Annotated in this window: 53 protein-coding genes (2 of these 53 only partly in view); 15 read left to right on the top strand and 38 right to left on the bottom strand. The window is 69.9% G+C overall.

The features are described from left to right. Window positions 1-72, top strand: partial view of a hypothetical protein gene (locus SPR02S_RS29105; RefSeq protein ID WP_020684224.1) — the end only. It extends 171 nt beyond the left edge of the window; the window shows 72 of its 243 coding nt (coding positions 172-243); its start codon lies off the left edge, out of view; the stop codon is at window positions 70-72. Between the two features lie 32 nt (window positions 73-104). Here SPR02S_RS29105 and SPR02S_RS29100 read toward each other — a convergent pair whose 3' ends face one another. Beyond that, window positions 105-710, bottom strand: a complete 606-nt coding sequence (locus SPR02S_RS29100; protein ID WP_019060548.1) for a hypothetical protein — start codon at window positions 708-710, stop codon at window positions 105-107. Beyond that, window positions 707-1,414 carry a lipoyl(octanoyl) transferase LipB gene (gene lipB / locus SPR02S_RS29095; protein ID WP_245607634.1) on the bottom strand — a complete coding sequence of 236 codons (708 nt, stop codon included), beginning with the start codon at window positions 1,412-1,414 and terminating at the stop codon, window positions 707-709. Before lipB ends, SPR02S_RS29100 begins: the two co-directional genes overlap by 4 nt. Window positions 1,415-1,528: 114 nt before the next feature. Here lipB and dapA point away from each other — a divergent pair, with 114 nt between their 5' ends. Continuing rightward, a complete protein-coding gene (dapA, locus tag SPR02S_RS29090) occupies window positions 1,529-2,434 on the top strand; it encodes a 4-hydroxy-tetrahydrodipicolinate synthase (protein ID WP_052347068.1) in 906 nt (301 codons plus the stop codon). Between the two features lie 31 nt (window positions 2,435-2,465). Here the strand turns inward: dapA and SPR02S_RS29085 are convergent, their stop codons facing one another. From SPR02S_RS29085 to SPR02S_RS29055, 7 genes are all read right to left on the bottom strand, one after another. After that, complete coding sequence (locus SPR02S_RS29085) at window positions 2,466-3,701, bottom strand: hypothetical protein (protein ID WP_019060545.1); 1,236 nt, start codon at window positions 3,699-3,701, stop codon at window positions 2,466-2,468. Beyond that, on the bottom strand, window positions 3,698-4,255 hold the full coding sequence (locus SPR02S_RS29080; RefSeq protein ID WP_026150948.1) for a SigE family RNA polymerase sigma factor: 558 nt from the start codon (window positions 4,253-4,255) through the stop codon (window positions 3,698-3,700). The genes SPR02S_RS29085 and SPR02S_RS29080 overlap by 4 nt, the downstream gene beginning before the upstream one ends. Window positions 4,256-4,449: 194 nt before the next feature. Continuing rightward, complete coding sequence (dapD, locus tag SPR02S_RS29075) at window positions 4,450-5,439, bottom strand: 2,3,4,5-tetrahydropyridine-2,6-dicarboxylate N-succinyltransferase (protein ID WP_019060543.1); 990 nt, start codon at window positions 5,437-5,439, stop codon at window positions 4,450-4,452. A gap of 147 nt (window positions 5,440-5,586) precedes the next feature. After that, a complete protein-coding gene (locus tag SPR02S_RS29070; protein WP_019060542.1) occupies window positions 5,587-6,582 on the bottom strand; it encodes a CU044_5270 family protein in 996 nt (331 codons plus the stop codon). A 2-nt stretch (window positions 6,583-6,584) separates the two neighbouring features. Beyond that, window positions 6,585-7,190 (bottom strand): RNA polymerase sigma factor, encoded by a 606-nt coding sequence (locus SPR02S_RS29065; RefSeq protein ID WP_019060541.1) that lies wholly within the window; start codon window positions 7,188-7,190, stop codon window positions 6,585-6,587. A 252-nt stretch (window positions 7,191-7,442) separates the two neighbouring features. Continuing rightward, the gene (locus SPR02S_RS29060; RefSeq protein WP_019060540.1) at window positions 7,443-7,982 is read right to left on the bottom strand and encodes a TetR/AcrR family transcriptional regulator; all 540 of its coding nucleotides are present in this window, start codon (window positions 7,980-7,982) and stop codon (window positions 7,443-7,445) included. A gap of 66 nt (window positions 7,983-8,048) precedes the next feature. Then, complete coding sequence (locus SPR02S_RS29055; protein ID WP_019060539.1) at window positions 8,049-8,369, bottom strand: DMT family transporter; 321 nt, start codon at window positions 8,367-8,369, stop codon at window positions 8,049-8,051. Window positions 8,370-8,518: 149 nt separating this feature from the next. Here SPR02S_RS29055 and SPR02S_RS29050 point away from each other — a divergent pair, with 149 nt between their 5' ends. After that, a complete protein-coding gene (locus SPR02S_RS29050; protein ID WP_026150947.1) occupies window positions 8,519-9,388 on the top strand; it encodes an AbfB domain-containing protein in 870 nt (289 codons plus the stop codon). A gap of 9 nt (window positions 9,389-9,397) precedes the next feature. On the opposite strand, the gene SPR02S_RS29045 is transcribed toward SPR02S_RS29050, so the two are convergent. From SPR02S_RS29045 to SPR02S_RS29005, 9 genes are all read right to left on the bottom strand, one after another. Continuing rightward, window positions 9,398-9,784, bottom strand: coding sequence for a VOC family protein (locus SPR02S_RS29045; protein WP_019060536.1), 387 nt, complete (start codon window positions 9,782-9,784; stop codon window positions 9,398-9,400). Window positions 9,785-9,851: 67 nt separating this feature from the next. Continuing rightward, window positions 9,852-10,190 (bottom strand): metal-sulfur cluster assembly factor, encoded by a 339-nt coding sequence (locus tag SPR02S_RS29040; RefSeq protein WP_019060535.1) that lies wholly within the window; start codon window positions 10,188-10,190, stop codon window positions 9,852-9,854. Further along, window positions 10,187-10,660 carry a Fe-S cluster assembly sulfur transfer protein SufU gene (gene sufU / locus SPR02S_RS29035; protein WP_019060534.1) on the bottom strand — a complete coding sequence of 158 codons (474 nt, stop codon included), beginning with the start codon at window positions 10,658-10,660 and terminating at the stop codon, window positions 10,187-10,189. Before sufU ends, SPR02S_RS29040 begins: the two co-directional genes overlap by 4 nt. Before the next feature lie 107 nt (window positions 10,661-10,767). Then, the gene (locus SPR02S_RS29030; protein WP_019060533.1) at window positions 10,768-12,024 is read right to left on the bottom strand and encodes a cysteine desulfurase; all 1,257 of its coding nucleotides are present in this window, start codon (window positions 12,022-12,024) and stop codon (window positions 10,768-10,770) included. After that, window positions 12,021-12,788 (bottom strand): Fe-S cluster assembly ATPase SufC, encoded by a 768-nt coding sequence (gene sufC / locus SPR02S_RS29025; protein ID WP_019060532.1) that lies wholly within the window; start codon window positions 12,786-12,788, stop codon window positions 12,021-12,023. The genes SPR02S_RS29030 and sufC overlap by 4 nt, the downstream gene beginning before the upstream one ends. 7 nt (window positions 12,789-12,795) lie before the next feature. Further along, complete coding sequence (locus SPR02S_RS29020) at window positions 12,796-13,113, bottom strand: non-heme iron oxygenase ferredoxin subunit (protein WP_019060531.1); 318 nt, start codon at window positions 13,111-13,113, stop codon at window positions 12,796-12,798. Then, on the bottom strand, window positions 13,113-14,294 hold the full coding sequence (gene sufD / locus SPR02S_RS29015) for a Fe-S cluster assembly protein SufD (protein ID WP_019060530.1): 1,182 nt from the start codon (window positions 14,292-14,294) through the stop codon (window positions 13,113-13,115). The genes SPR02S_RS29020 and sufD overlap by 1 nt, the downstream gene beginning before the upstream one ends. Window positions 14,295-14,355: 61 nt before the next feature. Then, complete coding sequence (gene sufB / locus SPR02S_RS29010; RefSeq protein WP_019060529.1) at window positions 14,356-15,780, bottom strand: Fe-S cluster assembly protein SufB; 1,425 nt, start codon at window positions 15,778-15,780, stop codon at window positions 14,356-14,358. Next, the gene (locus SPR02S_RS29005; RefSeq protein ID WP_019060528.1) at window positions 15,777-16,508 is read right to left on the bottom strand and encodes a helix-turn-helix transcriptional regulator; all 732 of its coding nucleotides are present in this window, start codon (window positions 16,506-16,508) and stop codon (window positions 15,777-15,779) included. Before SPR02S_RS29005 ends, sufB begins: the two co-directional genes overlap by 4 nt. 160 nt (window positions 16,509-16,668) lie before the next feature. Here SPR02S_RS29005 and SPR02S_RS29000 point away from each other — a divergent pair, with 160 nt between their 5' ends. From SPR02S_RS29000 to SPR02S_RS28985, 4 genes are read left to right on the top strand one after another with little or no spacing between them, the layout of a single operon-like run. Then, a complete protein-coding gene (locus SPR02S_RS29000; protein ID WP_019060527.1) occupies window positions 16,669-17,481 on the top strand; it encodes an AAC(3) family N-acetyltransferase in 813 nt (270 codons plus the stop codon). Window positions 17,482-17,511: 30 nt separating this feature from the next. Further along, the gene (locus SPR02S_RS28995; RefSeq protein WP_078623029.1) at window positions 17,512-18,435 is read left to right on the top strand and encodes an ABC transporter ATP-binding protein; all 924 of its coding nucleotides are present in this window, start codon (window positions 17,512-17,514) and stop codon (window positions 18,433-18,435) included. Beyond that, window positions 18,432-19,208: an ABC transporter permease gene (locus tag SPR02S_RS28990; RefSeq protein WP_019060525.1), complete on the top strand. Its 777-nt coding sequence runs from the start codon at window positions 18,432-18,434 to the stop codon at window positions 19,206-19,208. The genes SPR02S_RS28995 and SPR02S_RS28990 overlap by 4 nt, the downstream gene beginning before the upstream one ends. A gap of 49 nt (window positions 19,209-19,257) precedes the next feature. After that, window positions 19,258-20,268 (top strand): COX15/CtaA family protein, encoded by a 1,011-nt coding sequence (locus SPR02S_RS28985; protein WP_019060524.1) that lies wholly within the window; start codon window positions 19,258-19,260, stop codon window positions 20,266-20,268. 22 nt (window positions 20,269-20,290) lie between these two features. On the opposite strand, the gene SPR02S_RS28980 is transcribed toward SPR02S_RS28985, so the two are convergent. The 4 genes from SPR02S_RS28980 to SPR02S_RS28965 form a co-directional block, all read right to left on the bottom strand. Continuing rightward, window positions 20,291-21,040 (bottom strand): nucleotidyltransferase domain-containing protein, encoded by a 750-nt coding sequence (locus SPR02S_RS28980; protein WP_019060523.1) that lies wholly within the window; start codon window positions 21,038-21,040, stop codon window positions 20,291-20,293. Between the two features lie 18 nt (window positions 21,041-21,058). Further along, window positions 21,059-22,165, bottom strand: a complete 1,107-nt coding sequence (locus tag SPR02S_RS28975; RefSeq protein WP_019060522.1) for an amidohydrolase family protein — start codon at window positions 22,163-22,165, stop codon at window positions 21,059-21,061. Window positions 22,166-22,282: 117 nt separating this feature from the next. Next, window positions 22,283-22,615, bottom strand: coding sequence for a hypothetical protein (locus SPR02S_RS28970; protein ID WP_019060521.1), 333 nt, complete (start codon window positions 22,613-22,615; stop codon window positions 22,283-22,285). A gap of 72 nt (window positions 22,616-22,687) precedes the next feature. Next, complete coding sequence (locus tag SPR02S_RS28965; protein WP_026150946.1) at window positions 22,688-23,641, bottom strand: heme o synthase; 954 nt, start codon at window positions 23,639-23,641, stop codon at window positions 22,688-22,690. 367 nt (window positions 23,642-24,008) lie between these two features. Here SPR02S_RS28965 and tkt point away from each other — a divergent pair, with 367 nt between their 5' ends. From tkt to pgl, 5 genes are read left to right on the top strand one after another with little or no spacing between them, the layout of a single operon-like run. Next, entirely contained in the window at window positions 24,009-26,096 is a 2,088-nt protein-coding gene (tkt, locus tag SPR02S_RS28960; RefSeq protein ID WP_019060519.1) for a transketolase, read from the top strand. Between the two features lie 34 nt (window positions 26,097-26,130). Further along, on the top strand, window positions 26,131-27,249 hold the full coding sequence (tal, locus tag SPR02S_RS28955; RefSeq protein ID WP_019060518.1) for a transaldolase: 1,119 nt from the start codon (window positions 26,131-26,133) through the stop codon (window positions 27,247-27,249). A gap of 4 nt (window positions 27,250-27,253) precedes the next feature. Next, on the top strand, window positions 27,254-28,792 hold the full coding sequence (gene zwf, locus SPR02S_RS28950; RefSeq protein WP_026150945.1) for a glucose-6-phosphate dehydrogenase: 1,539 nt from the start codon (window positions 27,254-27,256) through the stop codon (window positions 28,790-28,792). Beyond that, a complete protein-coding gene (gene opcA / locus SPR02S_RS28945) occupies window positions 28,789-29,889 on the top strand; it encodes a glucose-6-phosphate dehydrogenase assembly protein OpcA (RefSeq protein ID WP_019060516.1) in 1,101 nt (366 codons plus the stop codon). The genes zwf and opcA overlap by 4 nt, the downstream gene beginning before the upstream one ends. After that, on the top strand, window positions 29,886-30,668 hold the full coding sequence (gene pgl / locus SPR02S_RS28940; protein ID WP_019060515.1) for a 6-phosphogluconolactonase: 783 nt from the start codon (window positions 29,886-29,888) through the stop codon (window positions 30,666-30,668). The genes opcA and pgl overlap by 4 nt, the downstream gene beginning before the upstream one ends. A 57-nt stretch (window positions 30,669-30,725) precedes the next feature. Here pgl and pgi read toward each other — a convergent pair whose 3' ends face one another. The 15 genes from pgi to SPR02S_RS28860 form a co-directional block, all read right to left on the bottom strand. After that, window positions 30,726-32,378, bottom strand: a complete 1,653-nt coding sequence (pgi, locus tag SPR02S_RS28935) for a glucose-6-phosphate isomerase (RefSeq protein WP_019060514.1) — start codon at window positions 32,376-32,378, stop codon at window positions 30,726-30,728. A 54-nt stretch (window positions 32,379-32,432) separates the two neighbouring features. After that, a complete protein-coding gene (locus SPR02S_RS28930) occupies window positions 32,433-33,701 on the bottom strand; it encodes an MFS transporter (RefSeq protein ID WP_078623028.1) in 1,269 nt (422 codons plus the stop codon). Window positions 33,702-33,834: 133 nt separating this feature from the next. Further along, window positions 33,835-34,170: an RNA polymerase-binding protein RbpA gene (locus SPR02S_RS28925; RefSeq protein ID WP_078623027.1), complete on the bottom strand. Its 336-nt coding sequence runs from the start codon at window positions 34,168-34,170 to the stop codon at window positions 33,835-33,837. Window positions 34,171-34,377: 207 nt separating this feature from the next. Beyond that, a complete protein-coding gene (gene secG, locus SPR02S_RS28920) occupies window positions 34,378-34,611 on the bottom strand; it encodes a preprotein translocase subunit SecG (RefSeq protein ID WP_106437029.1) in 234 nt (77 codons plus the stop codon). A 134-nt stretch (window positions 34,612-34,745) separates the two neighbouring features. Beyond that, the gene (tpiA, locus tag SPR02S_RS28915) at window positions 34,746-35,501 is read right to left on the bottom strand and encodes a triose-phosphate isomerase (protein ID WP_019060510.1); all 756 of its coding nucleotides are present in this window, start codon (window positions 35,499-35,501) and stop codon (window positions 34,746-34,748) included. A gap of 41 nt (window positions 35,502-35,542) precedes the next feature. Then, a complete protein-coding gene (locus SPR02S_RS28910) occupies window positions 35,543-36,754 on the bottom strand; it encodes a phosphoglycerate kinase (RefSeq protein ID WP_019060509.1) in 1,212 nt (403 codons plus the stop codon). A 155-nt stretch (window positions 36,755-36,909) separates the two neighbouring features. Continuing rightward, window positions 36,910-37,920, bottom strand: coding sequence for a type I glyceraldehyde-3-phosphate dehydrogenase (gene gap, locus SPR02S_RS28905; RefSeq protein WP_019060508.1), 1,011 nt, complete (start codon window positions 37,918-37,920; stop codon window positions 36,910-36,912). A gap of 189 nt (window positions 37,921-38,109) precedes the next feature. Next, a complete protein-coding gene (locus SPR02S_RS28900; protein WP_019060507.1) occupies window positions 38,110-41,067 on the bottom strand; it encodes a M14 family metallopeptidase in 2,958 nt (985 codons plus the stop codon). A gap of 751 nt (window positions 41,068-41,818) precedes the next feature. After that, window positions 41,819-42,808: a DNA-binding protein WhiA gene (gene whiA / locus SPR02S_RS28895; protein WP_019060506.1), complete on the bottom strand. Its 990-nt coding sequence runs from the start codon at window positions 42,806-42,808 to the stop codon at window positions 41,819-41,821. Beyond that, on the bottom strand, window positions 42,799-43,866 hold the full coding sequence (locus SPR02S_RS28890) for a gluconeogenesis factor YvcK family protein (RefSeq protein WP_026150944.1): 1,068 nt from the start codon (window positions 43,864-43,866) through the stop codon (window positions 42,799-42,801). Before SPR02S_RS28890 ends, whiA begins: the two co-directional genes overlap by 10 nt. Beyond that, window positions 43,863-44,867 carry an RNase adapter RapZ gene (gene rapZ, locus SPR02S_RS28885; RefSeq protein WP_019060504.1) on the bottom strand — a complete coding sequence of 335 codons (1,005 nt, stop codon included), beginning with the start codon at window positions 44,865-44,867 and terminating at the stop codon, window positions 43,863-43,865. The genes SPR02S_RS28890 and rapZ overlap by 4 nt, the downstream gene beginning before the upstream one ends. Beyond that, on the bottom strand, window positions 44,864-46,915 hold the full coding sequence (gene uvrC, locus SPR02S_RS28880) for an excinuclease ABC subunit UvrC (protein ID WP_019060503.1): 2,052 nt from the start codon (window positions 46,913-46,915) through the stop codon (window positions 44,864-44,866). Before uvrC ends, rapZ begins: the two co-directional genes overlap by 4 nt. Before the next feature lie 110 nt (window positions 46,916-47,025). Beyond that, the gene (locus tag SPR02S_RS28875; RefSeq protein ID WP_019060502.1) at window positions 47,026-47,697 is read right to left on the bottom strand and encodes a response regulator transcription factor; all 672 of its coding nucleotides are present in this window, start codon (window positions 47,695-47,697) and stop codon (window positions 47,026-47,028) included. 473 nt (window positions 47,698-48,170) lie between these two features. Then, a complete protein-coding gene (locus SPR02S_RS28865) occupies window positions 48,171-50,801 on the bottom strand; it encodes a PAS domain S-box protein (RefSeq protein ID WP_245607635.1) in 2,631 nt (876 codons plus the stop codon). Window positions 50,802-51,391: 590 nt separating this feature from the next. Continuing rightward, on the bottom strand, window positions 51,392-52,798 hold the full coding sequence (locus SPR02S_RS28860) for an ABC transporter substrate-binding protein (RefSeq protein WP_019060499.1): 1,407 nt from the start codon (window positions 52,796-52,798) through the stop codon (window positions 51,392-51,394). Window positions 52,799-52,970: 172 nt separating this feature from the next. On the opposite strand from SPR02S_RS28860, the gene SPR02S_RS28855 reads away from it, so the two are divergent. Together SPR02S_RS28855 and SPR02S_RS28850 are read left to right on the top strand one after the other, a co-directional pair. Beyond that, entirely contained in the window at window positions 52,971-53,342 is a 372-nt protein-coding gene (locus SPR02S_RS28855; RefSeq protein ID WP_019060498.1) for a response regulator, read from the top strand. Window positions 53,343-53,555: 213 nt separating this feature from the next. Continuing rightward, complete coding sequence (locus SPR02S_RS28850) at window positions 53,556-54,503, top strand: hypothetical protein (RefSeq protein ID WP_019060497.1); 948 nt, start codon at window positions 53,556-53,558, stop codon at window positions 54,501-54,503. Between the two features lie 29 nt (window positions 54,504-54,532). On the opposite strand, the gene SPR02S_RS28845 is transcribed toward SPR02S_RS28850, so the two are convergent. After that, the gene (locus SPR02S_RS28845) at window positions 54,533-54,955 is read right to left on the bottom strand and encodes a Rieske (2Fe-2S) protein (RefSeq protein WP_019060496.1); all 423 of its coding nucleotides are present in this window, start codon (window positions 54,953-54,955) and stop codon (window positions 54,533-54,535) included. A 217-nt stretch (window positions 54,956-55,172) separates the two neighbouring features. On the opposite strand from SPR02S_RS28845, the gene SPR02S_RS28840 reads away from it, so the two are divergent. Then, a protein-coding gene (locus tag SPR02S_RS28840; RefSeq protein ID WP_019060495.1) for a LacI family DNA-binding transcriptional regulator crosses the window boundary here: on the top strand, window positions 55,173-56,167 show its 5' portion. 55 nt of this gene lie beyond the right edge of the window; only the first 995 of its 1,050 coding nucleotides appear in the window; it begins with the start codon at window positions 55,173-55,175; its stop codon lies beyond the right edge, outside the window.

The following is a 56,167-nucleotide window of genomic DNA, read 5'->3' as shown; positions in this document are numbered from 1 at the left end:
CTCGTCCTCGCCATTCCGGACGACGGCTGCGGATCCTCCCCCGCCCAGAAGACGAGTTGCTCCCTGGGCTAGGGCCTGTCCAGTGGATCAGGTCGCAGGGCCGGTCAGTACGGGCCGCCCCGGAAGTACACGCTGCGTTGACGGCGCGGGCGGTCGCCGCGTTCGTGGGAGGCGTCGGACCGGTCGGCGGGGGCGCTGCGTTCGGCCAGGTCCAGGAGCGTCTTCAGGCCGGTCAGGATCTCGCCTCGGTGCTCGGCGGTCTTCATCCAGGCCGGGAGCCGCGCGAACATCGCCAGGGTCGGCGACAGCCTGCCGCGCTCGCGCAACCGCGCGCCCACGTACGCCGAGAGGGCGTCGGTGTGTTCCTCGTTGTAGGCCCACAGGATGTGGCCGACGCAGCGGGTCTGGAGCCAGAGCGGTCGCCGGAAGAAGGGGTCCTCGGTGCCGCCCGGCTCGGCGCCGACCAGGGCGTTGTCCCGCATGTCGGCCTCCCGGTCGGCGACGGCCCCGCACTCGGCGCACGCCAACCGGCGTGGCTGGTACAGCAGTTCCATGGCGTACCGGGGCACGGGCACACCGGGGCGCGGGACCACGAGGGCGCGGCCCCCGCAGCGGGAGCAGACCACGAGCACACGGTCGGTGAAACGGGCCAGCGGGACTCCGTCGTCGTAGTGGCGGGCGGGATCCTCCCTGTCGCCGCGCCCCGTCACGCCGCCCCCACCGCCTTCGCCACCGCGTCCCTGACCTCCGCCTCCGAGGGGGCCAACCGGCCCTGGAACGCAGCGAGTTCGGCGAGGGAGGTCATCGTCACACCGGGCAGGCCGCAAGCCGTGAAACGGGTGAACTCCGCAAGGTCCGACGTGATGTTGAGGGCGAAGCCGTGGCTCGTCACGCCGCCCCGATGGGGGCCCCTCCCGCTCGAGCGAAGCCGAGAGTGGGGGAGCATGCCGATCGAGGCGAGCTTCTCCCCGGCCGGGGTCCAGACGCCGACCAGGGACTGGGCGCCGGGCGGGGTGTCCCGTCGTAGCGTCTCGAAACCGAGGGTGGCGCAGGCGTCGATCAGGGCGTTCTCGACCTGGCGCACGATGTCGCCGGGGCCGCGCTCGCGGAGGTTGAGGACCAGGTAGCCGATCAGCTGGCCGGGGCCGTGGTAGGTGGCCTGGCCGCCGCGGTCGACGGGGATCAGGGGGATCGGGGAGTCGGTGGGGAGTTCGGCGGGCAGGGTGCGGGCGCTGTAGGTGATGACGGGCGGGTGGGTGAGCAGGGCGAGGCGGTCCGGGATCTCGCCGGCGCGGCGCTGCCCGACCCAGCGGGTCATCCGCTCGACGGCCTCCTCGTACGGGACCTCGCCGAGGTCGATCCGCTCGATGTCACCCATGCCCATGTGGCCCGCGTCCATGTGGCCTGTATCCATGTGACCCGCGTCCATGTGGCCTGTGCCCGCGTCACCCATTGCGCAGCATTCCTTATCGGTACCTGGCAGAAGAATTAAGTAGTGCTTCACTGTCGTTCTGCCGAGACTACTCCTATGACACACACGGCCCCCTCCGCCCCACCCCCTTTCGGCCGCGCCCTGTGCGCGATGATCACCCCCTTCACGGAGGCAGGGGAACTCGACCTCCCCGGTGCTCAACTCCTCGCCGCGCGGCTGGTGTCGGAGGGCTGTGACGGGCTCGTGTTGTCCGGGACTACCGGTGAGTCGCCGACCACGACGGACGCGGAGAAGTCGGCGCTGATCACGGCCGTCCGCGAGGCCGTCGGCGATCGGGTACCGCTCGTCTCCGGCGTGGGCACCTTCGACACCCGGCACACCGTGGAACTCGCCCGGCAGGCCGAAAAGGCGGGCGCGGACGGGGTGTTGGTGGTCTCGCCGTACTACAGCCGACCCCCGCAGGACGCCCTGGAGGCACATTTCCGCGAGGTAGCCGACGCCTCGGGACTGCCCCTCGTGCTCTACGACATCCCGGGCCGCACCGGCACCCGTATCGAACCGGAGACGATGATCCGGCTCGCCGAGCACCCCAGGATCGTCGCGGTCAAGGACTGTTCCTACGACTTCCTGGGCGTCCAAAAGGTCTTGGGCAGAACGGAGTTGGCGTATTACGCGGGCTGCGACGAGCACATCCTCGCGCTGTACGCGGTGGGCGGGGCGGGTTATGTGAGTACCGTCGCGAACGTGGTCCCGGCTCAACTCCGGGCGATCCTGGACGCGTTCGAGGCGGGCGACACCCCCGTGTCCGCCCGCCTCCAACAACGTGCCACGCCGCTCATCGAGTTGCTGATGGCGGCGGGACTGCCCGGCACCGTGACGGTCAAGGCGCTGCTCAACTCGCTGGGCCTGCCCGGGGGTTCGGTCCGGGCCCCGCTGCGGCCCGCCGGCCGGGATACGGTCGACGGGCTGCGGGCGGCGTACGAGGAGTTCATCGCCGTATGACCGGACCGGGCGCCAAGTCGGCGCTGTTCGGTCAGCGTTGGGCGAAGACGGGCTTCCACCGTCCGGCGCTGACGTCCGTGCTGCCTCCCAGGAAGCCGCTCAGCGGTACTTCTTTGTCGCTGCCGATGGTGACCAGCACGAGCCGCGCGTGGAACTCGCTCTTGCCCGCCCCGGAATCCCCCTTCCCGATGTCCCAGGCGACGAGCGACTTGTCGTCGGCCCAGGCGAGCAGCTCCTGCCCGTGGATCTCGGTCTTCTCGCCGGTGGCGGAGTCGATGACGTACGACGAGGTGGTCCACGCCTCCCCCGCGAAGTCACCGGCGACGTGCTTGCCGTCGGGGGACAGTCCCGCGTCGATGTACGAGACCAGGTACTTGTCGCCGTTCTGCGGCGCGGGGACCTCGGCGCCGGTGAAATCGTAGAACAGCTTGTTGACTTCCTCGGAGGGGACGCCGGCCCAGACGTATCTGTCGTCGGAGGTGAAGGCGAAGTCCTGGCGGTTGTTGATGAGGGTGTTCAGGCCGTCCGCCCGCTGGCCGCCGACCGCGACCCCGCCCCAGGTGCTCTTGCCGGAGGCTACGTCGAAGACGTAGAAACCGGTGCGGCTCGACGGCTTTTCGGGCTCCCCGACATTGGGGTCCGCCGGTTGGAAGTTCGCGTCGGGGTTGTAGGTGTAGGTCGTGGCGACCAGTTTCCGGCCGTCGGCCGAGAACGACAGCCCACCGGCCTTGTGACCGACCGGCATCCACCGCTTCACCTCGCCGGTGGCCAGGTCGAGCAGGCCGATCCGGGAGGCGGGCAGGGTGCGCTCCAGGACGGCGGCGGTCTTCATGCCCGGGGCGACGGCGACGAACGACCACTTGGGGGCCTTCACATAGGTGCCGCTCTTGCGGTCGAACAGCCAGTAGGTGCGCTCGGTGACCTTTTCCGTGGCCGACTTCTTGACCGTGGTCGGGATGTAGTAGGCGGCAAGTGCCGTGCTCCCGGCGGCGATCAGCTCGCGCGGCGGCGACTGGTCCGGGTGGGCGCTCGTCCTGTCCCGGCCCACCACACCCGACGGACGGACGTCACTCTTCCCCGAGTCGAGCAGCGGCACGCCCACCGCGACGGCGGCCACGGCGACCGCGGCGGCGACGACGGTCACGAGCCTTCGGGTACGGCGGCGCCGGCGGACGGCCAGCACCCAGTCGGCGAACCCCGGTCCCGCCGGGGGCTGTTCGGCGGCCTGCTCGCGCAACGTGTCGCGCAGGAGATCGTCGACGTTCACGGGCGCACCTCCACGGGCGAGTGGTCACGGGACGACCGGAATTCGGCGTCGGCCGGGCCCAGGGCGGCCAACTCCGGTGCGAGGACGCGCAGTCGGGCGAGGGAGCGGTGGGTGGTGGACCGTACGGTGCCGACGGAACAGCCCAGCAGCCGGGCCACGTCGGCCTCCGGCAGGTCCTCGAAGTAGCGCAGCACGAGGACGGTGCGCTGGTGGGCGGTGAGCCGGGACAGCGCCTCGCGCATCACGACGCGCAGCTCGGCGGCGGACGAGGCGTCCGTGTCCGCGCGGGTCTCCGGCGGTTCGGCGACGGTCAGTTCGCGTCTTCGCCACTTCAGCCGCCACCGGCTGACCTGCTGCCGGTAGAGGATCTGCCGTACATACGCCTCGGGTTCGTCGATCCGCTCCCACCGCCCGGCCGCCTTGGCCAGCGCGTTCTGCAGCAGATCCTCACCGGCGTACCGGTCTCCCCCGCTGAGCAGCACGGCGGTCCTCAGCAGCGCCGACGACCTGTTGTCCACGAAGTCCCGGAAACCTTCCAGCCCTTCGGCATCCATCGTCACCTTCACTCACTTCCCCGACGGCACACGATGCCCCGCCCCTGTGATCCTTGGGACGCGTGGGGACAGCTTCCGCTATGCCTGTGGGCGCGAGAAAGTTCGGCGCGCGAAAATTCCGTCCGCCTCGGCCCGACACAGGTGAGCGCCCCTCCGGCGAACGGAAGGGCGCTCCATCACACATACGACGCCGGTCAGTTGTGGCTGTGCAGGATCTCGTTCAGGCCGCCCCAGACCGCGTTGTTCGGGCGGGCCTCGACCGTGCCGGTGACCGAGTTGCGGCGGAAGAGGATGTTGGAGGCGCCGGAGAGTTCGCGGGCCTTGACGATCTGGCCGTCGGGCATCGTGACGCGGGTGCCGGCGGTGACGTAGAGGCCGGCCTCGACGACGCACTCGTCGCCCAGCGCGATGCCTACGCCCGCCTCGGCGCCGACCAGGCAGCGCTCGCCGATGGTGATGCGGACGTTGCCGCCGCCGGACAGCGTGCCCATCGTGGACGCGCCGCCGCCGATGTCCGAGCCGTCGCCGACCACGACGCCGGCGGAGATCCGGCCCTCGACCATCGACGTGCCGAGCGTGCCGGCGTTGAAGTTGACGAAGCCCTCGTGCATGACCGTCGTGCCCTCGGCGAGGTGCGCGCCGAGGCGGACCCGGTCGGCGTCGGCGATGCGGACGCCCTTGGGGGCCACGTAGTCCGTCATGCGCGGGAACTTGTCGATGGACGTCACCTGGAGGTGCAGGCCCTCGGCGCGCGCGTTCAGCCGCACCTTCTCGACGTCGTCCACGGCGACCGGGCCGAGCGAGGTCCAGGCGACGTTGGCGAGGAAGCCGAACATGCCGTCCAGGCTCTGGCCGTGCGGCTTGACCAGCCGGTGCGAGAGGAGGTGCAGGCGCAGGTACACGTCGTGCGCGTCGAGCGGCTTGTCGTCGAGGGAGGCGATGACCGTGCGGACCGCGATGACCTCGACGCCCCGGCGGACGTCCGGGCCGATCGCCTTGGCCGCACCCGCGCCGAGCAGCTCCACGGCACGCTCGGCGGACAGCCGCTCCGTACCGGCGGGCCCGGGTTCGGCGGACAGTTCGGGCGCGGGGAACCAGGTGTCGAGTACGGTCCCGTCGGCGGCGAGAGTGGCGAGCCCGGCGGCAACGGCGCCGGTGGTGCGAGCTGCGGTCGTGTCGGTCATGAGGGAAACCTAACCTGGCGGGGGCGGCGGGGACCAACTCGTCCGCGGGGCGTCTCAGGGAACGACACGCCCGTACGCCTCTCGGCGGTGTCACGGGCGGCCCGCACTCCCCTCGTGGTGCGGGCCGCCCGTGCTCGGGGTGCCGGGTCAGCCGCGTTCGCCGGCCTTGTCCACCACCGCCCGCGCGGCGATCGCGTTGCCGCCGACGACCTTGCCGTCCTGCACCATCCGCATGCCGACGATCCGATAGGTCTGCGGGTCGAGCAGCCACTGGTCCGCCATGGACTCCCCGGACTTGGGGTTGTCCTCCCTGGCGTAGCTCAGAGCGATCACCCGGCGCCCCGAGGCGTCCTTCACCAGGTGGTCGGCGACCGTCCCGCCGGGCAGGGTCGCGAGGGCGCGGTAGAGCGAGGCCAGCCCCTTGGACGGCATCACGTCGGCGGTCAGCAGGACACTGATCTCCGTGTAGTCCGACTCGGCCTGGGTCGCCCCCTGGCCATCGGCGATGGCGTTCTTCTCACGGAGGAACGTGAGGGTCTGCCGGCCACCGGCGGGCAGCGCGTCCAGCACCCGGTACAGCTCGCGCGGCGAGCGGTCGTCGCCCTCACCGCCGTTCTCCAGGTGCATCTTGGTGATGGAGAGCTTGGACTTCTGTCCCTTGGGGACCGGATTCCGGGAGGCCATCGCGCTGCCGTCGTACCGGATCCAACTCGGTTGCTCGATCGCCGACTTGCCCAGCACCCTCACGAGCCCCGGATCGGGCGACTCCGACATCTGCAGGGTGTAGATCCACTGATCGGCCCTCGGTACGGCGGAGTCCGGCTCCTTCTCGACCAACTCGGCCGCCCGCTCCAGGAGTTGGGCCGCACGGATCCCCTTCAGGCTCACGTTCGGCGTGCTCGCGGGCTCCACCTTCCGGCTGCCGGGGGCGGTCCCGCTCAGCAGCACGGTGACAGTGACGGCCACCGCGGTCACCGCCGCCACCACTGCGACGATCACGAACTCCCGCCGCCGCCACAGCACTTGGTGCCGCCCTCCGGCCCGCGCCGTCTCGGTCAGTCGCGTACGCCCCGCCGCGAGCCGTCCCCGGTCGGGCGCCGGCGCTCCGGCACGCAGCTCACGCACCTGCGTCATCTCGTCCATCGCTACGCCACCTCCGCCGCGTCGTTCACGAATGCGGGATCGGCGCCCAGTGCCGAACGCACCTTGCGCCGCGCCCTGTTGAGCCGGGAACGGACGGTGCCGACCGGGATGTCCAGCGCCTCGGCGACCTCCTGATACGTGAGGTCGGCCCAGGCGACGAGCAGCAGCACGTTCCGGTCGCCCGCCGAGAGCGCGGCGAGGGCACCGGCGAGCGGGCCCTGCGCGGCGATCCTGCTGTCGGTGTCCTCGACCCAGGAGTCACCCCAGGACGCGGCGACAGGGTCACTCCCGGTGCGGGCCAGCGCCTTGAGCGCCCGCACTTCGGTACGGCGCTGCTTGCCGATGAGGTTGCCCGCTATGCCGTACAGCCAGGGGCGCGCGTTGGCCCGCGTCAGGTCGTAGCGCGAGCGGATACGGAACGCCGCGAGGAAGGTGTCGGCGGTGATGTCATCGGCCGCGCCGTCGCCCAACCGCCGCGCCGCGTACCGGTGAATGTCCGACGCGTACCGGTCGTAGAGCAGGGCGAACAACTCCGGCTGCTCCAACGACCGGGCGACGACCTCCGCGTCGTTGCCGTCCCGCGCCGCACCCGGCGGTGGTCCACTCACAAGGCTTCCCCCGATTCATCAGTACCGACAGTGCCGAAGAGCGCGGGCAGTGCCGGATGCCGTCGTGTCGCCTGCTGTTACCCGGTGGGGGCCGGAGAGTTCACGGGGCCGGAGAGTTCACGGGGCCGGAGAGTTCACGGGGCCGGAGAGTTCATGGGGCCGGGGAGTTCATGGGGCCGGGGAGTTCATGGGGCCGGAGAGTTCATGAGAAGTGCGGGAATGTTCTTCAGTCCTCCGCGGGCCCTCGCCTGGTCATCGCGGGATCACCCGCCCCAATACCTCCCGCGCATACCCCTCGTCGTACACCGCGTCCGTCAGCAGCACCTGCAGACAGATCCCGTCGATCAGCGCGACCAGCGCCCGCGCGGTCACCGGGTCCGTCCGCCGGGCCAGTTGGTCGGCGAGGTCGCGGGCCCACTCGTCGGCGACGGGGCGCAGCGCGGGGCGGCGCAGGGCGGCCAGGTACAGCTCGTACTCCAACTCGACGCCCGTACGGTCACCCGCGAGCCACTCCCCCATCCAGCCGGCCAGTTCCTCGGCCAGGTCGGTGCGCGGGTCCTCAAGACCACCCCGCGAGGCGATCACCTTGGCGAAGGCCTCGTTGGCCTGGCGCAGGGCGGCGACCATCAGCTCGTCGAGGGTCGTGAAGTGGTACGTCGTCGAGCCGAGCGGAACATCGGCCTCGGCGGCGACGGAGCGGTGGCTGAGGCCGGCGATGCCCTTCGCCCCGACCACCCGGATCGCCGCGTCGATGATCCGCTGCCGCCGCTCGGGATCGTAACGCCGGGCCATCAGCGAGTACCTCCCTTGACCATCAGCGCGCGCCTCCCTCGGTCGAGCGCGTGCCTTCCATGGTCATCAGTGCGCACCGCCCATGTTGAGGACAACCACCCCGATGATGATCAGCGCGATCCCAGCGGCCTTCGCGAGGTTCATCCCCTCGCCGAGGAACACCGTCCCGATCCCCACGATCGCCGCGGTACCGAGCCCGGACCAGATCGCGTAGGCCGTACCCACCGACATGGACTTCAGCGTCTGCGCGAGCAACGCGAAGGAAACCGCGTACCCGAGAACCGTAAGAACCGACGGCCACAGCCGACTGAAGCCGTGGCTGAACTTCATGGCGGTGGTGCCGCCCACCTCCGCGGCGATCGCCGTGAGGAGCATCAGGAATCCCATGTGTACGAGTGTACATAACGGAACCTCGTAGAAACCGCTCACTGAAACGGCTGCTCGAACACCTCTCGCTCCACTACTGTTTCACCGTTCACACACCTGGCTTTCACGGTCACGGCCGTCGCCATGGGCGCCGCTGGAGGAACAGCGCAATGCCAGACAGTTCACCCCCGCCCTCCCCCAACTCCCCCTGGGAGAACGGCTGGACCCCCGACAGCTCCCGGGCCCCCGGAACCCGCCGGCTCTATCTGGCCGGGGCGCTCGCCGTCGCCACGATCGCCGTGTGCGTCACGGCAATTGTCGTGACGGACAAGCAAACTGACGACACGTCACACACCAAACGGGCGGACCCGTCGACACTCCCCGGCGCGGACGGTCCCGGGCTGCTCTCGTTCGCCTCCCCGTCGAAGCAGGGCACGCCGACGCCCGACGAGCACACGTCGACGGCGGTGAAGACGCCCAGCGCGAGCGCGTCGGCCGCCGCTGCGGAACACAGCCCGAAGCCCTCGGCGAAGACACCGTCCCCGTCCAAGTCGGCGTCATCCCACGGGAGTTCATCCGGATCGTCGGGCTCATCCGGGTCGTCGGGCTCCTCGTCCTCCACCACCTGGAAGTCGGTCCGCTCGGTCAACTACCCGGACCGCTACTGGCAGGTGAGCGGGGGCCTCGTCAAGCTCAACCCGGTCAGCTCCACCGCGGCCCGCCGCGCCGCCACCTTCAAACTGGTCAAGGGCCTTGCGAAGAGCTCCTGTTACTCCTTCGCGACGGCCGACGGCACCTACCTCCGCCACCGCAACTTCATCCTCCGCGCGGAACGCAACGACGGCTCCGCCCTGTTCAAACAGGACGCCACCTTCTGCCCCCGCCCCTCGTCCACGTCGGGCGCGGTGATGCTGGAGTCGGTCAACTACCCGGGCCGCTTCCTCCGCCACCAGAACTTCCAACTCAAGCTGGACCGCTACCAGAACAGCAGCCAGTACCGGTCCGACTCGGCGTTCCGGCTGGTAGCCGGGCTCAACTAAGCGGGCGCGTCACGAAGGACGATCGTCACGGAAGGCGATCAGCGAGGCCTTGGGCCGCAGTACGCAGAACTCGTTGCCCTCCGGGTCGGCGAGCACCACCCAGCCCACGGCCCCGCTCTGCCCGATGTCGACGCGCCGCGCACCCAGCGCGAGGATCCGCTCGACCTCGGCCTCCTGGTCGTCGGGGGCGAGGTCGAAGTGGAGTCGGTTCTTGACGGTCTTCGGATCGCTCACCGGCATGAAGCAGATGCCGGTCTCCGCGAACTCCCCTGGCCCGATGACCACTTCACGCGGTTTCTCGGACAGCACCCGCCAGTCCAGCACCCCGCACCAGAAGCGCGCGAGCCCCGGCAGATCGTGCGTGTCGATGACGACGTGATGCAAAGAAACGGCCATACCCCAAAGGTATGGCCGTTCCGGTGAACCCGAGGGCTCAGAGCTGCTCAGGCAGGCTCACACGTTCTCAGACGTTGAACCCCAGCGCCCGAAGCTGATCCCGTCCATCGTCCGTGATCTTGTCCGGACCCCACGGCGGCATCCACACCCAGTTGATGCGGAGCTCGTTGACGAGGCCGTCCGTGGCGGACTTGGCCTGGTCCTCGATGACGTCCGTCAGCGGGCAGGCCGCCGAGGTCAGGGTCATGTCGATCGTGGCGATGTTGGCGTCGTCGATGTGCACGCCGTAGATCAGGCCGAGGTTGACGACGTCGATGCCCAGTTCGGGGTCGACGACGTCGAGGAGGGCCTCGCGGACCTCCTCCTCGGAGGCGGGCTTGATCTCCATGGTCTCGGTGTCACTCATGCCGTCTTCCTTTCCGCGTCGGAGTCGGCTCCGCCCAGGGCCTGGGCCGTCGCGTCCTTCCACGCCATCCAGCTGAGGAGGGCGCACTTCACCCGTGCCGGGTACTTGGAGACACCGGCGAACGCGATCGCGTCCTCCAGCACCTCCTCCATCGCGTCGTCGGGCTCGATCCTGCCCTTGGACTGCATCAGCTCCAGGAAGGTCTCCTGGATCTTCTGCGCCTCGGACAACTCCTTGCCGACGAGGAGGTCGTTCAGTACGGAGGCCGATGCCTGACTGATCGAGCAGCCCTGGCCCTCGTAGGAGATGTCCGTGATCTGCTCGCCGTCGTACTTCACGCGCAGCGTGATCTCGTCGCCGCACGTCGGGTTGACGTGGTGCACCTCGGCGTCGCCATCCCGCAAGCCCCGGCCGTGCGGGTGCTTGTAGTGGTCCAGGATGACTTCCTGGTACATCGAATCCAGCTTCACACCAACCACCCTCGCATCCCTGCCAGACCTCGCGTCCCGTGTCTTTTCTGCCGGGGGTCCGGGGGTTGTCCCCCGGGATAGCACAGCACGGTCTCAGTTCACGTCCCTCAGCCGAAGAAGTTCCGTACGTGCTCCAAGCCGTCGACCAGTGCGTCGATCTCGGCCGGCGTGGAGTACAGATAGAACGACGCTCGCGTGGTCGCAGGAATTCCGTAGCGCAGGCAGACGGGCCTCGCGCAGTGGTGGCCGACCCGGACCGCGATGCCTTCCTCGTCCAGCACCTGGCCCACATCGTGCGGGTGGATGTCACCCAGCGTGAACGAGATCGCCGCGCCCCGGTCCTCGGCCGTGGTGGGGCCGATGATCCGCAGGTCGGGCACGTCCAGCAGGCGCTTCACCGCGTACTCCGTGAGCGCGTGCTCATGGGCGAGGATCTTGTCCATGCCGATCGACGAGAGGTAGTCGATCGCCGCGCCGAGCCCTACCGCCTGCGCGATCGGCGGGGTGCCCGCCTCGAACTTGTGCGGCGCGGGAGCGTACGTCGACGAGTGCATCGACACGGTCTCGATCATCTCGCCGCCGCCGAGGAACGGCGGAAGGTCTTCGAGCAGCTCCTGGCGGCCCCAGAGGACGCCGATGCCCGTCGGGCCGCACATCTTGTGGCCGGTGAAGGCCACGAAGTCGGCCTGGAGAGCCTGGACGTCCAGCGGCATGTGCGGCGCGGCCTGCGAGGCGTCGATCAGGACCAGGGCCCCGACCTCCTGCGCGCGGCGCACGATCTTCTCGACCGGGTTGACCGTGCCGAGGATGTTCGACACCAGGACGAAGGAGACGATCTTCGTCTTCTCCGTGATGATCTCGTCGATGTTCGAGAGGTCGAGGCGGCCGTCGTCCGTGAGGCCGAACCACTTCAGCTTCGCGCCGGTGCGCTGCGAGAGCAGCTGCCACGGCACGATGTTGGAGTGATGCTCCATCTCCGTGATGACGATCTCGGTCTCGTGGTCCACGCGGTAGGGCTCGTCGGCCCAACCCAGCATGTTCGCAACGAGGTTGAGCGACTCGGAGGCGTTCTTGGTGAAGATCACCTCGTCGCGGCTGGGCGCGTTGATGAACGTCGCGACCTTGTCGCGCGCGCCCTCGTACAGCGCCGTGGCCTCCTCGGCGAGCACATGCACACCGCGGTGGACGTTGGCGTTGTAGCGCTCGTAGTACTCGTTCAGGGCGTCGAGCACCTGGCGCGGCTTCTGCGAGGTCGCCGCGTTGTCCAGGTACACGAGCTTCTTACCGTCGTGAACCGTGCGGTCCAGGATGGGGAAGTCCTTGCGGAGCGCCTCAGTGTCGAGGAGACCCGGCAGCTGTGTCACGCGGATACGCCACCCTTCGTGGTGTAGGCCTCGTAGCCCTCGTTCTCCAGCTTGTCGGCGAGCTCGGCGCCGCCGGACTCGACGATCCTGCCGCCGGAGAAGACGTGCACGAAGTCGGGCTTGATGTAGCGCAGGATGCGCGTGTAGTGCGTGATCAGCAGGGTGCCGACCTCACCGGTCTCGCGGACGCGGTTGACGCCCTCGGAGACGACGCGCAGGGCGTCGACGTCCAGGCCGGAGTCGGTCTCGTCGAGGATCGCGATCTTCGGCTTGAGCAGCTCCAGCTGAAGGATCTCGTGGCGCTTCTTCTCACCGCCGGAGAAACCCTCGTTCACGTTGCGCTCGGCGAAGGCCGGGTCCATGGAGAGGCGCTCCATGGTCTCCTTGACCTCCTTCACCCACGTACGCAGCTTCGGCGCCTCACCGCGGATGGCGGTGGCGGACGTACGAAGGAAGTTGGAGACGGACACACCGGGGACCTCGACCGGGTACTGCATCGCGAGGAACAGGCCGGCGCGGGCGCGCTCGTCGACGGACATCTCCAGGACGTCCTCGCCGTCGAGGGTGACGGTGCCGCCGGTGATCGTGTACTTGGGGTGGCCCGCGAGCGAGTAGGCGAGGGTCGACTTGCCGGAGCCGTTCGGGCCCATGATGGCGTGGGTCTCGCCCTGCTTCACGGTGAGGTCGACGCCCTTGAGGATCTCCTTCGTGGCGTTGTCGGCCTCGACGGTGACGTGCAGGTCGTGGATTTCAAGCGTTGCCATGGGTTCCTCAGGACTCCTGGGTGAGAGAGACGAGCACGTCGTCCCCTTCGATCTGTACGGGGTAAACGGGTACGGGGCGCGTGGCGGGCAGGCCGGACGGCTTGCCGGTGCGCAGGTCGAACGCGGAGCCGTGCAGCCAGCACTCGATCTGGCAGTCCTCCACCTCGCCCTCGGAGAGCGAGACGTTCGCGTGCGAGCAGATGTCGTTGATCGCGAACACCTCCCCTCCGGTCTTCACGACCGAGACCGGCGTGCCGTCGAGTTCCACCCGCTTCGGGGTGTCCTCCTCCAGCTCGCCGAGGCCACAGGCGCGTACGAAGGTCATCAGACCGACGCCTCCAGCTCCGCGTCGATCTTCTCCAGCAGCCGCTCCTGGATGTCGGCGACACCGATCTGCTGGACCAGCTCGGCGAAGAAGCCGCGGACCACCAGGCGTCGGGCGTCGTCGGCGGGGATGCCGCGGGCCATCAGGTAGAAGAGCTGCTCGTCGTCGAAGCGGCCGGTCGCGGAGGCGTGTCCGGCGCCGACGATCTCGCCGGTCTCGATCTCCAGGTTCGGCACGGAGTCGACCCGGGCGCCGTCGGTCAGCACGAGGTTGCGGTTCATCTCGTACGTGTCGGTGCCCTCGGCGGTGGCCTCGATGAGCACGTCACCGATCCATACCGCGTGGGCGCCCTCGCCCTGGAGCGCGCCCTTGTAGATGGCGTTGGACTTGCAGTGCGGGACGTTGTGGTCGACCAGGAGGCGGTGCTCCTGGTGCTGGCCGGCATCCGTGAAGTACAGACCGAACAGCTCGGCCTCGCCACCGGGTCCGGCGTAGGCCACGCGCGGGTGCAGTCGTACGAGGTCGCCGCCGAAGGTGACGACGAACGACTTGAACGTGGCGTCCCGGCCGATCAGGGCGTTGTGCTGGCCGACGTGCACGGCCTTGTCGTCCCAGTCCTGGACGGAGACGACGGTGAGCTTGGCGCCGTCGCCGAGGATGTAGTCGACGTTGGCGGCGAGGACCGCGTCACCGGTGTGGTCGATGACGACGACGGCCTCGGCGAAGGCTCCGAGCTCGACGACCTGGTGGCCGTACGCGACGCCGCCCTCGCCGTGCACGACGATGCGGATCGGCTCGGTGAGGACCGTCTCCTTGGGGACGGTGACGACCGAGGCCTTCTCGAAGGACGAGTAGGCCTGCGCGGCCACGCGGTCCACCGGGGTGCCGGCCTTGCCGAGCCGCGCGTCGTCACGGCCGACGGTCTCCACGGTGACCCCCTCGGGGGTGCCGATGGCGACCTTCACGCCGTCGCCGGTGGCGATCGCGGTGCCGTCGTGCAGCCCGCGCAGGCGCTCCAGCGGGGTGAACCGCCACTCCTCCTCGCGGCCGTGGGGGACCGGAAAGTCCGCCACGTCGAAGGAGGGGGGCGCGCTCATGCGCGTGGCGACGGTCGACTCGGCGGCAACTGCCACCGCGCCGGCGGTGGTGGACCCCACCGGAATGCTCTGAGCCTCAGCCATGGCTGTCGGTCTGCTCTCTTTCCTGCGTCAGAATTCGCTTGCTGCTCTACGGAGGGCGGTCTTAGCCGACCGAGCCTTCCATCTGCAGCTCGATCAGCCGGTTGAGTTCGAGGGCGTACTCCATCGGCAGCTCCTTGGCGATCGGCTCGACGAAGCCGCGCACGATCATCGCCATCGCCTCGAACTCGGTCATGCCCCGGCTCATCAGGTAGAAGAGCTGGTCGTCGCTGACCTTGGAGACGGTCGCCTCGTGGCCCATGGACACGTCGTCCTCGCGGACGTCCACGTACGGGTACGTGTCCGAGCGGGAGATCGTGTCGACGAGCAGCGCGTCGCACAGCACGTTCGACTTGGAGCCGTGGGCGCCCTCGCCGATCTCGACGAGACCGCGGTAGGACGTACGACCGCCGCCGCGCGCCACCGACTTGGAGACGATGTTGGAGGACGTGTTCGGCGCCATGTGGACCATCTTGGAGCCGGCGTCCTGGTGCTGGCCCTCGCCCGCGAAGGCGATGGAGAGGGTCTCGCCCTTGGCGTGCTCGCCCATCAGGTAGACGGCCGGGTACTTCATCGTCACCTTGGAGCCGATGTTGCCGTCGATCCACTCCATGGTCGCGCCCTCGTAGGCGACGGCGCGCTTGGTGACCAGGTTGTAGACGTTGTTCGACCAGTTCTGGATGGTCGTGTAGCGGCAGCGGCCGCCCTTCTTCACGATGATCTCGACCACCGCGGAGTGCAGAGAGTCCGAGGAGTAGATCGGCGCCGTACAACCCTCGACGTAGTGCACATAGGCGCCCTCGTCGACGATGATCAGCGTCCGCTCGAACTGGCCCATGTTCTCCGTGTTGATACGGAAGTAGGCCTGGAGCGGGATCTCGACGTGCACGCCCTTCGGCACGTAGATGAAGGAGCCGCCGGACCACACGGCGCTGTTCAGCGACGCGAACTTGTTGTCACCGACCGGGATGACGGTCCCGAAGTACTCCTTGAAGAGCTCCGGGTGCTCCTTCAGCGCGGTGTCGGTGTCCATGAAGATGACACCCTGCGCCTCGAGCTCTTCGTTGATCTGGTGGTAGACGACCTCGGACTCGTACTGGGCCGCGACACCGGCGACGAGGCGCTGCTTCTCCGCCTCGGGGATGCCGAGCTTGTCGTACGTGTTCTTGATGTCCTCGGGCAGGTCCTCCCAGGACTCCGCCTGCTTCTCCGTGGAGCGCACGAAGTACTTGATGTTGTCGAAGTCGATGCCGGAGAGGTCGGAGCCCCAGTTCGGCATGGGCTTCTTCTCGAACAGGCGCAGGCCCTTGAGGCGGAGCTTGGTCATCCACTCCGGCTCGTTCTTCTTGCCGGAGATGTCCCGGACGACGTCCTCGTTGATGCCGCGCTTGGCGGAGGCACCGGCCACGTCGGAGTCGGCCCAGCCGTATTCGTACGTGCCCAGACCCTCGAGCTCGGGGTGGGCGGTCTCCTCGATGGGGAGCGTCATGCGGGGTTCCTCCCGGCGGTACGTGCAGATGAGTCAGATGGATCGGAAACGGTCTTGGAAATCTTCGGGATAAACGTGGTGCACACGCCGTCGCCGTGGGCGATGGTGGCCAGTCGCTGGACATGTGTGCCGAGCAGTTGGGAGAAGAGCTCGGTCTCCGCCTCGCACAGTTGCGGGAACTGCTCGGCGACATGGGCGACCGGGCAGTGGTGCTGGCAGAGCTGCTCACCGACCGGTGCGCTACGCGCCGTAGCAGCGTACCCGTCCACGCTCAGGGCCTTGGCCAGGGCTTCCGCGCGGTTCTCGGGCGCGGCGGCCTCGACGACCTTGCGGTAGGCGATGGCCTGGGCGGCCATGCGGTCGCGGGCGAAGGCGACGACGGCCTCGTCCCCGCCCTCACGCTGTGCGATCCAGCGCAGCGCGTCCGCGGCGAGCTTGTCGTAGGACTGATCGAAGGCGTCCCGGCCGCAGTCGGTCAGGGCGAACACCTTCGCGGGGCGGCCGCGCGTGCGCGCTCCGTAGACCCGCTGCTCACGTGCTTCCACGACGTCGTCGGCGACGAGTGCGTCGAGATGACGGCGTACGGCGGCCTGGGTCAGCCCCAGCCGGCCGGCGAGGTCGGCCACGGTCGACGGGCCGTGGTCCAGGATGGAGCGCGCGACACGGTTGCGGGTGGACCGCTCACCGGTCGCGAGTTCCTCCTGCGGAGCCTCGCCAACGTTTTTCACAACGCCATTGTTGCGTAATTCCTCAGAGCCTGACAACCCGCGCCCGGCGGATGGACGGTGCGCTGCATCACTTAGGCATACCTAATCTGACCTGCGAAAACGATCTTTGATCGATCAATTCGCCGGTGCCACAGACCCTCTTCGAGGACACTCCACAACCATGCCCACACCCCCTCCCACCGGCCCACTTGTCACCCGGGACACAGTCGCCGCACAACTGCGCGAGCTCGGCGTCCACCCCGGTGAGACCCTCCTCGCGCACACCTCCCTCAGCTCCCTCGGATGGGTCTGCGGAGGCGGCGTGGCGGTCGTCCAAGGAGTCCTCGAAGCACTCGGCCCGGACGGCACCCTGGTGGTCCCCACCCAGTCCGCCGACCTCTCGGACCCGGCCCACTGGGGAAACCCGCCGGTCCCGCGCGAGTGGTGGGACACCATCCGCACCTCCATGCCCTCCTACGACCCTCTCGTCACGCCCTCACTCGGCGTCGGCGTCGTCCCGGAGACCGTCCGCACCTGGCCGGGTGCCCTGCGCTCCGCGCACCCGCAGACCTCCTTCGCGGCGATCGGTCCCCGCGCGGCCGAGATCCTCGCCGGCCACGCGACCGACTGCCGGCTCGGCGAGCGCAGCCCGCTGGCGCGCCTGGAGGGCCTCCACGCGCGCGTACTGCTGCTCGGCGCGGGCTACGACACCTGCACGAGCTTCCATCTCGCCGAGTACCGCATCGCCTCGCCGCTGGTCGAGATCGGCCGCCCGGGACCGGAGGGGTGGGAGACGGTGACCGAGGTGTCGATCTCCTCGGACCGCTTCGACGAACTGGGCCACGACTTCGAACGGGACCGTTCCGTCGTACGGGGAAAGGTGGGCGCGGCGGACGTACGGCTGTTCCCGGTGGCGGACGCCGTGGCCTACGCCGAACGCTGGCTGCCCCTGCACCGCCCCCGTGAGGAGGAGATCTCGCACCCGCCGCTCTGAGCGCGGGCCGGGCTACCTAGACTCGGGCGCATGCGAAGTGAGCCCGTGCTCCAGGTCCAGGCCCTGGTGAAGCGGTACGGCACGAAGACCGCGGTGAACGGCCTCGACCTGGTGGCCCATGCGGGTGTCACCGCAGTACTCGGTCCCAACGGAGCGGGCAAGACGACCACGGTCGAGACCTGCGAGGGGTACCGGAGGCCGGACTCCGGCACGGTGCGCGTCCTGGGCCTCGACCCGGTCCGCGAGTCCGCCGCACTGCGCCCCAGAATCGGCGTGATGCTCCAGTCCGGCGGTGTCTACTCGGGCGCCCGCGCCGACGAGATGCTCCGCCACGTGGCCAAGCTGCACGCGCACCCGCTCGACGTGGACGCGCTCATCGAGCGCCTGGGACTTGGCAGTTGCGGCCGTACGACGTACCGCCGGCTGTCCGGCGGCCAGCAGCAGCGCCTGGCCCTGGCGATGGCGATAGTGGGCCGCCCCGAACTGGTCTTCCTGGACGAGCCGACGGCCGGCCTCGACCCGCAGGCCCGCCGCGCGACCTGGGACCTGGTCCGCGACCTCCGCGCGGACGGCGTCTCGGTCATCCTCACGACCCACCACATGGACGAGGCCGAGCAACTCGCCGACGACGTCGCCATCATCGACGCAGGCAAGGTCATCGCCCACGGCTCCCCCGAGGACCTGTGCCGGGGCGGCGCCGAGAACACCCTCCGCTTCACCGGCCGTCCCGGCCTCGACGTCGGCTCCCTCCTGAAGGCCCTACCGGCCGACTCCACGGCCGCCGAACTGACCCCGGGCTCCTACCGCGTCGGCGGCAAGGTCGACCCGCAACTGCTCGCCACGGTCACGTCCTGGTGTGCGCAGCACGGGGTGATGCCGGAGAAGATCTCGGTCGAACGGCACACCCTGGAGGACGTGTTCCTGGAACTCACCGGCAAGGAGCTGCGCTCATGACGACGACTGTTCCGGGGACGTACACCCCGCAGCCCGGGGCGGCCCCGCTCCCCCGCATGATCGCGGCCCAGGCGGCCCTCGAAACGAAGATGCTCCTACGGAACGGCGAGCAGCTCCTCCTCACGGTGGTCATCCCGACCCTCCTGCTGGTCCTGTTCAGCTCGGTGGACATCGTCGACACCGGCAAGGGCAAGTCCGTCGACTTCCTCACCCCCGGCATCCTCGCCCTCGCCGTCATGTCGACGGCGTTCACCGGCCAGGCCATCGCGACGGGCTTCGAGCGCCGCTACGGCGTCCTGAAGCGCCTCGCGTCCTCCCCGCTGCCCCGCTGGGGCCTGATGACCGCGAAGACGGCGTCGGTGCTCGTCACGGAGATCCTCCAGATCATCCTGCTGACGGCGATCGCCTTCGCCCTGGGCTGGTCCCCGCACGGCAACCCCCTCGCGGTGCTCCTCCTCCTGATCCTCGGCACGGCGGCCTTCTCGGGCCTCGGCCTGCTGATGGCGGGCACCTTGAAGGCGGAGGCCACGCTGGCCGCCGCGAACCTGGTGTTCCTGCTGCTGCTGGTCGGTGGCGGGGTGATCGTGCCGATGGACAAGTACCCGTCGGGCGTCCAGGACGTGCTCGGCCTGCTGCCGATCTCGGCCCTCTCGGACGGCCTGCGGGACGTGCTCCAGCACGGGGCCGGGATGCCCTGGGGCGACCTGGGGATCCTGGGCGCGTGGGCGGTCGTCGGGCTGGCGGCGGCCGGGCGCTTCTTCCGCTGGGAGTGAGTGCCGTACTCCGGACCCTCGTGAAAGCGTGCACAAGCGGCGCCCTACGATGGTCCCCGTGCCCAAAGTGACCCCCGCCGACGTCGTAGCCGCCGCGCGCAACCCCCTCGCCTTCATCGCCGCACGCTGGACCCCGGATCCCCGGACCGTTCAGCGGGCGGCTCTCGCCGCGCTCGTCATGTCGGTGGTCATCGTGGTCACCGGCGGTGCCGTGCGGCTGACCGGATCCGGGCTCGGCTGCCCGACCTGGCCCAAGTGCACGGACGACTCGCTCACCACGACCAGCGCGATGGGCTTCCACGGTGCCATCGAGTTCGGCAACCGGATGCTGACGTACGTGCTGTGCGCGGCCGTCGGCTGGGCGATCATCGCGGCGCGCTCGGAGAAGCCGTACCGCCGTACCCTCACCCGGCTGGGCTGGGCGCAGTTCTGGATCGTGATGAGCAACGCGATCCTCGGCGGGATCGTGGTCCTCGTCGGCCTCAACCCGTACACGGTCGCGGCCCACTTCCTGCTCTCCTCGGCGCTGATCGCGGTCGCCACGCTGATGTGGCAGCGCAGCCGGGAGGGCGACGGCGAGGCCAAGCCGCTGGTCGGCAAGGCCGTGCAGCAGCTGGTGTGGTTCCTGGTCACCGCCTCCGTGCTGCTGATCGCGGTCGGCACGGTGGTCACCGGCGCGGGCCCGCACGCGGGTGACTCCAAGGAGGTCGACCGCATCCCGATCGACTGGGAGACGGTCGCCAAGCTGCACGCGGTGCTCGCCTGGATCGTGGTCACGCTGACGTTCGCCCTGTGGTTCGTCCTCAAGGCGGTCGACGCCCCCAAGGGCCCGCTGGACCGCACCCGGGACCTGTTCCTGATCCTGCTCTCCCAGGGCGTCATCGGTTACGTCCAGTACTTCACGAACCTCCCCGAGGCCCTGGTCGCCCTCCACATGTTCGGCTCCTGCCTGGTGTGGATCGGGGTCCTGCGGGTGCTGCTGTCACTGCGCGAGCGGCCGGAGGTCGTGGCCGACCTGCCGGGCCCGTCGGTGGAACAGTCACTGCCCACGCGCGCGTGAAGCATCACCCGTAATAAACGGCTCACCCGTAGCGGGTCACGAACTCGTCGATCGCCGGGCCCAGATAGGCCCGGGTCAGCTCCGCCCTGCGGTGGAGCCAATCGCCCTCTACGGAGGCGGCGGACGGGACCGTATCGTCGTAACGCCGCCGTACGACGTCCGCTACGACCTCCACCGGAGCGCCGAGCGCGGGCAGCAGGTCGAGGGCCTCGCGCTTGGTGATCAGGCGGCCGTCCCGTCTGGTGACCGTCGCGCGGGCGAAGGTGGTCAGGCCGACGTCGACCCAGCCGTTCTCGAGCCAGAGCTGCGGCTTGTCCACGGCCGGTCGCCAGTAGTCCCGCTGGTCCCGTACGACGAACTCGGCCAGCTCCTGGTCCGTCACCTCCGGCAGCAGGTCCTTCGGCGATCCGCCCTGCAACACCCGCCCGAAGTCGTGCAGTTCACGCCGGGTGACGGGGGTGACGGGCCGGCGGGTGACGTGGTCGTGGGCCCAGGTGAGGTGGCGCTGGTTCGGGGCGTCCTGGGTGCCGGGCGCGAGGTAGCTGCAGTGCAGGCGGACGGCGAGGGGGTCGGTGCGCAGCCCTCGGTGCAGGGCGACGAGTTGACGGGCGGTGCTCGGCTTGAGGGGATGGTCCAGGATGGCTATCAGGTCCAGGTCGCTGCGGCCCTCCTGGTAGTCGCCCCCGGCGAGCGAACCGTGGGCCCACACGGCAACGGGTTCCAGCGGGGCCAGTTCGTTCAGGAAGCGGGTGAGCAACGCGTCGGTCGGCATGGGCCCAGTCTGTACAGCTCACTCCAGCCCGTACACCCTCTTTGCGTTGCCGACAGCGATCAGTCCCGCGACACGTTGCGCGTCCGCGAGCGACCAGGCCCCTTCGGCGACCCAGTTGCCGAGCACCCGCCCGAGCGCCTCGCGGAACAACCGGGCGCCCACGACGTGCAGTTCGGGCAGTCCGTGGGCCCCGCTGGAGAAGAGGATCTTGCCGAAGGGCGCCAGCTCCAGGATCTCGGCGAGCACGGTCGCGGCGCGGGCGCCGGTGCGGACGAGGGCGGCGCCGGAGTCGGCGTAGACGTGCGGGAAGACACCCGCGAGATGGGCCGCGTGGCGGTGGTACGGGTAGCTGTGCAGCAGCACCAGGTCCGTGCCGAGCCCGGCCGTCGCTCGCACGAAGTCGGTGAGCAGGACGGGGTCGGTGCGGTCGATGCGGACGCCCGGTTCGCCTAATCCGGCGTGCAGTTGGAGGGGCAGCCCGGATGCTACGGCGATCCACAGCAGGTGCCGTAGCAGCACCGGGTCGCTGAGCGTCCCGCCGACGCGGCGCCCGGCCAGCCAGCGGCCCGCCGCGCCCCGTACCTCGCCGGGGCCTGGCGGTTCGGGCGCGAGCGCGAGACCGTGCCGTACGCCCGCCACGGAGGTGAAGGCGACCGCGCTGCCCGCTGCGCCGTGCACCGACTCGGCGAGGTTGGCGAGGAAGGACTCGACGGTGCCGGAGGTGTCGGCGACCTGTTCGGCGAGGAGTTCCAGGCGGACGATCTCCCGTGCGTCCGCCTGACCCGCCGTCGCCATCTCGGCGGGGCCCGTGAGGTCACCGGGCAGACCCGTGTCGATCAGATACGTCGTGATGCCACTGCCGCGCAGCAGCCTGCGGCCCGCTTCCAGTACGCCCAGTTCACGGCGCCGGGCGAGATAGCGGGCGGGCGGGCAGTGCGGCTCCAGGCCGAGGAGGGGTGGGCACCAGCGTCGTACGGCAAAGCCGGTCTGGGTGTCGAAGAGGGTGGTGCCGGCTGCGGGTGGGCCCTCGGTGCGGGCCAGTTGGGCCTCGAAGGTGCCGAGGCCCAGCTCCGTTCTCAGTACGCCGTGGCAGTACTGGTCCACGAGGGACGGCGTTTCGATCATCCGGACTCCCCGTGGCAGTGACTGCGTCGCTTGTACGGGGCCTAACGGGTGAACGGGGTGTCAGGTGTTGCTCGTACGCACCCCGTGTGAGGGGGAGCCAAGCCTGGGGGCGCCTGTTCAGCCGTTGCTCGGGCCGCCCACCTGGATTCCCGCCATGCGGGTCCACTCGTAGGGGCCCGTCTTCACCTTTGCCGCGAACTCGCCGTCGAAGGTCTCGTGGGCGGTGATCCCGGACTTCTCGACGGCCTGCTGGGCGATCTCGTAGGTCGGGGCCACCAGGTCGCCCCAGCCGCCGTCCTCGCCGACGAGGACGATGCGGGCGCCGCGTTCGCCGATGTACGCGACCTGGGCCTCGGCCCCGCCGTGTGCCTTGGAGAAGGTGCCGATCTGCTGGGCGAGGCGGGCCACCTGGCGCTCGGCCTTCGCGTCAACCTGCTGCGTGTCTGCCATGGCCAGGATGCTACCGACGGGTAGGTCGAACGGCGACGGGCGGGGTGAGTGACTCCCGCCTCAGCAGGGCTCCTACCTGAGGAAGGGGTCCACCGCGATCGACACGAACAGGATCGACACATAGGTGATCGACCAGTGGAACAGCCGCATCTCCTTGAGCTTGCCGCCGGTCACCTCGGCCTTGGCGCGGTTCTGGAGACCGTGGGCCTCCCAGAGCCAGAAGCCGCCGGCCAGGAGCGCGACCGTCGTGTAGAACCAGCCCGTGTAGCCGAGGAGGGGGAGGAGGAGCGAGATGCCTACCATCGCCCAGCTGTAGATGACGATCTGGCGGGCGACGACCTTGTTCGAGGCGACGACCGGGAGCATCGGAACGCCCACGCGCGCGTAGTCGTCGCGGACCTTCATGGACAGCGGCCAGTAGTGCGGCGGCGTCCAGAGGAACATCACCCCGAAGAGGATGATCGGCGCCCACGACATGGAGTCCGTGACGGCCGACCAGCCGATGAGCACCGGGAGGCAGCCGGCGATGCCGCCCCACACGATGTTCTGCGAGGTACGGCGTTTGAGGATCATCGTGTAGACGACGACGTAGAAGAGGAGTGCGCCGAGCGCGAGCCAGGCCGACAGCCAGTTGACGGTCAGGCCGAACATCAGGGTCGAGATCACGCCGAGCGAGATGCCGAAGGCGAGGCACTCACGGGGGCTGACCATGCCGGTGACCAGGGGGCGCTGCGAGGTGCGGTCCATGAGCGCGTCGATGTCGCGGTCGATGTACATGTTGAGCGCGTTGGCGCCACCGGCGGACAGGTAGCCGCCGACACAGGTGAGGAGGACCAGCTTGAGGTCCGGCACACCCTGCTGGGCCAGGAACATCACCGGAACGGTGGTGATCAGCAGCAGCTCGATGATCCGCGGCTTCGTCAGCGCCACGAACGCCATGATCCGGGCCCCGATCGGCCGCCGGCTCGGGCTCTGGCTCGCCCCGACAATCCCCGCTGGACGGGATTCAACGGCCGTCACGCACACCCCTGACAGAGACATCCCAGCAAGCCTTCGGGTGTGAACTCCCCGTAACGGCTCGCGCGTACCACGCCACTGTAGACGTTGCCCAGACCCGGACATTCGCGGGGGTGGGGTCGTGTTGGGGGGCACCCCCGGAAGAGCTGATCGGCACTCTGTTGAGCACTCGAACGAGCACCTCCGTATTCAGTTGCCGAATGCGAAACGGACCAGTAACGGACCAGTCGGGAGGCGGATCCGCGAGAGTCCCGGCAGTCTGGAATGACTCGAAAAAATGCACGTTCTTACGGGGGTAGGCTCGACAACGGCCGGTGGGCGCCGCGTGCACCGGCATTCGACATGCGTGACATGTGGAGAGGAGCCCTGACCCAGGGTGAGCACCAAGCCGACCACCACAGACCTCGAGTGGACCGAGTTGGACCAGCGGGCGGTGGACACCGCCCGCGTCCTGGCCGCCGATGCCGTACAGAAGGTCGGTAACGGCCATCCCGGTACGGCGATGAGCCTGGCCCCGGCCGCGTACACCCTCTTCCAGAAGGTGATGCGCCACGACCCCGCCGACGCCGACTGGGTCGGACGCGACCGGTTCGTGCTGTCCGCCGGCCACTCGTCCCTGACCCTCTACACGCAGCTCTACCTGGCCGGTTTCGGCCTGGAGCTGGCCGACCTCGAAGCGTTCCGTACGTGGGGCTCGAAGACTCCGGGTCACCCCGAGTACGGGCACACCACCGGTGTCGAGACGACGACCGGCCCGCTGGGCCAGGGTGTCGCCAACGCCGTGGGCATGGCCATGGCCGCCCGCTACGAGCGCGGTCTGTTCGACCCGGACGCCCCGCAGGGCGAGTCCCCGTTCGACCACTTCATCTTCGCGATCGCCGGTGACGGCTGCCTCCAGGAGGGCATCTCCGCGGAGGCGTCCTCCATGGCGGGCCACCAGGAGCTCGGCAACCTCATCCTCCTGTGGGACGACAACCACATCTCCATTGAGGGCGACACCGAGACCGCGGTCTCCGAGGACACCGTCAAGCGCTACGAGGCCTACGGCTGGCACGTCCAGCGCGTCGCCCCGAAGCCGGACGGCGACCTGGACCCGCACGCCATCTACAACGCCATCGAGGCCGCGAAGAAGGTGACGAACAAGCCGTCGTTCATCGCGATGCGCTCGATCATCGCCTGGCCCGCGCCGCACGCGCAGAACACCGAGGCCGCGCACGGCTCGGCGCTCGGCGCCGACGAGGTCGCCGCCACCAAGCGTGTCCTCGGCTTCGACCCGGAGAAGTCCTTCGACGTCTCCGACGACGTCCTCAAGCACACCCGCCAGGCGCTGGAGCGGGGCCGCGAGGCGAAGGCCGCGTGGGACCCGTCGTACCAGGAGTGGCGCACCGACAACCCGGAGCGGGCGGCCGAGTACGACCGCATCCGCGCGGGCGAGCTGCCGGCCGGCTGGGAAGAGCAGCTTCCCGCCTTCGAGACGGGCAAGTCCGTCGCCACCCGTGCCGCGTCCGGCAAGGTGCTCCAGGCGCTCGGCGCGGTCATCCCGGAGCTGTGGGGCGGCTCGGCCGACCTCGCGGGCTCGAACAACACGACGATCGACAAGACCTCGTCGTTCCTCCCCGCGGACAACCCGCTGCCGGAGGCGAACCCGTACGGCCGCACGATCCACTTCGGCATCCGCGAGCACTCCATGGGCGCGGAGCTGAACGGCATCACGCTGCACGGCAACACGCGTGCCTACGGCGGTACGTTCCTCGTCTTCTCCGACTACATGCGCAACGCCGTACGCCTCTCGGCGCTGATGCACCTGCCGGTGACGTACGTGTGGACGCACGACTCCGTCGGTCTCGGCGAGGACGGCCCGACCCACCAGCCGGTCGAGCACCTCGCCTCGCTGCGCGCGATCCCGGGCCTGAACGTGGTCCGCCCGGCCGACGCCAACGAGACGGCCATCGCCTGGCGCGAGGTCCTGCGCCGCTACACGAAGGTCTACGGCGAGGGCGCTCCGCACGGTTTCGCGCTGACGCGGCAGGGTGTGCCGACGTACGACGCCAACGAGGACACCGCCAAGGGCGGTTACGTCCTGTTCGAGGCGTCGACGGGTACGCCCGAGGTGATCCTCATCGGTACCGGTTCCGAGGTGCACGTGGCCGTCGAGGCGCGCGAGCAGCTGGAGGCCTCCGGGGTTCCGACGCGGGTCGTGTCCATGCCCTGTGTGGAGTGGTTCGACGCGCAGGACCAGGGGTACCGGGAGAGCGTGCTGCCGCCGTCCGTCAAGGCGCGGGTCGCGGTCGAGGCCGGGATCGGTCTGACCTGGTACCGGTTCGTCGGGGACGCCGGTCGCATCGTTTCCCTGGAGCACTTCGGGGCTTCCGCCGACGGCAAGGTGCTCTTCCAGGAGTTCGGCTTCACTGCCGAGAACGTGGCCGCCAAGGCCCGGGAATCCATCGCCGCCGCCCAGAGCTGACGCTGACAAACGACACGTAGGAGATGCATTTTCCATGACAGACGCACTCAAGCGCCTCTCTGAAGAAGGCGTCGCGATCTGGCTGGACGACCTGTCGCGCAAGCGGATCACGTCCGGCAACCTCGCCGAACTGATCGACCAGCAGCACGTCGTGGGCGTCACCACCAACCCGTCGATCTTCCAGAAGGCCATCTCGTCGGGCGACGGTTACGAGCAGCAGCTCACCGACCTCGCCGCCCGCAAGGTGACCGTCGAGGAAGCCCTCCGCATGATCACGACGGCGGACGTCCGCGACGCCGCCGACATCCTGCGTCCGGTCTACGACACGAGCGGCGGCCAGGACGGCCGGGTCTCCATCGAGGTCGACCCGCGCCTGGCGCACAACACGGCGGCGACCATCGCCGAGGCCAAGCAGCTCGCGTGGCTGGTGGACCGCCCGAACACCCTGATCAAGATCCCGGCCACCCGGGCGGGTCTGCCGGCGATCACCGAGGTCATCGGCCTCGGCATCAGCGTCAACGTCACGCTGATCTTCTCGCTGGCGCGCTACCGCGAGGTCATGGACGCCTTCATCGCCGGCCTGGAGAAGGCCAGGGAGCGCGGCCTGGACCTCTCGAAGATCCACTCCGTGGCGTCCTTCTTCGTGTCCCGCGTGGACACCGAGATCGACAAGCGGATCGACGCGCTGGGCACCGACGAGGCCAAGGCCGCCCGCGGCAAGGCCGGTCTCGCCAACGCGCGGCTCGCCTACGAGGCGTACGAAGAGGTCTTCGCCACGCCGCGCTGGGCCGCCCTGGACAAGGCGCAGGCCAACAAGCAGCGTCCGCTGTGGGCCTCGACCGGCGTCAAGGACAAGGCGTACAAGGACACGCTGTACGTGGACGACCTGGTGGCGCCGAACACGGTGAACACCATGCCGGAGGCCACCCTTGAGGCCACCGACGACCACGGCCAGATCACCGGCAACACCATCTCCGGCACGTACGAGCAGTCCCGCGCCGAGATCGCCGCGGTCGAGGCGCTCGGCATCTCTTACGACGAGGTCGTGCAGCTGCTGGAGGACGAGGGCGTCGAGAAGTTCGAGGCGGCCTGGACCGACCTGCTCAAGTCGACCGAGGCGGAGCTTGCGCGCCTCGCCCCTTCGGAGGGCTGAGACCTTGGCTCCTCATTCCGGTTCCGGAGCGAATCCGCTTCGTGACCCCGCCGACCGACGGCTCCCGCGTATCGCGGGGCCGTCGGGCCTGGTCATCTTCGGCGTCACAGGCGATTTGTCACGCAAAAAGCTGATGCCCGCCGTGTACGACCTCGCCAACCGTGGTCTGCTGCCGCCGGGTTTCTCGCTCGTCGGCTTCGCCCGGCGCGAGTGGGCCCACGAGGACTTCGCACAGGAGGTCCACGACGCGGTCAAGGAGCACTCCCGTACGCCGTTCCGTGAGGAGGTCTGGCAGCAGCTCGTCCAAGGGATGCGCTTCGTCCAGGGCACCTTCGACGACGACGACGCGTTCGAGCGGCTGCGCGACACGATCGACGAGCTGGACAAGGCGCAGGGCACGGGCGGCAACTTCGCCTTCTATCTGTCGGTGCCGCCGCGCTCCTTCCCGGTCGTCATCCAGCAGCTGAAGAAGCACGGTCTCGCCGACCAGGAGAAGGGTTCCTGGCGCCGCGCGGTCATCGAGAAGCCCTTCGGCCACGACCTCAAGTCGGCCGAGGACCTCAACAAGGTCGTGCACGAGGTCTTCGCCGCGGACCAGGTCTTCCGCATCGACCACTACCTCGGCAAGGAGACCGTCCAGAACATCCTGGCGCTCCGCTTCGCCAACACGATGTTCGAGCCGATCTGGAACCGGTCCTTCGTGGACCACGTGCAGATCACCATGGCCGAGGACATCGGCATCGGCGGCCGGGCCGGTTACTACGACGGCATCGGCGCCGCCCGTGACGTCATCCAGAACCACCTGCTCCAGCTGATGGCGCTGACCGCGATGGAGGAGCCCTCCTCCTTCTCCGCCGACGCGCTGGCCGCCGAGAAGGAGAAGGTGCTCGGCGCGGTACGGCTGCCGAAGGACCTGGGCAAGAACACGGTCCGCGGGCAGTACGCGGAGGGCTGGCAGGGCGGCGAGAAGGCCGTCGGCTACCTCCAGGAAGACGGTATCGACCCCCAGTCGAAGACCGACACCTACGCCGCCATCAAGGTCGAGGTCGACAACCGCCGCTGGGCGGGCGTCCCCTTCTACCTGCGCACCGGCAAGCGCCTGGGCCGGCGCGTCACCGAGATCGCGGTGGTCTTCCAGCGCGCCCCGCACTCCCCCTTCGACCAGACGGCGACGGAGGAGCTGGGCCAGAACGCGATCGTCTTCCGCGTCCAGCCCGACGAGGGCGTCACGGTCCGCTTCGGCTCCAAGGTGCCCGGCACCTCGATGGAGATCCGGGACGTGTCCATGGACTTCGCCTACGGCGAGTCGTTCACGGAGTCGAGCCCGGAGGCGTACGAGCGGCTGATCCTGGACGTCCTGCTCGGCGACTCGAACCTCTTCCCGCGCACCGAGGAGGTCGAGCTGTCCTGGAAGATCCTCGACCCGATCGAGCAGTACTGGGACAAGCACGGCAAGCCCGCGCAGTACCAGTCCGGGACGTGGGGTCCGGTCGAGGCGGACGAAATGCTCGCACGAGAGGGACGGAGCTGGCGTCGGCCATGAAAATAGACCTCACCGACACCACTGCCAGCAAGATCAACAAGGGGCTGGTGAAAGCCCGCCGCGCCATCGGCACCCCGGCCGTCGGCATGGTGCTCACCCTCGTCGTCGTCACGGACGAGGAGAACGCCTACGACGCCCTGAAGGCCGCCAACGACGCGTCGCGCGAGCACCCCTCGCGCACGCTCGTGGTCATCAAGCGCGTCTCGCGCTCACCCCGGGACCGCACCCAGTCCCGCCTCGACGCCGAGGTCCGGGTGGGCACGGACGCGGGCAGCGGCGAGACGGTCGTCCTGCGGCTCTACGGCGAGGTCTCCGACCACGCCCAGTCCGTGGTGCTGCCGCTGCTGCTGCCGGACGCGCCGGTGGTGGTCTGGTGGTCGGTGGACGCGCCGCGCGACCCGGCGAACGACCCGCTGGGCGCCCTGAGCCAGCGCCGGGTCACCGACAGCTACGCGGCGGAGAAGCCCGTCGACGAGCTGCGGTCCCGCGCCGAAAGCTACGAACCGGGCGACACCGACCTGGCCTGGGCCCGGATCACCCCGTGGCGTTCGATGCTGGCCGCCGCGCTCGACCAGGTCGACTGCGAGATCGTCTCCGTCGAGGTGGCGGGCGAGGAGTCCAACCCGAGCGTCGAACTGCTCGCGATGTGGCTCGCCGACCGCCTCCACGTGCACGTACGGCGGGCGGTCTCCGCGGGTCCCGGTCTGACCCAGGTGCGCCTGGAGACGACCGGTGGGCCCATCACGCTGCACCGGTCGGACGGGGCGATGGCCACCCTGGCCCTGCCCGGCCAGCCGGACCGCGCGGTGGCGCTCAAGCGGCGCGAGACCTCCGAACTCCTCGCGGAGGAGCTGCGCAGGCTCGACCCCGACGACACCTACGCGTCCGCGCTGCGGTTCGGCGTGGACCGGCTGGGCGGCATCCAGTCGGCAGCGGAGCGGGCGGAAGCGGCTGCTCAGCCGGTGCCGACGCTGCCGGTGCGCGCGGTGACGGAGCCGGCGGCGACCGGCGTGCAGCCGACCTCCTCGGAGAGCGGGAACTCCGACCGGCCCACCCCGGCGAAGATGCCCCCGGTGAAGAAGGCTGATCCGCAGTGAACACTCCCCAACTCGTCGTCCACCGCGACAAGGAACTGATGGCCCAGGCCGCCGCGGCCCGCCTGATCACGAAGATCGTGGACGCGCAGGCCTCGCGCGGCTACGCCTCGATCGTGCTCACCGGCGGTCGCAACGGCAACGGTCTGCTGGCGGCTCTGGCGGAACAGCCCGCCCGGGACGCCGTCGACTGGGGCCGGCTGGACCTGTGGTGGGGCGACGAGCGGTTCCTCCCCGAGGGCGACCCGGAGCGCAATGTCACCCAGGCCCGTGAAGCGCTGCTCGACGCGGTGCCGCTGGACCCGAAGCGCGTGCACGCCATGCCCGCGTCCGACGGCCTCTACGGCAACGACGTGGAAGCGGCGGCGGCAGGCTACGCCGAGGAACTCGCCCGGTCCGCCGGTCCCGAGAACCACGGTTCGGTCCCGACCTTCGACGTCCTCATGCTGGGCGTCGGCCCGGACACCCATGTGGCGTCGCTCTTCCCGGAGTTGCCCGCCGTACGGGAGACCGAGCGCACGGTCGTCGGCGTCCACGGCGCTCCCAAGCCGCCGCCGACCCGGGTCACGTTGACCCTGCCGGCGATCCGCTCGGCCCGCGAGGTGTGGCTGCTCGCGGCCGGCGAGGACAAGGCGGAGGCCGCGGCCATCGCCCTGTCCGGCGCGGGCGAGATCCAGGCACCGGCGGCCGGCGCGCAGGGCCGCGCCCGCACCCTGTGGCTGCTGGACGCGGCGGCGGCCTCCCAGCTGCCGCGCGCGCTGTATCCGCCGGCTTCCGCCTGACACCGGCAACCTGCTGAAGAGCCCGTACGACCTCGGTCGTACGGGCTCTTCCGTGTCTCAACGCCCGCGCAGCTCGCGGTACTTGGCGACCAGGGCCGTCGTCGACGCGTCCAGGCCGGGCACGTCCGCGCCCTCGCTCAGGGCGGGTTCGACGCGCTTGGCGAGGACCTTGCCCAACTCCACGCCCCACTGGTCGAAAGAGTCGATGTTCCAGACCGCGCCCTGAACGAACACCTTGTGCTCGTAGAGCGCGATGAGCTGGCCGAGGACCGACGGGGTCAGCTCGCGGGCCAGGATCGTGGTCGTGGGGTGGTTGCCCTTGAACGTCTTGTGCGGCACCAGTTCCTCGGGCACGCCCTCCGCCCGCACCTCGTCCGGCGTCTTGCCGAAGGCCAACGCCTGTGTCTGGGCGAAGAAGTTGGCCATCAGCAGGTCGTGCTGCGCCTTGAGCCCGTCGCTCAGCTCGGCCACCGGCTCGGCGAAGCCGATGAAGTCCGCCGGGATCAACTTCGTGCCCTGGTGGATGAGTTGGTAGTAAGCGTGCTGGCCATTGGTCCCGGGCGTACCCCACACCACCGGCCCGGTCTGCCAGTCGACCTCCTGGCCGTCCCGGCCCACGTACTTGCCGTTCGACTCCATGTCCAACTGCTGCAGATACGCGGTGAACTTGGAGAGGTAGTGGCTGTACGGCAGCACGGCGTGCGACTGGGCGTCGTGGAAGTTGCCGTACCAGACGCCCAACAGACCGAGCAGCAAAGGCACGTTGGACTCGGCGGGCGCGGTGCGGAAGTGCTCGTCGACGAGGTGGAAACCGTCGAGCATCTCGCGGAACCGGTCCGGGCCGATGGCGATCATCAGCGACAGCCCGATCGCCGAGTCGTACGAGTACCGTCCGCCGACCCAGTCCCAGAACTCGAACATGTTGGCCGTGTCGATGCCGAACTCGCTGACCTTCCCGGCGTTCGTCGACAGCGCCACGAAGTGCTTGGCGACGGCGTCCTGACCGGCCTTCAGCTCGGTGAGCAGCCAGTCGCGGGCCGAGGTCGCGTTGGTGATCGTCTCGATCGTGGTGAACGTCTTCGACGCGATGATGAACAGCGTCTCCGCCGGGTCGAGGTCACGGGTCGCCTCGTGCAGGTCGGCGCCGTCCACGTTCGACACGAACCGGACCGTCAGATCGCGGTCCGTGAAGCTGCGCAGCACCTCGTACGCCATCGCCGGGCCGAGGTCCGAGCCGCCGATACCGATGTTGACGATGTTCTTGATGCGCTTGCCGGTGTGCCCGGTCCACTCGCCGGAGCGGACGCGGTCCGCGAAGCCGGCCATCTTGTCGAGCACGGCGTGCACCTGCGGCACCACGTTCTCGCCGTCGACCTCGATCACCGCGTCACGCGGGGCGCGCAGCGCGGTGTGCAGGACCGCGCGGTCCTCGGTGACGTTGATCTTCTCGCCGCGGAACATCGCGTCCCGGAGGCCGAACACGTCCGTGGCGGCGGCCAGCGCGTGCAGCAGCCGCAGGGTCTCGTCGGTGACGAGATGCTTCGAGTAGTCGAGGTGCAGGTCACCGACCCGGAGCGTGTAGCCGGTGCCTCGACCGGGATCGGCGGCGAACAGCTCCCGCAGCCGCACCTCGCCGAGCTCCTCGCGGTGCTTGGCCAAGGCGGTCCACTCGGGCGTCTGGTTGAGCCTGGTACGGCCGTCTGCGTTCATTGCGACTTCAGCCTTCTTTCTTACCGACCTGGGGGCCGGTTCCAACCTAATTGATCAGCCCGTGGCGCGAGCGGTCGTCCCGTCGTCCTTCGGGGCAACAACAGGTACGTCCGGCTTGACTCCGGGTATCAACGAGGCGACGGCCAGCCCGAACAGGGCTGCCGCGAGCAGTGCCGGGCCGTTCAGTCCGTAGGTCCCCGCCACGACTCCGCCGAGCAGGGCGCCGAGCGGGGCTCCCGACGTCGAGGACGTGCGGAACGCGGAGGCGATACGGCCGACCATGGCGGCGGGGCTGCGCTGCTGCATCAGGGTGACCTGGTTGACGTTCCACACCATGTTCATCGCGCCGAGCAGCAGCATGCCCGCGACCAGGGCGGCCAGGTGGCGGACGGTCCCCATGAGCAGCAGCGACGCCGTCTGGACGCTCCCGGCCAGCAGCAGCGCCCGGACCCGCCCGGTGCGGCGCGCGATCCGCTGGGCGAGGAAGCCCCCGGAGAAGCTGCCCATGGCGTACGCCGTCATCGCGGCCGCGTATCCGGCGTTGCCCGCGTCCAGCCAGCGCGTCACGTGCAGGACCAGCGTCGCGATCAGGGCGCCCATGCCGATGTTGCACAGCAGCGTGGCCACGCAGACCGCGCGCAGGGCCCGGTCGCCCCACAGGGCGCGCAAGCCTTCCGCTATCTCCGTCCTGAGGGTGCTGCCGGCCGGGCGCGGCTCCCGCTCCGGCGGGCGGGTGCGCAGGGAGGCCACGAGGGCGGCGGCCAGGAGATAGGTGCTCGCGTCGGCCGCGAACGGCATGAAGGCCCCGGCCGTCAGCAGCAGCGGCACGAGCGGACCGGCCAGCAGACCGCCCGCGAGCTGCTGCCCGGTCATCAGCCGGGCGTTGGCGCTGCCCAGCGCCTCGCGGTCCACCAGGGACGGCAGCAGAGCCGTGGACGCGTTGTCGAAGAGGGTCTGGAGCGTGGTCAGACAGAAGGCGAGGGCGAGCAGCAGCGGGATCGAGGCGTGGCCGAGTCCGACGGCGAGCGCGAAGGACGCGACGAGCAGGCCTCGTACCAGATCCACGGCCCACATCGCGCGGCGCTGGTCGACCCGGTCCGCGATGGCGCCGCCGAGGAGTCCGAAGAGCAGCCAGGGGAGGTATCCGCAGGCGGTGACGGAGGCGATGACGAGCGGATCGTCGGTGAGCCGCACGGCGAGCAGCGGCAGCGCGGCCGTACGCAGCGCGTCCCCGAACCGGGAGATCACGGCGGCACTCCACAGCCGCCCGAACCCCCCACGCCACGCGGGTACATGAGTACCCGTCACCTCGACCGTCGTCACTGCTCCCCCTCACGATTCGTCACTTCACAAACCGTAGAGGGCACCACTGACAATCGGTCCGGAGGCGGGTCGGCCACCGGCCTGTGAAACAGCTCCGGCCAGACACCCTGTGGGCGTCCGGCCGGTTCAACTCCTAGATTTCTCCCCGCAGTTTGGCGAGCGCCTCGGCGAGGATCGCCTCGCCGTCCGCGTCGCTGCGCCGCTCCCGTACATACGCGAGGTGCGTCTTGTAGGGCTCGGTGCGCGGCGGGGCCGGCGGATTGTCCCGGTCCTGTCCGGCCGGGAAGCCACAGCGGGGGCAGTCCCAGGTTTCGGGAACCTGCGCGTCGCTGGCGAAGCTGGGCTGTGTCTCGTGTCCGTTGGAGCACCAGAAGACGATGCGCAGCCGGGGCGCGGACTCGCCGCGCTCGGCCTCGCCCATCGGCCCCGCCCCGACCCGGCTTCCTCGGATCGCGTTGCCACTTGCCACGGTCGTAACTCCCTGCGTGATGGTGCCGCGAAGCGAGTCGGCGTTTTCGCTCCGTTGCGAGCGCCTCAGTCTACGTAAGGCCCAACGCGCGTCCAGTGGTTGGAGTTACAGCCCCTACACCTAGACGCAAGCCCCATGATAGGCCGCGCTCAGCTGCGCGTACCGAACATGGGGCCTTACGTACGGAATGTGCGAAGGAACGTGCGGTCAGCCCGTCTTCATCAGCAGGCCGAGCACGACGATGCAGGCGAACCAGAGCACACCGAGCACCACGGTGATGCGGTCCAGGTTGCGCTCGGCGACCGAAGAGCCGCCGACGGACGACGCCATGCCGCCACCGAACATGTCGGAGAGACCGCCGCCCTTCCCCTTGTGCATCAGCACCAGCAGCATCAGCAGCAGGCTGAAGACGATCAGGGCGATCGAGAACCCCAAAACCACGGCTGGACCAACTTCCTCGGATTCAGATGGACGACAGGGGCATAGCACGTTATCCATGTGCGGCTCCGCCGCGTGGCCGCTATGCCCCCGCAAGGGTACGACGGATCGCCGCTACCGCCTACACACTGCCGGACTCACTGGTCGCGGAAGCGTGCGATCTTGACGAACTCGTCCGCGTCCAGCGAGGCACCGCCGACCAGGGCGCCGTCGACGTCGGGCTGCGCCATGATCTCGGCGACGTTGCCGGACTTGACGGAGCCGCCGTACTGGATGCGGACCTGGTCGGCCAGCTCCTGCGAGTACAGTTCGGCGAGCTTGCCGCGGATGGCCTGGCAGACCTCCTGGGCGTCGCCGGCGCCGCAGACCTTGCCGGTGCCGATGGCCCAGACGGGCTCGTAGGCGATGACGATGGACTCGGCCTGCTCGGCCGGGACGTCCTTGAGGCCGCCCTCGACCTGGGAGAGGGTGTGGGCGACGTGGTTGCCCGCCTCGCGGATGTCGAGTTCCTCGCCGACGCAGAGGATCGGGGTCAGGCCGTGCTTGTAGGCGGCCTTGACCTTCGCGTTGACGATCTCGTCGGTCTCCGCGTGGTACTGACGGCGCTCGGAGTGGCCGATCGCCACGTACGTGCACTTGAGCTTGGCCAGCATCGCACCGGAGATCTCGCCGGTGTAGGCACCGGAGTCGTGCGCCGAGATGTCCTGGGCACCGTACTTGATCTTGAGCTTGTCGCCGTCGACCAGGGTCTGGACGGAGCGCAGGTCGGTGAAGGGCGGCAGGACGGCGACCTCGACGGCCTCGTAGTCCTTGTCCGCGAGGGCGAAGGCGAGCTTCTGGACGTGGGCGATGGCCTCGAGGTGGTTGAGGTTCATCTTCCAGTTGCCCGCCATGATCGGCGTGCGCCCAGAGGAAATAGATGGAGCCATGTAGGTCAGTCCTCCAGTGCGGCGAGGCCGGGGAGCGTCTTGCCCTCGAGGTATTCGAGGGAGGCGCCGCCGCCGGTCGAGATGTGGCCGAATGCGGTCTCGTCGAAGCCCAGGATGCGGACGGCCGCGGCGGAGTCGCCACCGCCGACGACCGTGAAGGCCGGGGAGTCGAGAAGGGCCTGGGCGACCGCCTTGGTGCCCTCGGCGTAGTCGGGGTGCTCGAAGACGCCCATCGGACCGTTCCAGAAGATGGTGGCCGCGTCGGCGAGCTTCGAGGCGTACAGGGCACCGGTCTCGGGACCGATGTCGAGGCCCATCTGGTCGGCCGGGATGGCGTCCGCGGCGACGGTGGTGGGGTTGGACGGGGCCTTGGTCTTGAGGTCCGGGAACCCGGCCGAGGTCACGACGTCCACGGGGACGACGAGTTCGACGCCGTTCTTCTCGGCGCGCTCGACGTACTCGGTGACGGCGGGCAGCTGGTCGTCCTGGACCAGGGAGGCGCCGATCTCGTAGCCCTTGGCCTTGAGGAACGTGAAGGCCATGCCGCCGCCGATGAGGATGCGGTCGGCCTTGTCGAGCAGCTGGTCGATGACGGCGAGCTTGTCGGAGACCTTGGAGCCGCCGAGGGCGACCACGTAGGGCCGCTTGACGTCCTCGGTGAGCTTCTTCAGGACGCCGACCTCGGTGGCGATGAGGTAGCCGGCGTAGTGCGGCAGACGGGCCGGGAGGTCGTACACGGAGGCGTGCTTGCGGTGCACGGCACCGAAACCGTCGCCTACGTAGACATCCGCCAGGGCGGCGAGCTGGTCGGCGAACTCGCCGCGCTCGACGTCGTCCTTGGCGGTCTCGCCCGCGTTGAAGCGCAGGTTCTCGATGACCGCGACCTGGCCGGGTTCGAGGCCGCGCACCGCGTCGTGGGCGGCGGGGCCGACGGTGTCCTGGGCGAACGCGACCGGCGCGCCCAGGAGTTCGGCCAGGCGCTCGGCGGGCTGGAGGAGGGAGAAGGCCGGGTCCGGGGCGCCCTTGGGGCGGCCCAGGTGCGAGGCCACGATCACCTTGGCACCCGCCTCGACGAGGGCCTTGATCGTGGGCAGCACGGCGCGGATGCGGCCGTCGTCGGTGATGAGGCCGTCGGCCAGCGGGACATTGAGGTCGGCGCGGACGAAGACCCGCTTGCCGTCCACGCCTTCGGCGAGAAGTTCGTCGATCGTCTTCATAAAGGGACTCCTAGGGAGGGCTCTTCAGATCCGAGAGGGCTGATCGATCACTACGTAGCAGACGCCAAAGGCTCGGACACTACGTAGCAAGGGCTCGGACAGCGCGGCGTGCGCTGCCCGAGCCCTGACTCACATCGAGTTGCCTGCTCTGGGAGTTAGAGCTGGCCGCCGACGAAGACCGTGAGGTCGACGAGGCGGTTGGAGTAGCCCCACTCGTTGTCGTACCAGCCGAGGATCTTCACCGTGTTGCCTTCCTGAACCATGGTCAGGAGGGAGTCGAAGGTGCAGGAGGCCTGGTCGCCGACGATGTCCGAGGAGACGATCGGGTCCTCGGTGTACGTCAGGTAGCCCTTGAGGTCGCCGTCCTCGGAGGCCTTCTTGAACGCGGCGTTGACCTCGTCCTTGGTGACCTCGCGCTGCAGCGTCACGACCAGGTCGGTGGCCGAGCCGGTCGGGACCGGGACGCGCATCGCGATGCCGTCCAGCTTGCCCTTGAGCTGCGGGAGGACCAGGGCGGTGGCCTTGGCGGCACCGGTCGTGGTCGGGATGATGTTCTCGGCGGCGGCACGCGCGCGGCGCAGGTCCGAGTGCGGGAAGTCCAGGATGCGCTGGTCGTTCGTGTACGCGTGGACCGTCGTCATCAGGCCCTTGACGATGCCGAAGTTCTCGTCGAGAACCTTGGCCATCGGCGCCACGCAGTTGGTGGTGCAGGAGGCGTTCGAGATGACGTGGTGGTTGGCCGCGTCGTACTTGTCCTGGTTGACGCCCATCACGATCGTGATGTCCTCGTCCTTGGCCGGAGCCGAGATGAGGACCTTCTTGGCGCCGCCGGCGATGTGCTTCTCGGCGTCGGCCTTCTTCGTGAAGATGCCGGTCGACTCGATGACGATGTCGACGCCCAGCTCGCCCCACGGGATGTCGGCGGGGTTGCGCTCGGACAGCACCTTGATCGTGTGCCCGTCGACGGTGATCGTGTCGGCGGTGTGCGACACCTCGGCCTGCAGGCGGCCCAGGATGGTGTCGTACTTGAGCAGGTGAGCGGTGGTCGCGGTGTCACCCAGGTCGTTGACAGCCACGATCTCGATGTCAGCACCCTGCTTCAGCAGCGCGCGGAAGTAGTTACGACCGATGCGGCCAAAGCCGTTGATGCCTACGCGGATCGTCACGAACCGATCTCCTCGTTGGTACGCCGGCTCAGTGCCGGCGAGTTGTATGGGATGTCCCCGACCGCCTACGACCCTACCTCCCTGAGCCCTCCGTGGTGACATCGAGATGCCCCATACACGGCAGGGCGGTCCGTACCCGCCAGTAGGGGTACGGACCGCCCTTGATGTTCATGACATCGTCACACAGGGTCAGCTGGTCAGAGCGGTCAACGCCTTCTTAAGAAGGGCAGCACGGTCGGCCGCCGAGGTGACCTGTTCCAGGCCGAAGCCGAGCAGCACGGTGCGGTCGGTGGTGACCGCGCCGTACGTCTGGAAGAGGGCTCCCGTGCGGGTCCAGTCGTTCAGGACCGCGGGGCTGCCCGCGGGCGGGCCGCTCACGCTCCAGGCGCCGAGCGAGGTCTCGAAGCCCTCGGCCTGTGTCGCCGTACCGCCCACGACGAGGGAGGTGTCGTCGGCGAGGACGCCGTGGCCGCCGGAGCCCGGGTCGGTGATGTAACTGAGCGACACCTCGACGGACTTGCCTGCGTAGGCGCTCAGGTCGAAGCCGACCTGCTGCCAGCCGTTGGAGGCGCCGGTGAAGCTGTTCCACGAGCCGGTGGCACCGGTCGCGGTGCAGCCGCTGGAGGCGATGGTCAGGTAGTGCTTGAGCCACGGGTGCTCGGCGATCAGGAAGCCCGCCTCGCACTCCGTCGGTACGGCGGTGCCGGTGGCGCCGCCGACCTCCGGGAGCGTGGTCCAGTCGTCGGCCCCGGTGGTGTGGATCTCGACGACGGCGTGGTCGTAGCCGGGCTCGGTGTCCCACAGCAGCTCACTGCGGAGCGTGGGCTTGTCGGCCGCGCTCACCCCGGTGAGGTCGATGGTGCGGGTGAGGCGCTTGTAGGCGTCGTCGGTGTGGACGGCGGCGGCCATGTAAGAGCCCGCGTAGGGGCCGTACGGGTTGACGGTCCCGGCGAACTGGCCCGCGCCCGCGCTCGCGAACTGCGGGTACGTGGTGGGCGACAGGGAGTCGGAGGTGACGCTGTAGGTGCCGGCCCGGTCCAGCGGGTTGCCGGGGGCGCCGCTGAGCGGCCCGGTGAAGCCGGCGAGCTTGCCGGAGCCGGTGAAACCGGTGGCTCCGGGGGTGGACGTACGCGAATAGGCACCCAGGTAGTACTGGCTGAAGTCGTTCGAGGGGGTGCCGTCGGCGAGGGCCACGGATCCGCCGGCCTGCTCGCCGGCCTCGATCAGCTTGCCGCCCTCGTTGAGGAAGGCGCGCAGTTGGAGCTGGGTGTCGTTGCGCGGTCCCGCCGTGCCCGAGTAGTGGACGACGGTCTTGAAGTGGTCGAGCACGCCGAGCGCGTCGGGCGCGCCCTGGGTGGCGACGTCCCAGACGACCGCCTTGCGGCCGTTCGCCTTCAGGGCGTCGACGTAGGTCTGCGCCTGGGTGGCGGCAGCACCCTCCTCGGCGACGACAAGGGTGTCGGCCGCGGGCCGCGTGGCCACCGTGTACGTGAAGTGCGCGCTGGAGGTGGGCTTCCCGGCCTTCGTCTCACCGGTGAACCACACCTCGACCTTGTCACCCGGGTCGCCGTCCTTGACCTTGGCGCGGTATTCGTCGAAGTACAGGTTGTCGTCCCCGCCGTAGGTCTGGCCGCCCTTCCAGGACTTGAGCGCCATGTCCTCCGTACGGCCGCCGTTGACGCGGTACTTGAGCTCCTTGTCGCGCACGGACTTCCGTACGACGACGGAGACCTCCTGGTCGGCGCCGCGCGAGTACGACGTGGAGAAGGTGGCCGGGGTGAAGTCGGCGGCGCTGAGGCCGACCGACGACGTGGGCCGGTCGGGGTGGGCGGCGGTCTCGGCGACGGAGAGCGCGAAGGGGATGTTCTTCGCGAACTCGTCCTGGATCAGCTTCTCGTCGTCCGGGTAGTTGAAGACGGACTGGCAGTCGGCCGCGTTCCAGGCGTCGGTCGGGTCGATGTTCGACGCGGTCTGGCAGGTCGACATCTCGGGGGTGAACATCGACATGCCGTTGACGTTCGACGCGTGGCCGTCCGCCTCGCCGTTGGTCGTGTACAGCTCCGAGGAGACCTGGGAGTGGTAGCCGGGGATCGCCGGGTTGTCAGGCGTACCCGCGAGGGCCTTGTAGAGCACGTCGTCCGGGGTCGGGGTCGCGACCTGCCAGCCGACTCCGTAGAGGAGGAGTTCGGCGGCCGAGTGGTAGTTGATGCCGTAGCTGAAGCCGATCCGCTTCTCGAAGGTGTCGAGCGCCTGGGTCTCGGGCTCGGAGGCGGGCGCCGTACCGCGGTAGGTCTCGCTGGTGGGGTTCGGGGACGAACCCTCGTCGTCGTAGCCCCACTTGTAGGAGAAGTTGCGGTTGAGGTCGACACCGTCGCCGGTGGAGATGGTGCCGTCGCCGTTGTTGTCCCGCAGGTTCTTGCGCCACAGGCGGGTGTCGGAGTTCTGGAAGGTGTAGTCGTAGCCGTCCGGGTTGGCCGACAGCACGAACCACAGCTCGGTCGAATCGACGATCTTCTTGATGCGCTTGTCGGTCTTGTAGTTGTCCAGGTAGTAGTGCATCAGCCGGCGGGTCATCTCCGGAGTGATCCACTCGCGCGCGTGCTGGTTGGACACGTAGAGCACGGAGGGCTTGGAGCCGTCCTTGGTCTTCTTCGCGTTCTTGGTCAGTTTGAGCGCGAGGATGTCCTGGCCGTCGATCGTCTTGCCGATGGACTCGACCTTGGTGAGCCCGGGGTTGGCCTGCCCGGCCTTGAGGATCTCCTCCTCCAGCCCGCCGCTTCCGCTGTACGGCCGGAACACGCCCTGCGCCGCGTCCTCGACCCGCGTCTCGGCCTTCGCCGACAGGGTGTGCTCGGTGAGGTCGACGCCCTGCTTCTCCAGCTTCTGGGCCTGCTGGTCGGTGAGGTAGACCTCGACGGCGGTCTTGCCGGCCGCGGAGAACTGGTTGTCGCCGAGTTCGTGGGCGTCCTGTCCGGCCTTCAGGAGCAGGGGTATCTGCTTCTGGGTGACGTCGGCGCGGAAGACCTTGACCTCGGCGGGGTCGGACTTCGCCGAACTCCCGCCCTGCGCCCGGGCGATCGGTGCGACGCTCGCCCCTGCGATCAGGAGGGCGCCGACAGCGAGGATCGATCTCGCTCTGTGTCTCATGAATCCCCCTAGCAATCGTCCGCCACAGCGGCGAACAGTTGCCAGGCTCATGACACTTCATGATCGAGTCAAGGGGGCCTCAAGGACGGTCAAATGACGGGGTGGGCGGGGGACTTCGGCAGGGGCGGCGGATCGTGCCGGAGAGGCGAGGGGGACGCGTGTCCCTCGCGGGGCCCAGGCGGCGTTGCTCGTGGGCCGCGCGGGGCCGAACTGTATCGAGTTCTGCGGCGCCCAAGGCGGACGTACGGCGACGCGAGGGCCCTCGGGGAGCCCGGCCGATCTCCTTGAGGGGCATGGGGCGGCCGCGGGGCGTTTCTCCTTGAGGGGCGCGGGCGTTGATTCTCCCCGGCCTGATCAGCTGGGAGGCCTGGAGGAGCGCGCACCGGTGTATCGGCAGCTCGCCGGCATCGAGACGACGGCAACCGCAGCAGAGAAGCGCCGGTGCCAGGGCCTCCGAGGATGCCTGCGGGTCTTCCCCAAGGCCGCAGTGGCCGGCATGCATTCGCCCGGCGGGAGCCCTCGTAGTCTTGCCCTCGACCCTCGGCTCCCCCGCGCCGACCGGCCGCCGTTGACCTCCTCCGGCCCGATCCACCAGGCACGCCCGCGCAGGCGCCCCGCACCGGCGAATTGACGGCCCGTCGGCATCGAAGCCGAGGCACCCCACGACAGACGAACGCCGGTGCCGACGCCCGGACTGGGCACCCGCACCGGCGTATTGACGGATCGTCAGCCGATCCGTGACGAGTGATCGTCAGCCGACCATGTTGTCGGCCATCTCCTCGGTGATGCTGGACTCCGTGCCCGGGATGCCCAGGTCCTGGGCCCGCTTGTCGGCCATCGCCAGGAGGCGGCGGATGCGGCCGGCGACCGCGTCCTTGGTCAGCGGCGGGTCGGCGAGGGCGCCGAGCTCCTCCAGGGAGGCCTGCTTGTGGTCCATGCGGAGCCGGCCGGCCGCCGCGAGGTGCTCGGGGACCTCGTCGGCGAGGATCTCCAGGGCACGCCCCACACGGGCACCCGCGGCGACGGCCGCGCGGGCCGAGCGGCGCAGGTTGGCGTCGTCGAAGTTGGCGAGGCGGTTCGCCGTGGCGCGCACCTCGCGGCGCATCCGGCGCTCCTCCCAGGCCAGCACCGACTCGTGCGCGCCGAGCCGGGTGAGCAGGGCGCCGATCGCGTCGCCGTCACGGACGACCACCCGGTCCACGCCGCGCACCTCACGCGCCTTCGCCGCGATCGACAGCCGACGGGCCGCGCCGACCAGTGCGAGCGCGGCCTCCGGGCCGGGGCAGGTCACCTCCAGGGAGGAGGACCGGCCGGGCTCGGTCAGCGAGCCGTGCGCCAGGAACGCCCCTCTCCAGGCCGCCTCCGCGTCACAGGTGGCCCCCGAGACGACCTGCGGGGGCAGGCCCCGGATGGGGCGTCCGCGGCCGTCCACGAGCCCGGTCTGCCGGGCCAGCTGATCGCCGCCCGCGACCACCCGGACGACGTAACGGGAACCGCGACGCAGGCCGCCGGGCGCCATCACGATCAGTTCGGAACTGTGGCCGAAGATCTCCAGAATGTCCCGCTTGAGCCGGCGCGCCGCCATCGCGGTGTCCAGCTCCGCCTCGATCACAATGCGCCCGCTCACCAGGTGGAGGCCTCCGGCGAACCGCAGAATGGCGGAGACCTCCGCCTTCCTGCAGCAGGTCCGGGTGACGGGGAGCCGGGAGATCTCATCCTTCACCGCTGCCGTCATCGCCATGGGCCGATCCTTCCATGCATCCGAAAAATACGGTCGTACGCGGCGGCCAACAGCTCCGGGTCGTGCCTTGGAGTTCCGTCGGTCCGGGCCACCGGCGCCAGCTCGACCGCGGCGTCCAGCCGCTTGGCGGCTTCGGTGAGCGACGCGCGATCGGGCACGGCGGCCTCGTCGGCCAGCACCACGTCCAGGGCGAGTTTAGGGGCGTGTCGTCCCAAAACCTCCAAATGACGCTGCGGGGAGAAGCCATCGGTTTCTCCGGGCTGCGGCGCGAGGTTCAGGGAGAGTACCCGGCGCGCCTTCGTCTCGGTGAGCGCGTCGAGCAGTTCGGGCACCAGCAGGTGCGGGATGACGGACGAGAACCAGGAGCCCGGACCGAGCACCACCCAGTCCGCGTCGAGCACGGCGGCGACGGCCTCGGGCACGGCGGGCGGGTCGTGCGGCACGACGTGCACGGACATCACCTCACCGGGAGTGAGGGCCACGGTCGCCTGTCCCCGCACGGTGTCGACGTCGTCGGGCCGCGCCGGATCGTGCCCCTTGACCAGGGCCTGGAGTTCCAGCGGTACGGCGGACATGGGCAGCACGCGCCCGTGCGCGCCGAGCAGCTTGCCGACCAGGTCGAGGGCCTGGACGTGATCGCCGAGCTGCTCCCACAGGGCGACGATCAGCAGATTGCCGACCGCGTGTTCGTGCAGGTCGCCCTTGGACTGGAAGCGGTGCTGGATGACGCGGGCCCAGGTCTGGCCCCAGTCGTCGTCGCCGCACAGCGCGGCGAGGGCCTTGCGCAGGTCCCCCGGGGGCAGCACGCCCAGTTCGTCGCGCAGGCGGCCGCTGGAGCCGCCGTCGTCGGCCACGGTGACGACGGCGGTGAGGTCGCCGGTGATCCGGCGCAGTGCGGTGAGCGAGGCGGACAGGCCCATGCCACCGCCGAGGGCGACCACCTTGGGCTGGGTGCCGCGCCGGCGCGGCTTTCCGCCGCGGGCCTCGACGGGCCTGGTCGTCCGTCCTTCGGGCACCACGCGGCGCAGCCTGCCCAGCCGTGGGCTACGTCCTGTCATTCCCGTCCCATGTCCCGGTGTACGACCACCGTCTCCACGCCCTCGGCCACGAGCCGCGCGGCGAGCTTCTCCGCCGTGGCGACCGAGCGGTGCTTGCCGCCGGTGCAGCCGATCGCGATCGTCACGTACCGCTTGCCCTCACGCCGGTAACCGGCCGCGATGAGCCGCAGCAGCTCGGCGTACCGGTCGAGGAACTCCTTGGCGCCGGGCTGGTTGAAGACGTACGCCGAGACCTCTTCGTTGAGGCCGTTGAAGGGGCGCAGCTCCGGGATCCAGTGCGGGTTGGGCAGGAAGCGCATGTCGGCGACGAGGTCGGCGTCGACCGGGAGGCCGTACTTGAAGCCGAAGGACATGACGGTGGCCCGCAGTTCGGGCTCCTCCTCGCCGGCGAACTGGGCGTCCATCTTGGCGCGCAGTTCGTGGACGTTGAGGCTGGAGGTGTCGATGACCAGGTCGGCGTCGCCGCGCAGTTCGCGCAGCAGCTCGCGTTCGGCGTCGATGCCGTCGACGATGCGGCCGTCGCCCTGGAGGGGGTGCGGGCGGCGCACCGACTCGAAGCGGCGCACCAGGGCGTCGTCGGAGGACTCCAGGAAGACGATCCGCCGGGTGACGTTCTTCGACTCCAGGTCGGCGAGGGACTCGCGGAGGTTGTCGAAGAAGCGGCGTCCGCGGACGTCGACGACGACCGCGATGCGTGCCACGTTGCCCTGGGAGCGGGCGCCGAGCTCCACCATGGTGGGGATCAGGGCGGGCGGGAGGTTGTCGACGACGAACCAGCCGAGGTCCTCCAGGCACTTGGCGGCGGTGGACCGCCCGGCCCCGGACATGCCGGAGATGATCACCAGCTCGGGGATGGCCGCCTCGGGCACCCCGGGGGTCGTACTGTCCGTACTCACTTCTGCTCCGTTGTCCTGGGTCTCTTCCGGTGGAGCCTGATCCTCGCCCGTCTTCTTGTGGGTCTGATCTCGGTCCGCTGTGGGCCGCTTCTCGTGCTCGGTCATGTCTCCTGCCCCCGTCGCTCGTCCGGGGCTCCCGCGGGTACGGGCTCCCCTGGGGCGCCCGCCGTCGTCTCGGGTGTCCCGTCTTCCATGTCATCCATGATCTCTCCAGTCGCCGTGTTCACGGCGGGTGCGGCCGGGGCCGCCTGGGCGAGGGCCACCGCGATGGTCTCGGCGGTCTTGCGACCTATGCCCGGAACCTCGCAGATCTGGTCGATTGTCGCGGATCGCAGCTTCTTCACCGAACCGAAGTGTTTGATCAGCGCCTGCTTACGGGTCTCGCCGAGGCCGGGCACGTCGTCCAGGGGGCTCGCCCGGAAGCGCTTGGCACGCTTGGCGCGCTGATAGGTGATCGCGAAGCGGTGGGCCTCGTCGCGGACGCGCTGGAGGAGGTAGAGGCCCTCGCTGGTGCGGGGCAGGACCACGGGGTCGTCCTCGTCGGGCAGCCAGACCTCCTCCAGGCGCTTGGCGAGGCCGCACACAGCGATGTCGTCGATGCCCAGCTCGTCGAGGGCCCGCTTGGCGGCGGCGACCTGCGGCTGTCCGCCGTCGACGACCACGAGCTGCGGCGGGTAGGCGAACCGCTTGGGGCGGCCCTCGTCGTCCTTGAGGTCCCTCAGCTCGTCGCCGTCGGCCCACTCCCCCGTCTTCTCCTTCTCGGCGAGATAGCGCCGGAAGCGGCGGGTGATCACCTCGTGCATCGAGCGGACGTCGTCCTGGCCCTCGAAGCCCTTGATCTGGAAGCGGCGGTACTCGCTCTTGCGCGCCAGCCCGTCCTCGAAGACGACCATCGACGCCACGACGTCGTCGCCCTGGAGGTGCGAGATGTCGTAGCACTCGATCCTCAGGGGGGCGCTGTCCAGGTCGAGGGCCTCGGAGATCTCCTCCAGGGCGCGTGAGCGGGTGGTGAGGTCGGAGGCGCGCTTGGTCTTGTGGAGGATCAGCGACTGCTGGGCGTTGCGCGCGACGGTCTCCATGAGGGACTTCTTGTCGCCGCGCTGCGGGATGCGCAGGGACACGTTCGCCCCGCGACGGTCCGTCAGCCACTGCTGGACCGGCTCCACCGGGTCGGGCAGGGCCGGGACGAGGACCTCCTTGGGGACGGAGTCCCCGGTCTCCTCGCCGTAGAGCTGCTGGAGGGCGTGTTCGACGAGGGCCGCGGTGGTGACGTCCTCGACCTTGTCGGTGACCCAGCCGCGCTGGCCGCGCACGCGTCCGCCGCGGACGTGGAAGATCTGGACGGCCGCCTCCAGCTCGTCCTCGGCGACCGCGATCAGGTCGGCGTCGGTGGCGTCGGCGAGGACGACCGCGCTCTTCTCCATGGCCTTCTTCAGGGCCTCGACGTCGTCACGGAGGCGGGCGGCCCGCTCGTACTCCATCTCCTCGGCCGCGTCCGTCATCGCCTTCTCCAGGCGGCGGATGTACGTGCCGGTGCGGCCGGCCATGAAGTCGCTGAACTCCTCGGCCAGTTCGCGGTGCTCCTCCTCGGAGACGCGGCCGACGCAGGGGGCGGAGCACTTGCCGATGTAGCCGAGCAGACAGGGGCGGCCGGTGCGCGCCGCGTTCTTGAAGACGCCGGCCGAGCAGGTGCGGACGGGGAACACGCGCAGCAGGAGGTCCACGGTGTCGCGGATCGCCCAGGCGTGTCCGTACGGCCCGAAGTAGCGGACGCCCTTCTTCTTGTGACCGCGCATCACCTGCACGCGCGGGTACTCCTCGTTCATCGTCACCGCGAGGTACGGGTAGCTCTTGTCGTCGCGGTACTTGACGTTGAACCGGGGGTCGTACTCCTTGATCCAGGAGTACTCCAGCTGGAGTGCCTCGACCTCCGTGGACACCACCGTCCACTCCACCGACGCGGCCGTGGTGACCATCGTGCGCGTGCGCGGGTGGAGTCCGGCCAGGTCCTGGAAGTAGTTCGCCAGGCGCTGGCGCAGGCTCTTCGCCTTTCCGACGTAGATCACCCGGCGGTGCTCGTCGCGGAATTTGTAGACCCCGGGCGAGTCCGGGATCTCTCCCGGCCTGGGGCGGTAGCTGGAGGGATCGGCCATGTTTCCCACCCTACTGGCGCGGAGTGACAGCGCGGTGGGGCTGTGGACAACGCCGGACACGCCCGGCGGAACTCTTGCCGGAACGATTGTCGGATGTCCGGCCGGAACTCCTACCGGGACTCCAGAAACGTGAGAACGGCCAGGACACGGCGGTGGTCGTCGGCGGCTTCCGGAAGGTGGAGTTTGCCCAGGATGCTGCGGACGTGTTTCTCGACGGTGCCCTCGGTGACCCACAGCCGGCGGCCGATGCCGGCGTTGGAGCGGCCCTCCGCCATCAGCGCCAGGACCTCGCGCTCGCGGGTGCTGAGGAAGGACAGCGGGTCGTCGCGGCGCTGCGCGGAGAACAGCTCGTGCACCAGGGAGGGGTCCACGACCGAGCCGCCCTTGTGGACACGGTCGAGGGCCTCGACGAACTCGTCGACGACCGTGATCCGGCTCTTGAGGAGATAGCCGACCTTGTGCCCGCCGGCCAGCAGCTCCAGCGCCTCCTCGACCTCGACGAACGCGGACAGCACGAGGATGCCGGTGCCGGGGTGGCGCTCACGGATCGTCCGGGCCGCCTTGAGGCCCTCGGTGGAGTGGTCGGGCGGCATCCTGATGTCGACGATCGCGAGGTCGGGCCGCTCGGTGTCGACCAGTTCCAGGAGCCGTACGGCGTCGCCGGCCTGGCCCGCCACCTCGTAGCCCAGGCGTTCGCACAGGCTCGCCAGGCCCTCCCTGAGCAGGACGTCGTCGTCGGCGAGGACGACCCGTCCCCGCGCGGTCTGCTGCGATGCGTCCATCGTCACGGCTCCCCTTGCCCGACCGGTGCGGTGCACCAGGCACAGCCTGCCGGACCGGGTCGGGTACGGCTAGCCGGTAAGGGAATTGGGGGGTGACCGTGAAGACGTGGCGCCGCGTCCGGGCGATTCTCGTAGGAGTGCGAATGCGGGCGGACCGGTCACCCGGGCGAGAAGCGACGGGCCCCGGCCGGAACGTCGGAAGGGCTGCGGGAGATGCGGCGGACACGGGCAGGCAGACGACGGCGGTCGGTCCGTGTCCGCCCGTACGAGGACGACACCCGGTCCCTGAAGGACCTCCTCGACCCGCGGGACCCCGACGTGGTCCGCGCCAAACAGCTGCGTGCCAGAACCTCGCGGCACCCCTAGAGCCGGACGGCTGCCTCTCCGTCCGAGAAGACCGCCCGACGCGTACGCGACGTCACCGAGTCCAAGGCTCCCCCCGACCTGGACCCCGTCGCGTACGCCTCGGGCGGTCACATGTCGGTCCGGGGCAGCGGCAGTCGTACGGTGAGAGTTGTGCCCTCCCCCGGTGGGCTGGCGACGCGCAGCTTGCCACTGATCGCCTCGACGCGGTCGACGAGGCCGATGAGCCCGGAGCCGTGCCCGAGGTCGGCGCCGCCCACTCCGTCGTCGGCGATCGTCACCTCCAGGACGTCGTTTTCGACCCGCGCCGTCACCGCCACGAAGCTCGCGCGCGCGTGCTTGACGGCGTTGGTGAGGCACTCGGAGGTCACGTAGTAGACGGCGACCTCGATCCCCTCCGGGAGGCGGCCGGCGGGGAGGCGCAGGTCAAGTTCCACGGGGACGGCGGAGCGGCGGGCGAGTGCGCGCAGGGCCGGGCCCAGGCCGCCCTTGGAGAGGATCGCGGGGTGGATGCCGCGCGCGACCTGCAACAGGTCGGCGAAGGCGTCGTCCAGGCCCTTGGCGATGTGGTCCAGCTGCTCGGCGAGTTCCTCCGGCTGCTCGTCCAGCATCGACTGGGCCATTCTGAGGTCGAGTTGGAGCGAGACGAGGCGCTGTTGGACGCCGTCGTGCAGATCGCGTTCGATACGGCGTCTGGAGGCGTCCCCGGCGGCCACCACGCGCGCGCGTGACGCGGTGAGCTGGTCGCGGCTGTCGGCGTTGGCGAGGGCGGTGGCGACGAGTTCGGTGAAGTCGGCGAGCCGGGACTCGGTGCCCGGCGGCAGCGGTTCGGGTCCAGCGGCGGCCGCGACGACGGCACCCCACAGCCGGTCGTCCACGACGATGGGGGCGCCCACCGAGCGGCCCACGCGCGCGGGGCGGGCGGTGCGCGCGACCTCCGCGGCGGCGGCCGTCTCGGCCTCGGCGGCGGGCCCGCGGGCGGAACCGAGGACGGTGGCGGCCCCGTCGGCGCCGTAGCGCAGGACCGCGGCGGAGCCGCTGCTCAGGACCTTGCCCACCTGGTCGGCGACTTCGGAGAACACCTCGTGCGGTGGCACCCCGCGCGCGACGAGGGTGGCGACCCGGCGCAGCGCGGCCTGTTCGCGGGCGGCGCGGCGGCTCTCGGTGACGTCGCGTGCGGCGGCGTAGATCAGGCCGTCCGCGGTGACCGGGCGGGCGCTCCACTGGAGCCAGCGTTCGGTGCCGTCGTCGCGGACGAACCGGTTCTCGAACTCGGCCAGTTCGGCGCCGTTCGCCAGCCGGTCGAGGGCGGCACGCGTGCGTGCCCGGTCTTCCGGGTGCACGAACTCCAACCAGGGTCTGCCCAGGAGCGCGTCGGCGGAGTGGCCGAGGGTCCGCTCGAAGGCGGGGTTCACGCGCTTGAAGTAGCCGTCGAGTCCCGCGATGCACAACAGGTCGAGGGAGAGGTGGAAGATGCTCGCCAGCTCCTGCTCGGCCTTGTCGCGCCGCCCGTGTGCCGCGGCGAAGGACGCCATGGTGCCGTTCATGCCGCCGAGCAGCTGCGCCCAGGTCCCCTCGAACGCGGCGACGTCCGCGCGGTGGCCGAGCCGGTTGTCGTCGATCGCCGTGTTCATGGTGTTGATCTCGCCGGCGAGCCGTTCGGTGGTGACCCGTAGTTCGCGGAACGTGTCGGCGACGGCGCCGAGTTCGTCCCGGCCCGCGTACCGGATGTCGTACGACAGGTCGCCCTCGGAGAGCGCGCGGGCGCCCGCGGAGACCTCGCTGAGGGGGCGGGTGATCGACAGGCGCAGGGTCAGCGCGAGGATGGTGACTGCGGCCAGGACGGCAAGCGACACGCTGAGGTCGCGTGCCTCACGCGTGCGTGCGGTGTCTAGGTCGCGCGCGGCGTCGCGGCCCAGTTCGGCGGCGGCCCGGTGCTGGATGCCGCGCAGTGTCTCGATGCGCTGGGTCGAGGCGGTCAGCCAACTGGCGTACGTGGGCCAGGCGTTGCGGTCGGCGTGCGGGTCGGCGAGGGTTTCGCGGGTCTTGCGGACGACGAGGCCGGGGTGCTGGAGCAGGGCGACGTAGAGCCTGCCCTTGAGGTCGGCGGGCGCGGTCCGGCCGAAATCGTCCAGGAGCGCCTTCTCCAGGGCCGACCAGCGGTCCGTGGCGGTGGCGTGCGGGGCGTCGGGGCTGTCGAACAGCACGGCCAGTTCGGCGCGTTCCCGTTCGGCGGCCTCGATGGCGTTCAGGAGCGCGATGTGGGTGTCGGCCGCCTGCCCGGAGGTACGGGTCGGGCGACCGGACTCCAGGGTGGCGGCCAGCTCCAGGAGGTCGTCCTCGATCGTGTCGTACTGGGCGGCCAGTTGGGGCGCGGTGAGCGACTCGGTACCCAACTGGAGCCGCAGGGCGTGCAGTTGGCGGTTGCGCGCGGCGAGCCTGCCCGTGACGTCGGTCGGTACGGGTCGGCCGGCCGCGCCCAGGAGGGCCGCGTTCAGGGCGTGGTCGGTGGCGCGCTGCGCAGCGGAGCGTTCCTTCAGGGTCGCCGGGCCGGGACGCAGCCGGGCCCGCACGGCGGCGATGCGCTCCCGGGCGATGGCGTCGGTCAGCGCGGTGGTCCTGAACGACAGCGCGGTCGCCGTTCGGAAGTCCCGCAGCGTCTGCGCGTCGTGCCACTGGGAGACGGCGCCGAACACGGTGAACGCCAGCATGCCGGTCACCGGGAGCAGCACCAGGAGCATCAGCTTGCGCCCGACGCGCAGCCGGGCGAGGAAGGGGATCCGGAGGGCTGCGCCGGGCCGCGGGCGCCGCCGACGGGGGCCGTACGGGGCGGGCCGGTCGGAGCGCGGGCTGCGCAGCTCCGGGAGCACGGTGGGCGTGGCGAGGTCGGGCTCGGCTCGGAGCCCTGGCAGCACCCTACGGAGCGGGCCCGGGGACAGGGGGCGACGCACGGCGGGCTCTCAGCGGCCGGCGGGTGGGGAGTTCCGAAGATGGTGGGTCACATGCCCAGCCTGCCCCCAACCGGCCATGATCGTCAGGGCCTTGGGGAGGACGGGTCCCTCGAAGTCGGGCACGCGCGCGTAAGAGCCATGTCAGGCACGCGTGCGTAGGACCCCGTCGGGCAGGCGTCCGCGAAACGCATGGCGGGCACGTGCGCGTGAGACCCCGTCAGGCACTCGCGCGTGGAACCCGTGTCGAGCACGCACGCCTAGGACCCCGCCTGGCCCACGCCGTGGAGCCCCTGTCGAGTGTCGAGCACTCGCGAGCAGGCCCCCGTCCGGCACACCCCCGTAGAACCCCGTCGAGCACACACGCGTGCCGCACGTTTTCGCTATGTGCTCGGGGGATAGCCGTCGTGCGCCGCAAGGTCCTTGTCGATCTGTTTGGCCGCCTCGTCCAGGGTGGCCTTGACCGGCGCCCGGTTGAAGATGATCTTCGCGAAGGCCCGGGAGAAGGCGTCGGTGATCGTCGGGTAGGCGGGCGTCTGTGGCCTGGGGCGGGCGACTCCGTCCCGGAGTTGCTCGATGAAGAGGTGCTCGGGGCCGCCGGGGGCGTACTGCGGCGAGAGCTTGATGGCGCTCTCGGTGGCCGGGATCGCCCCGTTGGCCACGGTCATCCGGTGCACCTGGGCCGGCTGGAGCAGGAAGGACAGGAAGCGCCAGACGGCGTCACCGTCCGCGCTGCCCGCCGGGACGCCCCACTGGAAGGAGCCCATGCCGGTGACGGTCCCCTGGCCGAAGTCGGGCAGCGGGACGATCGCGACGTCCCCGGGGAAGGCCTTGTTGAATTCCGGATAAGTCCAGTGCCCGCACCAGGAGATCGCGCTGCGGCCGCTGACGAACGCCTTGTCGTCCTTGACCATGTCGATGAGCCCCGCCTCGGCCCAGTTCTGCATGTCGGTGAGCGCCTTCACGGAACCGGGGCCGTTCACATAGCCGTCGGCGGTGCGGTAGTTCTTGGGCTCGATCAGGTCACCGCCCGCCGACCACACGGCGGGTGCGAAGCCGTACGTGTTCCACTCCTGGCCCGGCTGCGAGTAGACGAGCCGCAGGTCGAGGGGGGCCTGGTAGCCCTGGGTGCGCAACTTGCGCAGGATGCCCGTCAGTTCAGTGGCCGTCCAGGCGTCCTTGGGGCCGGTCGGGAGGCGTATCTCGGCCTTCTTCAGTACGGACTTGCGCACATACAGACCCATGCCCGAGTCGAAGGTGCCGATGCCCCACAACCTGCCCGCGTAGGTGCCCTGTTGGCGGATCGTCGGCAACAGGTCGGCGCGGACGCTCGCGGGCACACAGGAGTCGATCGGCCGGAGCTTGCCCGACCAGGCGTAGCTGTAGAGGTTGGGCCCGTCGAAGTCGAGGAGGTCGGGCAGGTCCCCGCTGGCGGCGGCGGACAGCACCAGGTCGTTGTAGACGCGGTTCTCCGGGAGGGTGACCAACTCGACGCGCACCTGCTTCTGCGCCTTGTTGAAGTCCTTCACCTGGTTCTGCAGCGTGGTGAACTCGCCGCTCGGGCCCGCGTGGAACCACACCGTGATGTGCGCGGTGCCGTGGATCTTCCCGTCGCAGGTGGTGTCCTTCGGGGACGCGCTCGCCTCCTTGGCGTCGCTCCCGCCGCCGTCGCACGCGGCCAGCAACAGGGCCGTGCACGCCACCCAGGGGACCAGGACTCGGCGGACCCGACGGACCCGACCGGCCCCGCGGACACCGGGCCACGCGCGCGTGGCACTCGTTCCGTTCATGGCACACCCCCACCCGACCGGACGACATGGTCTCCCCAGGGCGCCGTCATGCTACCGCCCGTCGCATCCACCTCGCCCTGCGTGCGCGGGAACCTTCCGGCGCGGCACGGGAGTTCAGCACTTTCCGGCTAGCTGGAAGGCGCGACCGACCACCGGTTGGCAAGCTGGGCACATGTCGCTGCGCTGTCTCCTCGTCGATGACAGCGCCCGGTTCCTGGAGGCGGCTCGCGCCCTGCTGGAACGTGGCGGGGTGGAAGTCGTCGGCATCGCCTCGACGGGCGCGGACGCCCTCTCCCAGGCCCGGGAGAGGGCCCCTGACGTCGTCCTGGTCGATCTCGACCTCGACGGCGAGAACGGCTTCGACGTCGCGCGCCGGCTGGTGGGCAACGTACCGGCGGTGATCCTCATCTCGACCCACTCCCGGGAGGACTTCCAGGAACTCATCGCCGCCAGCCCCGCACACGGCTTCCTCCACAAGTCGGCCGTGTCCGCGCGGGCGATCAGGGACGTGCTGGGCGACGACGGGCCGCCCGCACCGCGGTGAGCGCACCCACCGCGACCCGGCCAAGTCACATATGCCTGATGGACGACAGGTGTTGTCGGGACTTGGTCAACACGCTTCAATGCGGGGGAACTCGGGGCGTGAATATCGGCGTACGGATGTGAAGACCTTTCTCCGGTGCCGACGGGGGCCCCGAAGCAACTCGCGTGAACGGCCTGACCAGCCGTTGTGAACATTCACAGAAAGGGCCCCTGCATGCCGCACGCCACACAGCAGGCGGACGTCGCCACCGCGGAACTGGATTCGGCCCTGCGCGGCGGCCCCTTCCACGTCGCGCTGCGCGCCGCCATCGCCGCCCGCGGACTGCCGCTGCAGCGCGTCCAGCACCACCTGACGCGCTACGGGGTCAAGGTCGGTGTCACCAGCCTGAGTTACTGGCAGCAGGGCGCCCGCCGCCCGCAGCGCCCCGAGTCGCTGCGCGCCGTACGCGCACTGGAGGAGATCCTCCAACTCCCGGAGGAGTCACTGATCCGGCTGCTCGCCGAGGCCGAGGAACGGTCCGTCGCACAGCGCCCGGCGGCCCGCTCGTACCGCTCCTTCGTCGAGGCCTCGGGCGTCCTGGAGCAGCTGCTGGCCGAGCTGGAGTCCTCGCTCGACAGCGGCCTGCACACCCTGGGGCATCACGAGCGTGTGCGCATCGGGCCGCACCGTGAGCTGGTCGGCCGCGAGTCGCACCACATCGTCCGCGCCCACCGGGACGGCATCGACCGCTTCATAGCCGTCCACTACGGAGACCCGGGCTGCGCCCCGGACCGCATGACCGTGCACGCCCTGGAGAACTGCCGTACCGGCCGCGTCCGCCGCCACCACGAGACCGGCATGCTGGTCGCCGAACTCCTCTTCGGCACCCGGTTGCGCTCCGGAGATACGTTCCTCTTCCGCTATGGCGTCGAGGACGGCACCGCCGGCGTCTCCCGCGAGTACGTCCGTGACTTCGGTATCGCGGGCGGCCAGTACGCGCTCCAGGTGCGCTTCGACGAGAACGCGCTGCCGGTGCGCTGCCACCGCTTCACCCAGCACTCGGCGGCGGCCCCGCGCAGCGGCCGCCAGGAGCTGCGCCTGACCGGAGGGCACCACTCGGTGCACCTCGTGGAGCCGAGGATGCGGTCGGGGATCGTGGGCATCGGCTGGGACTGGGAGTGAGCCGCCGGGGCCCGGACACGTCCTGAGGATCAGGCGGCGGGCCCCGCGACGATCTTGCCGTTCTCGGCCGTCACCTTCAGCTCGTGCAAGGGCTCGGTGGCCGGCGACTGCACCACTTTGCCGGTCATGGCGTCGAACTGGCTGCCGTGGCACGGGCAGATGAGGGTCGTGCCGTCCAACTTGTTGATGGGGCACTGCGCGTGCGTGCAGATCGTGCTGTACGCCTTGAGGGTGCCGTTCGCCGCGCGGCTGACGACCACGTTCTGATCGCGGTACAGCTTGGCGCTCCCCTTGGCGAGCTCGCTCTCCGCACCGAGTTCCACGGGCGCGGTCGGGGTCGCGGCGGCCCCCGAGCCACCGCCCGAGCAGGCGGCGAGTCCGAGCCCGGCGACGGGCGTGAGGGCCGCTCCGCGCAGGACGGTACGACGGCTCGGGGCGGGGCGGCCGGGCATGGGGGTCTCCAGCTGTTGTTCGGGCTGCTCAAGAGGCAGTGCACGGCGACGATACCCGCGCGGTTCCGCCCGCTTTGAGCTGGGTTCACCGGAGAGGCGCTCACGGTACGTAAACGTTTGCGCAAGCGTTTACGTCTGGCGGCGGATGGGATACGTTCCCGCCCAGAAGGCCTGCCGTATTCCAAGGCCCGCCGCACCTCGGGGAGGAGGATCCGCGATGGCCACCATGGTCGACGTCGCGCGGAGCGCCGGTGTGTCCGTCGCGACCGTCTCGCACGTGCTGAACGACACCCGTCCGGTGCTGCCCAGCACACGGGAGGCCGTGCTGACCGCGATCGAGGAACTGGGCTACACCCCCAACACTCTCGCCCGCTCGCTGGTCACGTCCCGCACCCGGTCCATCGGCCTCGCGGTCTCGGCGATCAGCAACCCGTACTTCACGGAGATCCTCCAGGGCGTCGAGGCCGGTGCCCTGGAGGAGGGCTACAGCCTGCTCATCGCCGATCCGCACGACGACCCGGAGCACGAGCGCAAGGTCGTCCAACTCCTGCACGAGCGCCGGGTGGACGGCATGATCGTCGCCCCGTCGGCGGCCCCGGACGCCCTGGTCGCCTACCTGGGCCGGCACTCCGTACCGACGGTGTTCCTCGACCGGGTGGTCGAGGCGCCCTCGGCAGACGCACCGCCCGTCGACCATGTGTGCGCCGAGAACGTCGAACCGACGGCCCAGCTCGTCACCCACCTCGCCGGACTCGGCCACCGCCGCATCGGCCTGGTCGCGGGCCTCCCCGGGCTCAGCACTACCCGCGAGCGGATCACCGGATACCGCTACGGCCTCGCCGCCGCCGGACTCCCTTACGACGAGCGGCTGTTGGCGTACGGCGACTCCGAGTCGGCCGCCGCCGAGCGGGCCACCGAGAAGCTGCTGTCCCTCGCCGCCCGGCCCACCGCCCTGGTCACCGCCAACAACGCGATGACCATCGGCGCCCTGCGTGCCCTGCGCGAGCGCGGTCTGTCCGTCCCCGGCGATCTCGCGCTGTGCTGCTTCGACGACTTCGCCTGGGCCGACCTGTTCGAGCCCCGGCTGACCGCGATCGCCCAGCCCAGCAAGGAGATCGGCGCCCAGGCCGTACGGCTGCTGCTGGACCGGCTCGCCTCGCCGGACCGGCCCGCCCGCGTCCTGCGCCTCCCCTGCGCCTTCGTCCACCGCAC

This window comes from Streptomyces prunicolor NBRC 13075, assembly GCF_000367365.1.
Classification (GTDB): domain Bacteria; phylum Actinomycetota; class Actinomycetes; order Streptomycetales; family Streptomycetaceae; genus Streptomyces; species Streptomyces prunicolor.
This window is presented reverse-complemented; position numbering and strand designations above follow the sequence as displayed.

Excerpts from the sequence above, each read along its gene's own strand:
- SPR02S_RS29080 (WP_026150948.1), bottom strand. The coding sequence starts at position 4,255 with ATGGATGCCGAAGGGCTGGAAGGTTTCCGGGACTTCGTGGACAACAGG.
- sufC (WP_019060532.1), bottom strand. The coding sequence starts at position 12,788 with ATGGCAACGCTTGAAATCCACGACCTGCACGTCACCGTCGAGGCCGAC.
- opcA (WP_019060516.1), top strand. The coding sequence starts at position 28,789 with ATGAAAATAGACCTCACCGACACCACTGCCAGCAAGATCAACAAGGGG.
- SPR02S_RS28875 (WP_019060502.1), bottom strand. The coding sequence starts at position 47,697 with ATGGACGCATCGCAGCAGACCGCGCGGGGACGGGTCGTCCTCGCCGAC.
- SPR02S_RS28890 (WP_026150944.1), bottom strand. The coding sequence starts at position 43,866 with ATGACAGGACGTAGCCCACGGCTGGGCAGGCTGCGCCGCGTGGTGCCC.
- SPR02S_RS28910 (WP_019060509.1), bottom strand. The coding sequence starts at position 36,754 with ATGAAGACGATCGACGAACTTCTCGCCGAAGGCGTGGACGGCAAGCGG.
- SPR02S_RS28850 (WP_019060497.1), top strand. The coding sequence starts at position 53,556 with ATGCCGCACGCCACACAGCAGGCGGACGTCGCCACCGCGGAACTGGAT.
- tpiA (WP_019060510.1), bottom strand. The coding sequence starts at position 35,501 with ATGGCGGGCAACTGGAAGATGAACCTCAACCACCTCGAGGCCATCGCC.
- SPR02S_RS28995 (WP_078623029.1), top strand. The coding sequence starts at position 17,512 with ATGCGAAGTGAGCCCGTGCTCCAGGTCCAGGCCCTGGTGAAGCGGTAC.
- SPR02S_RS28980 (WP_019060523.1), bottom strand. The coding sequence starts at position 21,040 with ATGCCGACCGACGCGTTGCTCACCCGCTTCCTGAACGAACTGGCCCCG.
- rapZ (WP_019060504.1), bottom strand. The coding sequence starts at position 44,867 with ATGACCGAGCACGAGAAGCGGCCCACAGCGGACCGAGATCAGACCCAC.
- SPR02S_RS29055 (WP_019060539.1), bottom strand. The coding sequence starts at position 8,369 with ATGGGATTCCTGATGCTCCTCACGGCGATCGCCGCGGAGGTGGGCGGC.
- uvrC (WP_019060503.1), bottom strand. The coding sequence starts at position 46,915 with ATGGCCGATCCCTCCAGCTACCGCCCCAGGCCGGGAGAGATCCCGGAC.
- dapD (WP_019060543.1), bottom strand. The coding sequence starts at position 5,439 with ATGACCGACACGACCGCAGCTCGCACCACCGGCGCCGTTGCCGCCGGG.
- whiA (WP_019060506.1), bottom strand. The coding sequence starts at position 42,808 with ATGGCGATGACGGCAGCGGTGAAGGATGAGATCTCCCGGCTCCCCGTC.
- SPR02S_RS28970 (WP_019060521.1), bottom strand. The coding sequence starts at position 22,615 with ATGGCAGACACGCAGCAGGTTGACGCGAAGGCCGAGCGCCAGGTGGCC.
- SPR02S_RS29050 (WP_026150947.1), top strand. The coding sequence starts at position 8,519 with ATGCCAGACAGTTCACCCCCGCCCTCCCCCAACTCCCCCTGGGAGAAC.
- SPR02S_RS29040 (WP_019060535.1), bottom strand. The coding sequence starts at position 10,190 with ATGAGTGACACCGAGACCATGGAGATCAAGCCCGCCTCCGAGGAGGAG.
- SPR02S_RS29070 (WP_019060542.1), bottom strand. The coding sequence starts at position 6,582 with ATGGACGAGATGACGCAGGTGCGTGAGCTGCGTGCCGGAGCGCCGGCG.
- SPR02S_RS28990 (WP_019060525.1), top strand. The coding sequence starts at position 18,432 with ATGACGACGACTGTTCCGGGGACGTACACCCCGCAGCCCGGGGCGGCC.
- tal (WP_019060518.1), top strand. The coding sequence starts at position 26,131 with ATGACAGACGCACTCAAGCGCCTCTCTGAAGAAGGCGTCGCGATCTGG.
- sufB (WP_019060529.1), bottom strand. The coding sequence starts at position 15,780 with ATGACGCTCCCCATCGAGGAGACCGCCCACCCCGAGCTCGAGGGTCTG.
- SPR02S_RS29060 (WP_019060540.1), bottom strand. The coding sequence starts at position 7,982 with ATGGCCCGGCGTTACGATCCCGAGCGGCGGCAGCGGATCATCGACGCG.
- pgi (WP_019060514.1), bottom strand. The coding sequence starts at position 32,378 with ATGAACGCAGACGGCCGTACCAGGCTCAACCAGACGCCCGAGTGGACC.
- SPR02S_RS28865 (WP_245607635.1), bottom strand. The coding sequence starts at position 50,801 with ATGCTCCTGGTGCTGCTCCCGGTGACCGGCATGCTGGCGTTCACCGTG.
- SPR02S_RS28975 (WP_019060522.1), bottom strand. The coding sequence starts at position 22,165 with ATGATCGAAACGCCGTCCCTCGTGGACCAGTACTGCCACGGCGTACTG.
- SPR02S_RS28855 (WP_019060498.1), top strand. The coding sequence starts at position 52,971 with ATGTCGCTGCGCTGTCTCCTCGTCGATGACAGCGCCCGGTTCCTGGAG.
- SPR02S_RS28985 (WP_019060524.1), top strand. The coding sequence starts at position 19,258 with ATGGTCCCCGTGCCCAAAGTGACCCCCGCCGACGTCGTAGCCGCCGCG.
- SPR02S_RS28900 (WP_019060507.1), bottom strand. The coding sequence starts at position 41,067 with ATGAGACACAGAGCGAGATCGATCCTCGCTGTCGGCGCCCTCCTGATC.
- SPR02S_RS28860 (WP_019060499.1), bottom strand. The coding sequence starts at position 52,798 with ATGAACGGAACGAGTGCCACGCGCGCGTGGCCCGGTGTCCGCGGGGCC.
- SPR02S_RS29045 (WP_019060536.1), bottom strand. The coding sequence starts at position 9,784 with ATGGCCGTTTCTTTGCATCACGTCGTCATCGACACGCACGATCTGCCG.
- lipB (WP_245607634.1), bottom strand. The coding sequence starts at position 1,414 with ATGGATACAGGCCACATGGACGCGGGCCACATGGGCATGGGTGACATC.
- SPR02S_RS29020 (WP_019060531.1), bottom strand. The coding sequence starts at position 13,113 with ATGACCTTCGTACGCGCCTGTGGCCTCGGCGAGCTGGAGGAGGACACC.
- dapA (WP_052347068.1), top strand. The coding sequence starts at position 1,529 with ATGACACACACGGCCCCCTCCGCCCCACCCCCTTTCGGCCGCGCCCTG.
- sufD (WP_019060530.1), bottom strand. The coding sequence starts at position 14,294 with ATGGCTGAGGCTCAGAGCATTCCGGTGGGGTCCACCACCGCCGGCGCG.
- SPR02S_RS29000 (WP_019060527.1), top strand. The coding sequence starts at position 16,669 with ATGCCCACACCCCCTCCCACCGGCCCACTTGTCACCCGGGACACAGTC.
- SPR02S_RS28845 (WP_019060496.1), bottom strand. The coding sequence starts at position 54,955 with ATGCCCGGCCGCCCCGCCCCGAGCCGTCGTACCGTCCTGCGCGGAGCG.